Genomic DNA, 48,562 nt, shown 5'->3' with positions numbered 1-48,562 from the left:
AGAGGCTAGGACTTTTGTCCCAGCCTCTTTTAGTCGGTTTTATTAGTAATTTGATGGAAAATCTTTTGCCACGTTTCATGGCGACGCCAGAGACTGGTATGGATTTGACCATCTAGTTCATAGCGTATGAGTTTGGTTTTTTGGCTGATGGATTCCAGTTCAAAGTTTTGCAATTGAACTTGGTCGCTTGCGAGAGCCTCTAATAATTCTGCCTTGTTGTGTTCGTGACCGGTATCGTCAATCAAGGTATAATTATCCGCTAGCAATGTATCAAACTCTTGCTTAGCATAGAGGCGTTTTTCATAGGTTAAGAGTTTCTTTTCAACGTTTTCGATCAGCTCATCTTCAGGAATTGAGCTAGGTTCCACATGGACGTCAATGTCAAAGACTCCAAATTCTTCTTTTAGGAGATTCTCGACTTCTTCTGTGATCGCATGGCTTTCATAGACGGAAAGATCGGGATTCATCTCCAAGACAACGTCCAGATAGATATTGCTTCCGTAGGTCCGTCCGCGTTGGTATTTCACACGCGCAATCTTAGGGAGTTTTAAAATAGCTTTTTCGTAATCTTCGAGGAGACTATCGTCAAAGCCATCTGAAAGACTAAAGGAAGATTCCATAAAAATATCGTAGGCTGTTTTGAGGATAAAGAAGGTGATGATGATGGCTACGATTTTATCGACAATTGGATAGTTAAAAGCACTAGCAGCGATCGCGATCGACGTTCCAAGAGAAGTGACGACGTCTGAAAGATTGTCTTTTGCGGCAGCTTTTAAGGCTTTTGATTTGGCCCGTTTTGCTAAGCGAAGATTGTAGAAATAAACGCCTAGCATGACAAGGGCTGAAACCACTCCGACACCAGCACCGAGTGGATCAATGCTAACTGTTTCATTGCTGAAGATCTTTTGGAGGGTATCGCGTAAGACATCAAAACCAACATAAAACATAATGATGGAGGTGACTAGGCTTGCTAGATCCTCAATTTTCCAGTGACCAAATTTGTGATCGCGGTCAGCAGGTTGGCGAGCGAGACGAATCCCGATGAGCAGGGCAGCATTGCTGATGATATCAGATAAGTTGTTAAATCCATCGGCTACCAAACTGGATGAATGAAGTAGATGGCCGGTAGCCAATTTTACTGAAGAGAGCAATAAATAGGCTAGAATACTAATGATAGCGCCACGTTCGGCCAGTTTTAAGTTACTGTATGGTTTATCCAAAATATCCTCCTAGACCTCGGATGAAATCCTGTTTTCTTTAAGCTACTATTATATCGTTTTTGGAAGGGAAATTCAAATGAGTCCTTTTTTAAAAGAAGCTAGGCAGGTTTTTGTGGTATAATAGAACGATTGAATGAATGAGGAGTATGAGATGAATCCTTTATTGAATGGTATGAATGATCGCCAAGCAGAGGCGGTCCAAACGACAGAAGGTCCCCTCTTGATCATGGCGGGGGCTGGTTCTGGTAAGACACGTGTCTTGACCCACCGCATCGCTTACTTGATCGATGAAAAAATGGTCAATCCTTGGAATATTTTGGCCATTACCTTTACCAATAAAGCCGCTCGGGAGATGAAGGAGCGGGCTTATCAATTGAATCCAGCCACCCAAGATTGCTTGATTGCCACCTTCCACTCCATGTGTGTGCGCATCCTTCGCCGAGATGCGGATCACATTGGCTACAATCGTAACTTTACCATTGTCGATCCAGGTGAGCAACGGACCTTGATGAAGCGGATCTTGAAGTCCTTAAATTTGGATCCTAAGAAATGGAATGAACGGACCATCTTGGGGACTATTTCCAATGCTAAAAATGACCTGATCGATGAAGTGGCCTATGCTGCACAAGCGGGAGATATGTATACTCAGATCGTCGCCAAGTGTTATGAGGCTTACCAAAAGGAACTCCGGCAGTCAGAAGCGGTAGACTTTGATGATTTGATCATGCTGACCTTACGTCTTTTTGATCAGCATCCAGATGTGCTGACCTATTACCAGCAGAAGTTCCAATACATCCACGTAGACGAGTATCAAGATACCAACCATGCCCAATACCAGTTGGTCAAACTCTTGGCTTCACGTTTTAAAAATATCTGTGTCGTTGGGGATGCGGACCAGTCTATTTATGGCTGGCGGGGAGCAGATATGCAGAATATCCTGGACTTTGAGAAGGATTATAAGGAAGCTAAGGTCGTCCTCCTAGAAGAGAATTACCGCTCGACTAAGACGATTTTGCAAGCAGCCAATGATGTCATCAAAAACAATCGCCACCGCCGTCCGAAGAATCTCTGGACACAAAATGAAGACGGGGAAGAAATTGTCTATTATCGGGCTAATGATGAGCAGGATGAAGCTGTCTTTGTTGCTAAAACGATTGAAGAGCTTAGTCGCGAAGCTGGCTACAAACACCGTGATTTTGCAGTTCTCTACCGGACCAATGCCCAATCACGGACCATTGAAGAAGCGCTACTCAAGTCCAACATTCCTTACACCATGGTAGGGGGCACCAAGTTCTACAGCCGGAAGGAAATTCGGGATGTCATTGCTTATCTGAACTTGATTGCCAACCTCAGTGACAATATCAGTTTTGAGCGCATTATCAATGAACCCAAGAGGGGAATCGGGCCAGGTACAGTGGATAAGATTCGTGACTTTGCCCAACTGCAAGAGTCTTCACTCCTGGATGCTTCAGCCAATATCATGCTCTCAGGCATTAAAGGAAAGGCAGCTCAATCCATCTGGGACTTTGCCAATCTCATTCTTGATTTGAGAGAAAGATTGGACCAGCTGACCATTACAGAGTTGGTCGAAGAAGTCCTTGACAAGACGGGCTATATGACGGCCCTAACCAATCAGGGAAATTTGGAAAGTCAGGCTCGCATCGAGAATATCCAAGAGTTCTTGTCTGTTACCAAGAATTTTGATGAAAATGGAGAGACCGTCGAAGACGAATCAGGTGTGGAAACCTTGAGTCGTTTCTTGAACGATTTGGCTTTGATTGCTGATACAGATGATGGGGCGCAAGAAACTTCAGAAGTCACCTTGATGACCCTTCACGCGGCTAAAGGATTGGAGTTTCCAGTCGTCTTCTTGATTGGGATGGAAGAAAATGTCTTTCCTCTTAGTCGTGCGGCTGAGGATCCAGATGAGTTAGAAGAAGAACGTCGTCTGGCTTATGTAGGTATTACACGGGCAGAGAAGGTTCTCTTCTTGACCAATGCCAACTCACGTTTGCTCTTTGGACGGACTAGCTACAACAGGCCAACGCGTTTCATCAATGAAATTAGCTCGGATTTATTGTCCTACCAAGGATTAGCTCGTCCAGCCAACACTAGCTTTAAGGCTTCTTATAGCAATGGAGGCGGAACGACCTTTGGAAAAGGGATGAGCCTGTCACAAGCCCTTCAAGAGCGCAAGAGACAAGCAGCTCCAAGTACTCTCACGTCATCAAGCCTCCCCTTTGGCAATAGCAACCGTTCTAGCGCCAAAGAGAGCGTCGCTTGGTCCATTGGCGACATTGCCATTCACAAGAAGTGGGGTGAAGGAACCGTGCTTGAAGTATCTGGTAGTGGTAGTACCCAAGAACTCAAGATCAACTTCCCAGAAGTGGGGCTCAAAAAACTCTTGGCCAGTGTTGCTCCGATTGAAAAGAAATAAACTGAAACCAGTAAGCTTAGCTTGCTGGTTTTGATTTTACAGGTGGCATGATATAATATACTAAGAATAGAGAAAGAGGCATGCTATGAACGAAATCAAGTGCCCCAACTGTGGGGAAGTCTTTACAGTCAACGAAAGTCAATACAGCGAACTCTTGTCACAGGTACGGACAGCTGAGTTTGACAAGGAAATTCATGAGCGGATTCGGCAAGAGTTGGCTTTAGCTGAGCAAAAGGCCCTTAATGAACAGCAAGAGAAGTTAGCAAAGAAGGACCAAGAAATTGCCCAGTTACAGAACCAGATTCAACAGTTTGATACCGAAAAAGAATTGGCCAAAAAAGAGGTGGAGCAAACGGCTAGCCAAAGCCTGCTAGAGAAAGAAAAAGAAGTGCAAGCACTGGAAAATCAGTTGGCCACCTTGCGCTTGGAGCATGAGAATCAACTGCAAAAAACACTGTCTGATCTAGAGAAAGAAAGAGATCAGGTCAAAAATCAGCTCCTATTACAAGAAAAAGAAAACGAGCTTTCTCTGACTTCTGTTAAGCAAAACTATGAGGCTCAGCTAAAGGCGGCCAATGAACAGGTCGAGTTCTACAAGAATTTTAAGGCCCAACAATCAACCAAGGCCATCGGGGAAAGTCTGGAGCAGTATGCGGAAAGTGAATTCAACAAGGTTCGCAGTTTTGCCTTTCCAAATGCCTATTTTGAAAAGGACAACAAGGTCTCTGCGCGTGGGTCTAAAGGCGACTTTATCTTCCGCGAGTGCGATGAAAATGGGGTGGAGATTATCTCCATCATGTTTGAGATGAAGAATGAAGCCGACGGGACAGAGAAGAAGCATAAGAATGCCGATTTCTACAAGGAATTGGACAAGGACCGTCGAGAAAAGAACTGTGAGTATGCGGTTTTAGTGACCATGCTTGAAGCAGATAACGACTACTTTAACACAGGGATTGTCGATGTCAGCCACGAGTATGAGAAGATGTATGTCGTCCGTCCTCAGTTCTTTATCCAGATCATTGGGCTCCTGCGTAATGCGGCCCTTAATTCCCTTAAATACAAGCAGGAATTGGCGCTTGTCCGTGAACAAAATATTGATATTACCCACTTTGAAGAGGACCTAGATGCCTTTAAAGTAGCCTTTGCTAAGAACTACAATTCGGCTTCTGTCAACTTTGGCAAGGCTATCGATGAAATCGACAAAGCCATCAAGCGGATGGAAGAAGTCAAGAAATTCCTCACCACATCAGAAAACCAACTTCGCCTCGCTAACAACAAGTTGGATGATGTTTCCGTTAAAAAATTGACTCGGAAAAATCCAACCATGAAAGCTAAGTTTGATGCTCTGAAAGGAGAATAATCTTTGTATTCAGCTAAGAACGCTACCTTGTCCATGAATGGGAAAACCATGGACTATGTGACATTTGGAAAAGGAAAGGACGCTCTAGTAATTATACCAGGCTTGGGGGATGGGTTACAGACCGTTAAAGGAAAGGCACAGCTCTTTTCTCTCTCGTATCGTCTACTTGCTAAGCGATATAAGATCTATGTTTTTTCTCGAATCAATGAGTTGAGACAGGGCTATACGACGCGGGATATGGCAGCAGATGTAGCAGAAGCAATGGAGACACTAAACCTAGATACCGCTTATGTTATGGGGATTTCACAAGGTGGAATGATTGCCCAATGGTTGGTGGCGGATTTCCCTGAAAAGGTACAAAAGATCATTTTAGCTGTGACCACTGCAAAACCTAGTCAACTTCCTAGAGAACGAATTGAGCATTGGCAAAAACTTAGTCAATCTGGAAATTTTAAGCATCTCATGCTGGATATTGCAAAGCATTCCTATACGCAAAAGAGCTATCAAAAGTGGCGGTTGCTTTATAATATTATGGGTCGCTTGGGGCGAATCAAAGATGAAAATAGAATAGCCATTCAGTCTCAGTCTTGCCTGGAACATAATAGCCGTGAGGTCTTAAAGGAAATTCAGTGTCCAACCTTTGTCCTTGGTGCGCTTGAAGATGATGTGATTGGTGTGGACGGATCCAAGGAACTGGCAAAAGCGATTTCGGATTGTCAACTCCTCATTCTTAAGCATTCTGGGCATGCTCTTTATGAAGAAAATAAAGCATTTCAAGAGGCTGTCTGTGGATTCTTAAACTAAAAAACGCTGGAAAAATTTCCAGCGTTTTTATTTAAATCGCAAAGAGATCGTTTAGGTTTTCTGCCATGGTTGGGTGGGTAAAGATTTGTTTTGCGATGTAAGTATAAGGGATCTTGTTGTCCATCGCCATGGTAATCAGGTTGATGATTTCGCCTGCAGCTTCTCCAAAGAGCGTCACTCCAAGAATTTCTTTGGTTTCTGGGTTAACCACGGCTTTGAAGGCACCTCGAAGGTCTGCATTGACGTGTCCGCGTGGCATAGCAGCAACTGGCAATTCTTTAACAGCAACTGGAAGTTCTTTGTCACGTGCTTCTTGCTCGGTCAAGCCGACTTGGGCAAGTGGAGGAGCAATAAAGAGTGTTGTCGCATAATTTCTACGAGTTTCGAGATTGTAGCTACCATCGCCTGTGAGGTAGTTGAAGACAATGCGGAAGTCATCGAGTGACATGTAGGTGAATTGAGGGCCACCATTGACATCTCCAACTGCAAAGACACCAGGGACGCTGGTTTCCAAATAACGGTTGACTTGGATCGCTCCACGATCAGTGACTTGGATGTCTGTGTTTTCAAGACCAAGTCCAGCTGTGTTTGGCTTACGACCTGTTGCGTAGAGAAGGATATCGAACTCAAAGTCTCCCTTATCTGTGACAACCGTTAAGCTGTTTTGGCCATCTTTGATTTCTTGGGTATGAATGCCTTGCAAGAATTGAATACCGTCTTCTTCAAGGTAGCCTTTTGCAAGAGCTGCAATACTTGGCTCGATCCGTGGCAAGAATGTTTCAGAAGCATCCAATACCGTTACTTGGCTGCCCAAGGTATTATAGAGATGAGCAAATTCCAATCCGATTGGTCCACCACCAAGGACACCCAAGCGTTTAGGTAGGTTTTCCAAACGTTGAATGCCGGTTGAATCCACGGCAAATTTACTTTCAGCCAAACCTGGAATCGGAAGGACATTTGGCACAGCACCAGTATTAATAATAATGGTTTCAGCTGTCAATTCTTCCTTTTCATCTCCAGCTTGAATTTCGATGACTTTGTTAGAAACGAAACGAGCCGTCGCGTCGATAATGTCTACACCAGTTCCAGCAATGGTTGCGTAGTTCTTGCCATTGAGACGAGTAGTGACTGCATTTTTCTCATTCATGGCTTGCTCAAAATCCAAGCCTTTTTCTGCTGCAACAATCAAGGTCTTGGTTGGAATACAAGCGATATTGATACAAGTACCACCGTACATAGATTTGCTCTTTTCAATTAGAGCAACTTTTTTTCCTTGGCTTGATAATTTCGCTGCAAGTGTTTTACCAGCTTTACCAAATCCAATCACAATAACATCATACATTAACATATGTTACACCTTCTTTCGCTTTCTATTGTATCAAACCCATTTTAAAAAGTCTGAAATCTGCTACGGGATTTTTTAGGAGCTCATGGGAAGGGGGGAAAGAGGGACAAGAAGTCTCGTTTCGTGGTATAATAAGAGGTCGGTGACCCGGATGGTCACACATGAGTTAGAAAGAGCAATTCAAATGGACGGAATTATCAATGTAAGAAAAGAAGCAGGCATGACTTCGCATGATGTGGTCTTTAAACTGCGGAAAATCTTAGGCACCAAGAAGATTGGCCATGGAGGAACTTTGGATCCGGATGTGGTCGGGGTGCTTCCGATTGCCGTAGGAAAAGCGACCCGTATGGTCGAATTTATGCAAGATGAGGGTAAAATCTACGAGGGAGAAATCACTTTGGGATTTTCTACCACGACGGAAGATGCCAGTGGGGAAATCGTTGAGCGTACTCCAGTGGAAGCACCTTTAGATGCAGCAGAGGTAGACCACATGATTGCCCAGATGGTGGGAGAGATCGAGCAGGTACCCCCCATGTATTCAGCGGTCAAGGTCAATGGGCGTAAGCTCTATGAATATGCGCGTGCAGGTGAAGAAGTGGAACGGCCTGTCCGGCAGGTAACCATTTATGACTTTACGCGCACCAGTGAGATCGGCTATGAGGCAGGACTAGCCCGTTTTCGCTTCCGGGTTAAATGCAGCAAGGGGACTTATATCCGGACCTTGTCGGTGGATTTGGGTCAAAAGTTGGGTTACGCCGCCCACATGTCCCACTTAACACGAACCAGTGCTGCAGGTTTGTCACTGGATGATGCCCTGACCCTGGAAGAGCTTGCTGAAAAAGTAGCGAAAGGAGATTTGAGCTTCCTTCATCCTCTTGAAATTGGGACAGGAGATCTAGAAAAAGTGGAGCTGACAGCAGAAGAGGTTGGCGAAGTCCAAGTAGGACGCTTTATTCCAGTTGAGAGTGACTCCAAAGAGTTAGCTGCTTTTTACCAAGGAAAATTGGTAGCCATTTTAGAAAAAAGAGAAGAACTTTACAAACCTCGAAAAGTCTTTCTCACAGAAAGTGTGTTACAATAAATTCATGAATATTCGTACGATTACTACTGCTAACCAGATCCATTTGGAGAATGAGACAGTTTTGGTTCTGGGCTACTTTGATGGCCTGCATCTGGGGCATCAAGAACTCTTTAAAAAGGCGCGTCAGATAGCGGATGAAAAAGGCTTGAAGGTCGCTTTGTTAACCTTCCCTGAATCTCCTAAGTTAGCCTTTGTTCGCTACCAACCAGAATTACTGCTTCATTTGCAGAGTCCTGAGGATCGGTTCCAAAAATTAAACGAACTAGGAGTGGATGAGCTCTTCCTCATTGATTTTACGACCGATTTTGCTTCTAAAACCGCCAAAGAATTTGTTGATCAATTTGTCAAAGCCTTGAGGGCCCGAGTTTTAATTGCTGGATTTGATTATAGTTTTGGCTCTGATAAGAAAACGGCCTCTGACTTAGCTGCTTATTTTGATGGTCAAGTGGAAGTCATTTCTCCTGTATTGGATCAGGGTGAAAAGATTAGTTCGACCCGCATTCGTCAAGCTATCCTAGAAGGACGCGTCCAAGAAGCTGCCCGTCTACTTGGTCACCCTTTATCCAGTCGAGGAATCGTTGTGCATGGGGATGCGCGTGGCCGCACCATTGGCTATCCTACTGCCAATTTAGCGCCGATTGACCGGACCTATTTACCATCAGATGGGGTTTATGTAGTTGATGTCGATTTTAAAGGGCAGACCTACCGTGGGATGGCTTCTGTTGGGAAAAATGTCACCTTTGATGGAAAAGAGCTTCGTTTCGAAGTCAATCTCTTTGATTTTACAGGAGATATCTACGGTCATACCCTGACCATTCATTGGTTAGATAAGATTCGAGAAATGGTCAAATTCGATGGGATCGATCAACTAGTGGCGCAACTAGAAGAAGATGAAGCAGTTTCACGAAACTGGACAAAGGGGCTGGGACAAAAGTCCTAGCCTCTCAATTGTTTTTGGATGTCGAGCAAGACGCAGTGGTTGAGTGGGCTCTACTACGCTCATTTCATCAGCTTTTACAGCCCTACTCAACTGTGCGGATGTGGGACGATGAAATCGAATTCTAACGAATTACCGATTTCTGTCCCACTCTCTTTTTTCGAGCCTCTTCTTGGGAAAAATGAAAGGGATTTCTTTTTTCCACTGAAATTCAGAAAAATCGTCGAGAAATCAAAAAAGCGCTTTTCAAGCACCTATTTTTTTTGTATAATAGAGTCAGATAGTTATATATAGAAAAAGAAGTGAACCACATGATTACATTATTTTTATCACCGAGTTGTACATCATGTCGAAAAGCTCGGGCTTGGTTAAAAAAGCACGATGTTCCATTTAAAGAACACAATATTATGACAAGTCCTTTGAGCAAACAGGAGTTGACAAGTATATTGGCCTTGACCGAAAACGGAACAGACGACATTATTTCAACTCGTTCAAAAATTTTTCAAAAATTGGATGTTGATGTTGAAGATTTATCCATCTCGGCCTTGATCCATCTGATTGAGGAAAATCCTAGTCTCTTGCGGAGACCGATTATTTTAGATAACAAACGCATGCAGATTGGCTTTAACGAAGATGAAATTCGGGCCTTCTTGCCACGGAGTTATCGCAAACAAGAGTTACGCTCTGCCACTCTAAGAGCAGAAATAAACTAAGAAGTATGTCGAATGCAAAAAAATTATAGTTACCCACTGGACTTATCGTGGAGCACTGAAGAGCTTGCTTCAGTGCTTTCTTTTTTCAATAAAGTTGAAGAAGCCTATGAAAGTAAGGTAGAGGCCAAAGAATACATGGAAGCCTACCGCGCTTTTAAGAAGGTCGTGCCTAGTATCGGAGAAGAAAAGCGTCTCGGACGGGAGTTTGAAGAAGTGAGCGGTTATTCTCTCTATCGTGCGACCCAGGCTGCAAAGCAAAAAGAGGAAGGATGGTTTTCTCTTGAAGAATAAATTAGAGTTTGCCAAACAAATCGTTTTAGAGGCTGGAGACTACTTGCGTCTTCATCTCCATGATGACTTGATGATCTCAAAAAAGACTGGGCCGACAGATTTAGTCACCCAGATGGACCAACAGGTTCAAAAGGATTTGGTTGAAAAAATCACACATCGCTACCCAGAAGATCGGATTTTTGCGGAGGAAGATGGCCTTCGCTCACCGATTTCAGAAGGATCCGTTTGGGTGATTGATCCTATTGATGGGACCAATAATTTTGTGACCCAAAAGGAAGATTTTGCGGTGATGGTGGCCTATTTTGAAGACGGAATTGGTCAGTTTGGCCTGATCTACGATGTGATGAGGGATCACCTTTTTTACGGGGGTGGAGAATTCCCTGTTTATCGCAATGAGGTTGAACTGACGCCCTTTGTGGACCAACCTCTGGAAAACTTTTTGATTGCTTCAAATGTCGGCATGCTTGAGAAAAATGACTGGGGCATGGCCGATCTTGGTATAGATTCCCTGGGCATTCGGGTCTACGGAAGTGCCGGTATTAGTTTTTCAAAAATTCTCTCAGGTGGCATTCTAGCCTATTTTAGCTATATCTGGCCCTGGGATTATGCCGCAGCTGCGATCATGGGGGAACAGTTGGGCTATACCGTTTTAAATCTAAATGGAGATAAACCTAATTACCAGTCAGTGGAACCCATTATGATGGTTCCAAAAGTGAAGTTAACAGAAATTCAAACCTATCTTAAGAAAGGGAGAAGTTAAATGAATTTTCCCAATGGTTTTAAAGAAAAATACCAGCATCTTCTAGGTGAGGATGCTGCTGCTTTTTTTGCGACCTTTGAGCAAGAAGCAGTATCGGCCTTTCGGACTAATCCTTTGAAAGAAACTCAAAAAGCATTTGATGATCCGATTCCCAATACCCCTTGGGGACATTATGGAAAGGTCTCAGGAAAATCCATCGAGCACGCAACGGGCTTGGTCTATTCGCAAGAGCCAGCAGCTCAGATAGTGGCCCAAGTCGCCCAGCCTAAGCCAGGAATGAAGGTCTTAGACTTGGCCGCAGCTCCTGGTGGAAAGACCACCCAGCTCTTGTCTTATTTGGACAATCAGGGACTCTTGGTCTCCAATGAAATCCACAAGGGTCGTTCGAAAATTCTTGTAGAGAATGTAGAACGCTTTGGTGCGCGAAATGTGCTGGTGACCAATGAGTCTGCCGATCGTCTGGCCAAAGTTTTCTCAGGCTTTTTTGATCTGATTGTACTGGACGCCCCTTGTTCAGGTGAGGGGATGTTCCGTAAGCAACCAGATGCCATGGACTATTGGTCCATCGATTATCCTCGAGAGTGTAGTCTTCTTCAAAGAGAAATTCTAGAGGATGCTCTCAAGATGTTGGTTCCAGGTGGTTCCTTGGTTTATTCAACCTGTACCTGGGCTCCTGAGGAAAATGAAGAGATCGTATCCTGGCTCTTAGATAATTTTGATCTAGAACTGGAAACGATCGAGAAGATCAATGGTATGGCAGAAGGCATTGACCATCCAGAAACGGCGCGCATGTATCCTCATCTCTTTAAAGGGGAGGGACAATTTGTTGCTAAGTTCTGTTATCTAGGAGAGAATCGTCCTGCCAAAATCCCTTCCAAAAAGGACCAATTATCTGCGGAGCAAAAGAAATGGTGGCAGGAGTTTGCTAAGAAACATTTGAAGATCACTCTAGAAGGTGTCCTCGAAACCTTTGGTGACGAACTCTACTTGGTTCCACTTGGTTTACCAGATTTGCGCAAAGTAAAAATCGCCCGAAATGGCTTGCACCTAGGGACCTTCAAGAAAAATAGATTTGAACCTAGTTTTGCCCTTGGCCTTGCTCTGAAACCGAGTGAAGTCAAAGAGACTGTTTCGATCACGCCTGAGGACTTTGTTCATTATGTGGCGGGAGAGACGGTTCAATTGAGGGAAACGCATCCAAATGGATGGTCCCAGGTCCTTGTTGAAGGCAATGGTTTGGGCTTTGCCAAAGTGACCGGACAGACCCTGAAAAATTTCTATCCAAAGGGGCTTCGTTTTAGGTAAAATGCTGGGCAAAGAACCCGTTCTATGATATAGTGGAAGTACAGGTTTTTTGAAAAAAACTTGTCAAAATCATAAGTGAAATAGTGAAATATCAAGGAGACATGATTTGAAAAAGTCTAAAAAGCTGATCCTAGGACTAGCGACGATCGCATTAGCAGGAAGTTTATCTGCTTGTGCTTCTTGGATCAATCGCGGAGAATCCATCACTGCTGTCGGATCGACTGCCTTACAACCCTTGGTTGAAGGAGTAGTAGATCGCTACATTGAAGAACATCCTGGTAAGATTGTAAATGTTCAAGGAGGAGGTTCTGGTACAGGACTTTCACAAGTTCAATCAGGCGCTGTGGACATCGGAAATAGTGACCTTTTTGCGGAGGAAAAATCTGGGATTGATGCCTCTAGTCTGGTCGACCATCAGGTAGCCGTAGCAGGGACAGCCATCATTGCCAATAAAAATATCTCAATCGATAATTTGACAACAGAGCAATTGCGAAAGATCTTTACGGGTGAATATACCAACTGGAAGCAATTGGGAGGTCCAGATCTTGAAATCACGATTGTGAACCGAGCGGTTGGTTCTGGTAGCCGTGCTGTCTTTGATGCCATCATCATGGATGGCAAACAACCCAAGCAGGCCCAAGAGCAAGACTCTAATGGAATGGTGAAAAACATCGTTTCTCAAACGCCAGGAGCCATCTCTTATCTGGCCTTTACCTACTTGGATAGCAGTGTCAAAACCATGAAGCTCAATGGTTATCAACCAACCAAAGCCAATGTCGTCAACAATAACTGGCCCATCTGGTCTTACGAACATATGTATACCAAGGGAAAACCCAATGAGTTGTCTAAAAAATTCATTGACTACATGATGACGGATGAGGTTCAGCAAAAAGTTGTTGGCAAGATGGGCTATATTCCAATCAATGATATGAAAGTCACCCGTGATTTAAAAGGGAATGTGACAAAAAAATAAAAGAATTAGGTAAAAAATGAACGAAGTAGCAAAAAAAATGCTGACGAAATCAAAAAACTCCCGCCTAGAAAAATTTGGGAAAACCATTACCTTTCTATGTATGAGTTTGATTGTTGTCGTCGTTGCCATGATTTTGATTTTCGTGGCCCAAAAAGGTTTATCGACTTTCTTTGTCAATAAAGTCAATATCTTTAGTTTTCTATTTGGGAGTACTTGGAATCCTGCTGCAAAGGAATTCGGAGCCCTACCAATGATTCTAGGTTCCTTTATTGTAACCTTGCTTTCTGCCCTCTTGGCAACGCCGTTTGCCATTGGTGCAGCAGTTTTCATGACAGAAGTCTCACCCAAAGGAGCTCGTTTCTTGCAACCAGCCATTGAGCTCTTAGTAGGGATTCCTTCAGTTGTTTACGGATTCATTGGCCTTCAAGTGGTCGTCCCATTTACGCGTAGTCTCTTTGGAGGGACTGGTTTTGGGATTCTCTCAGGGGTCTTTGTCCTCTTTGTTATGATCTTGCCAACTGTTACCTTCATGACGACCGATAGCTTACGAGCTGTGCCCCGTCATTATCGGGAAGCTAGTATGGCCATGGGTGCGACACGCTGGCAAACCATTTGGCATGTCACGCTCAAGGCAGCCCGCTCTGGAATCTTTACAGCGGTTGTCTTTGGAATGGCGCGTGCCTTCGGGGAAGCCTTGGCTATCCAGATGGTGGTCGGAAACTCGGCAGTGGTCCCAACCTCGCTCACAACACCAGCTTCCACCCTCACCTCTATTTTGACGATGGGAATCGGAAATACCGTCATGGGTACGGTCAATAACAATGTTCTTTGGTCACTCGCCTTGGTATTGCTCCTCATGAGTCTTGCCTTTAACAGTGTGATTAAACTGATTACGAAAGAAAGAGGTAAGAAGAACTATGCACGCTAAACGAATGGATAAAATTGCGACAGGAGTGCTGTATGCTATTTCCGGGATCATCGTTGCGATTCTTGCCTCATTGATCCTTTATATCTTGGTCCGTGGCTTGCCCCATGTATCTTGGCACTTCTTGACTGGGAAATCTTCTTCTTACCAAGCAGGAGGAGGGATCGGAATTCAATTGTATAATTCCTTCTTTCTCTTAGTCATTACCTTGGTGATTTCCTTCCCACTTTCTCTTGGAGCTGGGATTTACCTCTCTGAGTACGCTAAAAAAGGTCGCTTGACCAATTTGGTTCGTACCTGTATTGAGATCTTGTCTTCTTTGCCATCTGTTGTTGTAGGTCTCTTTGGTTACCTGGTCTTCGTTGTCCAGTTCAAATATGGATTTTCGATCATTTCAGGGGCCTTGGCCTTGACCGTCTTTAACCTGCCACAGATGACCCGCAATATCGAAGATAGCTTGCAGCATGTCCACCATACGCAGCGCGAAGCAGGTCTAGCACTGGGCTTGTCTCGCTGGGAAACTGTGATCCATGTCGTGGTACCAGAAGCTCTTCCAAGTATTATCACTGGGGTTGTCTTGGCCTCAGGACGGATCTTTGGGGAAGCTGCTGCCTTGATCTATACTGCAGGTCAATCGGCTCCAGCCCTTGATTGGTCAAACTGGAATATCTTTAGTGTGACCAGTCCAATTTCGATCTTCCGTCAGGCTGAAACCTTGGCTGTCCATATCTGGAAGGTCAACAGTGAAGGAACCATTCCAGATTCGATCGAAGTCTCAGCCGGTTCTGCCGCCGTTCTTTTGATCTTTATCTTGATCTTTAACTTTGGAGCGCGCAAACTCGGAACTTACCTCCATAAAAAACTAACATCTGCTTAAAGGAGAAGAAATGTCAAAATACAATTGGGATGAGAGACACATCATTACTTTTCCTGAAGAAAAGGTAGTCCTATCGACCAAAGATTTACATGTCTATTATGGAACGAACGAGTCCATTAAAGGCGTCGACATGCAGTTTGAAAAGAATAAGATTACAGCCTTGATCGGTCCGTCAGGATCTGGAAAATCAACCTACCTTCGTAGTTTGAACCGGATGAATGATACCATCGATATTGCGCGTGTTACGGGTGAAATTTGGTATGAAGGAATCGATGTCAATCGTCCGGATATCAATGTTTATGAAATGCGCAAGCACATTGGGATGGTTTTCCAACGGCCCAATCCTTTTGCCAAATCGATTTACAAAAACATCACCTTCCCGCATGAACGTGCTGGGGTGAAAGACAAGAAGATCTTGGACGAATTGGTCGAAACTTCTTTGAAACAGGCGGCTCTATGGGATCAGGTTAAGGATGATCTTCATAAATCAGCCCTGACACTTTCAGGTGGGCAACAGCAACGACTTTGTATCGCGCGGGCTATCTCTGTGAAGCCAGATATCTTACTCATGGATGAGCCAGCATCAGCGCTTGATCCGATCGCGACAGCGCAATTAGAAGAAACCATGCTCGAGTTGAAGAAAGATTATACCATTGTCATCGTGACCCACAGCATGCAACAAGCAGCCCGTGCTAGTGATTATACTGGTTTCTTCTACCTTGGAAACCTCATTGAGTACGATAAGACTTCGAATATTTTCCAAAATGCGAAATTGCAATCGACCAACGATTATGTATCTGGTCACTTTGGATAAAGTAAAATGACAACAAAAAGGAAAATAGAATGACAGAACCAATTTTACAAGTCAAGGACTTGTCGGTTTATTACAATAAAAAGAAGGCTCTAAATAGCGTCTCCTTGGACTTTGCTCCAAAAGAGATTACAGCCTTGATTGGTCCTTCAGGATCAGGGAAATCTACCCTTTTAAAAGCCATTAACCGCATGGGTGACCTCAACCATGAGGTCACCACCACAGGAACCATCCTCTACAATGGACATAATATCTATGGACCACGGACCGATACGGTCGAATTGCGTAAGGAAATCGGAATGGTCTTCCAACAGCCCAATCCTTTTCCAATGTCCATTTACGATAATGTGACCTATGGATTGATGATTAATGGTGTCAAGGACAAGGCTGTCTTGGATGAAGCAGTTGAAACCTCTTTGAAACGCGCGTCCATCTGGGATGAGGTCAAGGATCGCCTGCATGATTCAGCGATCGGACTTTCCGGTGGTCAGCAACAACGGGTCTGTGTGGCGCGGGTCCTTGCGACCAGTCCAAAGATTATTCTTTTGGATGAACCAACTTCAGCGCTGGACCCGATTTCAGCTGGTAAGATTGAAGAAACCTTATATGGACTAAAAGACCGCTACACCATGCTCTTGGTGACACGCTCCATGCAGCAAGCAAGTCGGATTTCCGATAAAACAGCCTTTTTCTTGGATGGCGATTTGATTGAGTACAATGACACCAATGAAATGTTCTTGAACCCAGCTAAGAAAGAAACAGAAGACTATGTCTCTGGTAAATTTGGATAGGAAGAAAATAAAATGTTACGAGTTCAATTTGAAGAAGATTTAGAGAAGTTGCATAACCAGTTTTATGCAATGGGAAATGAAGTGTTGAGTCAGATCAACCGTACGGTCCGCGCTTTCGTTACCCATGACCGTGAATTGGCCCGCCAAGTTATCGAAGATGATGCGGAGATCAACGACTACGAAGTGAAGTTAGAGCGCAAATCCTTTGAGATTATTGCCCTTCAACAGCCCGTTTCACAAGACCTTCGTGTCGTGATGACTGTCTTAAAAGCGGTCTCTGACTTAGAGCGGATGGGTGACCACGCAGTATCAATTGCCAAGGCAACCATTCGCATGAAAGGGGAAGTCCGTATTCAATCTGTTGAGGAAGAGATCAGCAAGATGGGCCGTGAAGTCAAAGATTTTGTCGAAGCGACACTAGATGTTTACCTCAAAGGCGATGTGGATTTGGCCTATGAAGTTGCGACACGAGACGAAGTCATCAACCATTACTTCGATAGCATCCAAGAATTAGCAACAGAAGAAATTCGGAAAAATCCAGAGTCCATCGTGACTGGACGGGATTATTTCCAAGTGATCAACTTCTTGGAACGTATCGGAGATTATGCAAAAAACATCTGTGAGTGGGTGGTTTACTTCGAAACAGGTAAAATTATCGAAATGTAAGATCATAAAGTCTTTTCGATATCAGACAGGCATTGTCATGCTTGTCTTTTCTTTTATCTTAACTTTGTGATAAAATAGTTTTATGAGGGCTTTTCATTGGAAAGCATGAAACATTTAAAGGAGGAAATTATGCAAGCAGTTGCACATTTTGTAGAAACATTCGTTCCAGAACATTACGAAGTGTTTTTGGATTTAAGTCGTAAAACCAAGACCTTTAGCGGTCGTGTGGTGATCACAGGTCAAGCCAAGGCGGACAAGATCTCGCTTCACCAAAAGGATTTGATCATCGAAACAGTAGAAGTAGCAGGTCAAGCCCGTCCATTTACGGTTGATAATGACAATGAAGCAGTCTATGTTGAATTGGAAGGAACAGGTCAAGTGACAGTTACTCTGACCTATTCTGGTAAGATCACAGACAATATGACAGGGATTTACCCATCTTACTACAGCATTGATGGCGTGAAGAAGGAAGTCCTCTCTACCCAGTTTGAGAGCCATTTTGCGCGTGAAGCTTTTCCAAGTGTGGACGAGCCTGAAGCCAAAGCAACTTTCGATCTTTCTGTGAAGTTTGACCAAGAAGAAGGAGAAATCGTTCTTTCTAACATGCCTGAAATCGATGTGGAAAACCGCAAAGAAACAGGTATTTGGAAGTTTGATACGACTCCACGTATGTCTTCTTATCTCTTGGCCTTTGCAGCTGGAGATCTTCAAGGAGTGACAGCTAAGACCAAGAATGGAACCCTAGTCGGTGTCTACTCTACCAAAGCTCACCCATTAGAAAACTTGGACTTCTCATTGGATATTGCCGTTCGTGCTATTGAATTTTATGAAGACTACTATGGCGTGAGGTATCCAATCCCTCAATCCCTTCATATCGCCCTTCCAGACTTCTCTTCAGGAGCGATGGAAAACTGGGGCTTGGTAACCTACCGTGAAGTCTACCTTCTAGTAGATGAAAACTCTACGGCCCAAAGCCGTCAAACAGTAGCCTTGGTGGTGGCTCACGAATTGGCTCACCAATGGTTCGGAAACCTCGTGACCATGAAATGGTGGGATGATCTCTGGTTGAATGAAAGCTTTGCCAATATGATGGAATATGTCAGCATGGATGCCATTGAACCAAGCTGGAATATCTTTGAAGACTTCCAAACAACTGGAGTGCCTGCTGCCTTGAAACGCGATGCTACAGATGGCGTTCAATCCGTCCATGTGGAAGTCAAACACCCTGATGAGATCAACACCCTCTTTGACCCAGCAATCGTTTACGCCAAGGGTAGCCGTCTCATGCACATGCTTCGCCGCTGGTTAGGCGATGATGCCTTCCGTAAAGGGTTGAAGATCTACTTTGAAAAACACCAATACGGCAATACTATCGGTCGTGACCTTTGGGATGCTCTTGGGCAAGCTTCAGGTCGTGATGTCGCAGCCTTTATGGATTCTTGGTTGGAGCAACCAGGATACCCTGTTGTTTCAGCTTCTGTGGAAAACGATACCTTGATCATCTGTCAAGAGCAGTTCTTCATCGGAGAAAGAGAAGAAAAAGGACGCAAGTGGGTTGTTCCGTTAAATAGCAACTGGACGGGTATTCCAGATACCTTGGAAACAGAAGTTTTAGAAATTCCAAACTACAGTGCCTTGAAAGCAGCTAACAGCGGAGCTCTTCGCTTCAATACAGAAAATACAGCTCACTATATCAGTGACTACCGTGGGGAATTGTTGGAAGACATCCTTGCTGACCTTGCTAGCTTGGATAGCACTTCAAAATTACAAGTGGTTCAAGAACGTCGTCTTTTAGCTGAAAGTGGTCAAATTTCTTATGCAAGCCTCTTGCCAGTGATTGAACACTTGACAGAAGAAAGTTCCTACTTGGTTGTTTCAGCTGTTTCGAGCGTCTTAGCTGGAATCAGTCTCTTTGTGGATGAAGGAACTGAAACAGAAGCTGCCTTCCATGAGTTGTTGAAACGCTTGAACCGTTACAACTTTGAACGCTTGGGTCTAGAAGCTAAGCCTGGTGAAACAGAAGAAGACGAAAAAGTTCGTCAGCTAATGATTGCTAATATGATCAAGGCCAATGATGAAGCTGCAAAAGCTCAAGCGAGCACTATCTTTGAAGCACATGCAGATGATTTGGAAAAACTTCCAGCTGCCATCCGCCTGCAAATCTTGGTCAACCAAATCAAGCACCTGGAAACCAAGGAGCTTAGCCAACAATACCTGGATACTTATGTTAAGACAGTAGATGGGAACTTTAAACGCCAGTTGGCGGCTGCACTTTCTTATACCAAGGATGAGGAAACTTTGGAAGCTCTATTGAAGGAGTGGAAGAACAAGGATGTGGTGAAACCTCAGGACTTGGCTATGAGTTGGTACTACAACTTCTTACACGATGACTTTACCCAAGGAAGAACTTGGACTTGGGCGCGTGAAAACTGGGATTGGGTCAAGAAAGCCCTCGGTGGTGATATGAGCTTTGATAAGTTTGTCATCTACCCAGCTAACTGTTTCAAGACCCGTGAACGCTTGAATGAATACAAGGCCTTCTTTGAGCCTCAATTGGATGATATGGCTATCAGCCGAAACATCAGCATGGGAATCAAGGAAATCGCAGCGCGTGTGGATTTGATTCAACGGGAAAAAGCAGCAGTAGAAGCCGCTATCCTTGCGACGAAATAAATGAAATAAATTTATAAAAGATGCTACAGAATTCATTCTGTAGCATCTTTTGTTTTTCAATGAATCATTTGTATTGGATATCAAAGGAGAAGGATCATTAGTTTATTGGACTTGGTAAGAGAATCTCCGTTCGATAGCGGCCATTTTCTTTGAAACGCTTGACAGTTCCTTGGTATTCTTGTACTAGAGCATCAACGTTTCGTAAGCCCCAACCATCTCTTTGACGTGTTTTACGAGTCTCTTGTTCTTGTTCATTAAAGGTATTGTTGATCGAAATAAATAGGTTTTGTTGAAAATAACGTATATTCAGAGCCAATGTTCTCTCCGATTTATCAGTTAATCGAAGACAGGCTGAAATACTATTATCTAAACAATTTCCTAAAATAACAGCTAGAATATCAGGCTGAATAGATAATTCTTGAGGGACAAAGCAGTCAATTTCCAATTCAATTTCATCTTCCACATCATGCAATTTTTGATTCAGTAAAAAATTAATTGTTGGATTTTTGGAGTAAAAGGTTTGTTTTCCTGAAATACTATCAGTTAACGAGTGAAGATACTCTCTAGCCTCATCAGGATTTTCTTCTAGAAGTGCCAACAGAGTTAAATGTTTATTTTTTAAGTCATGCCGAAGACTTTGCAATCGTTGGTATTCCTCTTGAGACTGTTGTGTTTCTCTTAATTGGAATTGAAGCTGTTCTTTATCTAATTTATTTTGATAATAAGCGTGCTGTTGTTGAGAAAGATGTAGGGTAAAATAAAGCGAGGAAAACGACAATACAATAAGAGACAAGAGTGAAATGACAGAAAGATAATCTGGTCCAAATACTTGCCCTTGAATAGCTGATACGGTAAAGGCGAAAATAATCGATAAAATCGGCACAATAAATAGATACAGCCAATTTCTTTTAGATGTTGCCATGCCTAACTTTTGATGTGTTCGGAATAACTGTCGAAGAACAAGTGTTATGACGGTTGAAAAAAGAAAACTAATGGCAAGGTAACCACTAATCAGTCCTAAATTTTTCGATACTTTTGACAGTGGAAGAAAAAGTTGGATAACTTGATTGAGGACAGCTCCTGCTAATAATGTCAGGCTTGTCTGTAAGAATATCCAAAAGGAAGAATCACGAAAGGAGTAGCCAAAATAGAGTCCTACAAGAGAGGATTCTACAATACTAAGGAGGAGATTGCTCACTAAAAAAACGCGACTTTCTAAAAATATAAACACAAAAGCCACATGAAGAAGAAAGCAACAACAAAGGAGTAAAAGTGTCTTTTTTGATTGTTTACTTTTGGATATTGACCTAAAAAATAAAACACTTGCCAGAAATAAGTCGAACAAGATACTAATGATCCGCAATCCTATTAGCATTAGAAATTCCTTTCACTGAGGTAGTTATAGTATTTTTCTTTAAAAGAAGACTGGAACTTACGACTAATTGGAAGTGAATGCTCCTCGGTTCCATTTAGCAAAATAGTCACTGTTTTCGCATCAAAATCTTTGATATATTTGGGATTTACAATATAAGAAGCATGAATTTGAATAAAATAATCAGGTAGTTTATCTAAAATGTCTTGAGTTTTCAGTAAGGACTTATAGGTATCTGCTAGCGTGTAAATAAAAACGGATCGCTTATCTTTCTCAAAATAGGTAATGTCACTTAAAGGAATAGAGTAACTTTGTTTTCCAAATGAGAAGTTAAAGATGATTTGTCCTAAATCTAGATAACGTAAAATTCTGTCTACTACCTTATTTAGTCTTTGAGGTTCAATTGGTTTTACTAAGTAATCAAAAGTCTGTACTTCAAAAACTTGTTCCATGTAATCACGATAGCTGGTCACAAAAATAATGGGGATAAAAGGATTGAACTGCCGAATTTCACGAGCAAGGTCAATTCCAGTAATTTGTGGCATATCAATATCCAAAAAGACACAATGAGTATCCCTTGTTAACTGCTCTAACATCTTTTGTGGATTGGTATATAGTTTTGTTTCTACAGGAACCTTGTCGTAAGAAAGTAAATACTGTTCTAACTGACTAGCATCTCTAGTTGAGTCATCACAAATAACGACGTTTAACATAAGTCTCCCTTATCAAATTGAGTTGGCTAATTATGACACTAAAATGGTAAATCATGACGTAAACCTTGGAAAGTCATATGTTTATTATACAATAATCTTATCAAAAATGAAGGAAGCTGGGAAAATCTTCTCAGTCTTGAGTGATGAGATGAAGACATTTGCGACACTGACTATTAGAGATTTGACAAAATCATTCGATAAGCAACATTTTGCTAATAATCATATTTCCTTAGAAATAGAAGCTGCTAAAATTACAGCTTTTTTAGGACACAATGGCGCTGGTAAGTCCACCCTCTTAAATCAAATGATTGGTTTTACCAAACCTGATCAAGGAGACGTTTGCTATGGAGATATTTCTTTTGTTCAAAATCGTAAACGAGCTCGCTCAATGATGAGCTATATGTCTCAACAGTATGCCCCACTTGAGAAATTGACGGTGGAACAAAACTTAGAAATGCTTGGAAGAATGAGAGGGTTAAACACCTTGGATTTGCAAAAAGAAATGGATCAGCTCTTAACCGAGTTAGAAATTAAGGAGTACCGGGAAAAACAAGGAAAGGACCTTTCAGGTGGTTTAAAGCGTCTGACCTCTTTTGCAATGGCTTTAATCGGATCTCCGACCATCATTCTTCTTGATGAGCCGACGAACGATGTTGATCCAATACGTCGTGAAAAACAATGGCAATTATTACAGAAGCTAGCGCATAAAGGTCATACCATTATTATTGTGACGCATAATCTCTTAGAAGTTGAAAAATATGCTGACAACTATGCTTTATTTAACCATGGGAAGTTAATCAAATCAGGACCAGTTCAGCAAATAACCTATCAAAAACAGTATCAAATATCTTTTGAGTTTAGGAATAAAGATAGCTTAGCTCTATTTCAAGATTACACCATTATCAACGGTTCGATCTGCCAGATTGAAATAGAAGAGAAGGAGTTAACGAGACTGCTACCAAAAATCACACAGGAATTGGATAGAAAGAATATTTTTAATCTGTCACTTGCTCAGAAAAACATGTCCATTTCAGATCTTTATAGAGAGGAGTTGACAAACTGATATGACTCAATTTATTTACTTACTTCGTTGGAACTATCTTCGTCAAAAAGATCTATTTCTACTCTTTACGCTAGCTCAGGTTCTATTATCTATTTCACTTCTTTTTGGTTATCCACTGGTGATAGGTAAAATTGATACGACAGCTGCCTACTATCTCTCTTCTGGTTCAGTTCTGATAGGAATTATTTCTATTGGCTGTACTATCTCATCACCTGTTATAGCAAATGCGAAGTCAGAAGGACATGTAGACTATGTACGAGCCCTTCCAATACCTCGAATTCTTATTTCCTTAGCAGATCTTTGGATGTGGATGATTGCTATTTTACCTGGAGTGTTCATTTCTGTTATACTGGGCTATTTTCGTTTTTCTGTCCGCCTAAATGTATCTGTTCTGGCTGTTTTCATCCTATTTATTATCTGTCTTACAATGATCAGTCTTGGATTTGCCATTGCGTATACTTTTTCTCCCAATATTGTCACGCTGATGTCTCAGTTGATTCTTATGATTGGTTTGATGTTTTCACCAATCATGTACCCTGCAAGTCGTCTTCCAGATTGGATAAACCATCTCTACCATGTTCTTCCATTTGTCCCTTCTGTCAACCTCTTACGAGCTTGCGTCTATGGCCATGACCGCATCTCATTGTTTGACTTCACTATTCTGATTATTTGGATTTTGCTAACACAGTTACTGATCTTGAGAGTTCTTTATAAGGAAAAATAAAGGAAGGAGGGTAGATAGAAGGTTCTTCTACGAAACAGTCATTCATTTAAAAGTAGTTCAATTGAAGAGATATTCCTACAACAAAAAGCAACAACTGTGTTCAGATGTTGCTTATTTTAGTATGTTCGTACCCTTTGTATCTTATTTGAAATACCAGTGGTGTTTGAGGCTAGCAAAAATAGCTTTGCTGGTGATCGTGATGATGATCAGTTTGATGAGGTCGGCAAGGATAAAGGGAGCAACGACCAAAGCAAATGCTTTTTGGATATCGGTATGCGTGACCAGCATAAAGCCGATAGCTCCAGCTACAAAGAGGAGAGCACTACTGAACAAATTAGCAAGGAAAATGGTCAGCACGCTGGATTTAGCATTTGTAAATAGAGACGTGATCCATGCTCGGAATGGGAAGAAGAGGAGAAAACCAGCAGTAGGGCCAAGGAAATGCGAAGCACCACTAGCACCACCTGCCAATACTGGGAAACCTAAGAAACCAAGAAGTAGGTAGAGGCAGACTGTGACAAAAGCATGACTGGGTTTATAGATGGTCCCGATAATCCCGATCATGAGCGTTTGCAGGGTTAAAGGAATTGGACCAAATGGAAGGGTAAATTGAGATAGGACGGAGATCATAGCTACTCCAATGGAGATGAGCACTAAAGGAAAGATTTTTTTCATAACAGTTAACCTCTATTTTATTTTATGGTAACTATTCTACAATATCGGTTTCATCCTGTCAATAGTCCCAGTCGTTTTAGGTTGTTTTAAGTAAAAATTTAGGCCTGTTTAAGACTTCTAAAGTATAATCGCCTTACTTAAAGGATCGAGCTCCCTTTAAAATTTAAAAGACAAGTACTTGTAAAAAAGATAAAAGGTAAAAAGATGAATCAAAAAGAAACAAAACAAGTAGTCGAAACGCAAGAATCCAAAGAAAAAATGGTCGTCCTCAAACGAAGTCCTAAGTGGTGGATCGGTATGGCAGCAGTTGGTGGCTTGTTGGTCGGTGCTGGAAGTGGCTTTGGGGTCGGTGTCATCGCCTCACAATCTTCCAATTCTCAACAATTTTCTCAACCGGTTCAAACGGGTCAGAACCAAGGTTCCAATCAGCAACAAAATAGTCAAAATGGCCATGCTACACAAGGAAACCAGCAAAATGGTGGCCCACAGGACGGCGGTCCTCAAGGTGGCCCGCAAGGAGGTGGACCTGGTCAAATGCCACAGGAAGGCAATGGTGGCCCTCAAGGCAATGGTCCAGAAAATAGCATGAACCAATCTGGCGGACAACAAGAAGGGAATCAGGATTCCTCTAACAAGTCCAACAAAAAGAAATCGAAGAATAAAAACAAGACGAGTGATAGTCAAAATAACAAAGAAAACACGACAAACTCATAAAAAAAGCCTTCCTCAGATAGACTGAATTTGATCATCAAACCAGGTTCTAAACTATAGGAAATGAAGGCAAGTCGTGTTATAATGGTTAAGAATAGATTAGAAAGACTCACTCATGAAAGAGAAGAGGATACGACGATGATTAAAATTCTATTGGTCGAAGATGACCTTGGTTTATCAAATTCAGTATTTGATTTTTTAGATGATTTTGCGGACGTTATGCAGGTCTTTGACGGAGAAGAAGGTCTTTACGAAGCAGAAAGCGGGATCTATGATTTGATTCTGCTGGATCTCATGCTTCCTGAAAAAGACGGCTTCCATGTCTTGAAAGAATTGCGTGAAAAAGGCGTGACAACACCTGTTTTAATCATGACAGCTAAAGAAAGTCTGGATGACAAAGGACACGGATTTGAGCTGGGGGCAGACGATTACCTCACCAAGCCTTTCTATCTTGAAGAGCTTAAGATGCGGATCCAAGCTCTCTTGAAGCGCTCAGGTAAGGTCAATGAAAACACCCTCAATTATGGCAATTTGAAGGTCAACTTATCTACCAATTCGACTTACGTGGACGATAAGGAAGTAGAACTTCTTGGGAAGGAATTTGATCTCTTGGTCTACTTCCTTCAAAACCAAAATGTCATCCTTCCAAAAACACAGATCTTTGATCGTCTCTGGGGCTTTGACAGTGACACAACTATCTCAGTGGTTGAAGTCTATGTTTCAAAAATCCGTAAGAAATTAAAAGGTACTGATTTTGTTGAGAGCTTGCAAACATTACGCAGTGTGGGGTATATCTTAAAAGATGCTAACAAGGATTAAGAAAACAGTCGGAGAAGATGACTTTTCTTACTTCATCCGATATTTTGGTCTCTTCACCTTGATATTCTCAGCCATGACCTTAATTATTATTCAGGTCATGCGCTCGAGTCTCTATACAACGGTCGATGAGAACCTCAGGACTCTCAGTCAGGATCCATACTCACTTGTAGCTATTGCTTATCGAGATCAGCGACAATCAACTAATAAAGATGATGATAACGATCATGGGATGATGTTACCTGACCATGACAAATCAGAACCTAAAGGAGATGTCACATCGAATACCACTGTTGTTTTGCTCAATAAAAAATATGAAAACTTGACAACTGGTAACGGGTTTCTAAACTTTAAAACAGTGACGTTTGGCCGAAAACTTCTCAATAAGGTTTCTCAGCTTCAAATTACCAATAGCTATGGGAAAAAAGAAAGTTATCGGGCCTATATGGCAGAGTTGAGTCTATCTGATGATGAAGATGAAAGTAATATCAAGTATGCGGTCATCATGACCAATATTAGTCAGCTAGAGCAGACCAGTGAGGAACATGAAAGCCAGATCGCTCTTGTCATGATTTGCTTCTGGGGAATCTCCTTGTTTGCGAGTCTCTTCCTTGCCCGTCTTAGCGTTAAGCCGCTGCTTGAGAGTATGCAAAAGCAAAAGTCTTTTGTAGAAAATGCTTCTCATGAGTTGCGGACGCCTCTAGCAGTCTTACAAAATCGCCTTGAAACGCTTTTTAGAAAGCCTGAAGCGACCATTATGGAATCGAGCGAGAGCATTGCATCTAGCTTAGATGAAGTTCGAAATATGAAGCTCTTGACCACCAACCTTCTCAATATCGCCCGAAGAGATGATGGCTTGAAGCCAGAGATGGAAGACATCGAACCAAGCTTTTTCGATCAGACCTTCTCGAATTTTGAGATCATTGCGGAAGAAAATGACAAAATCTTCCGAGGAGACAATCAGGTGGACAAAGTCATTTGTTCTGATAGAACGCTCCTCAAGCAATTGATGACCATTCTCTATGATAATGCCTTGAAATATACCGATGAAGATGGCGAGATCCAGTTTGAAGTTCAATTGAAGGACAAAAATCTACTTTTGAGGGTGCTGGATAATGGTCCAGGGATTCGTGATGAGGATAAGAAACGGATCTTTGATCGTTTTTACCGGGTCGACAAGGCCAGAACCCGTCAAAAAGGTGGATTTGGTTTGGGGTTATCCCTCGCTAAGCAGATTGTAGAAGCCTTCAAAGGGACCGTTCAAGTCAAAGATAATAAACCAAAAGGGACCATCTTTGAAGTGAAATTATCCGTCAAGACGGAAAGTCGTAAAAAGAATCGTTCATAATTTTTTAAAAATAGAAAAGAGGAATACCTATGAGTTCAAAAATGTTGCACACTTGCCTTCGTGTGGAAAACTTAGAAAAATCAATCGCTTTTTACCAAGATGCATTTGGTTTTGAAGAAAAACGTCGGAAAGATTTCCCAGACTACAAGTTTACTATCGTGTACTTAGGCCTGCCTGGAGATGACTATGAGTTAGAATTGACTTACAATTACGATCATGGTCCATATGTGATCGGAGACGGCTATGCTCACGTCGCATTGAGTACTCCTGATTTGGAAGGTTTGAATGCTGAACACAAGGCTAAAGGCTATGAAGTGACGGAACCAAAAGGTCTTCCAGGGACGCAACCGAATTACTATTTTGTTGTAGATCCAGATGGTTATAAGGTAGAAGTCATTCGCGAAAAATAAGAGGGACTAAAAATAAAGGGGCTGGGACAAAAGTCCTAGCCTCTCAATTGTTTTTGGATGTCGAGCAAGATGCAGTGGTTGAGTGGGCTCTAATACGCTGATTTCATCAGCTTTTACAGCCCTACTCAACTGTGCGGATGTGGGACGATGAAATCGAATTCTAACGAATTACCGATTTCTGTCCCACTCTCTCTTTTTTATGAAACCATTTACAAAAAAGGAATGTTTTTTCGAGAGAAATTTGCTATAATAAAGTTATGAGATTCAAACACACGAAAACTATTTTATTAATCATTATAAATCTCCTTTTTCTGAGTCTTTTGTATATCGGGTATCAAAAGATTCAAAGGCTTCGTGAACAAAAAGCCTATCAGGATCAGTTTGCCAAGGTCACCCAATTAGAGAAAAGCTCTGAAAAAGGAAAAGATGCCCAGGTTCAGGAAGGAATTTTAGGAACTTCTTATGTGACCGCTTTTTATCCTACTAAGGATGGACAGCCTGTTGAGATTATTAAAGAGAAGATCCAAGAAGACCTTCAGCGTCTAGGAACCGATGAAAAAACCAAAGAGCCTAAGCATCTGACCTTCTACCATAGTGAAGAAGCAGAAGCGCCTTTTGTTGGCTATCATCCTATCCAAATCAAACGGGCTGAATACCAGTACAAAAAAGGAAAATTCATTAAAGATGAGACGGTGAAGTTGCCCCTCTTTTACTTGGATGATGAGAGTAACCCTCTGACCCTCAGCCAGGTTTTTGCGGATCCAGATGGAGCCAAGCAGATCTTTTTGGAGGAATTACGAGGGAATCTATCCTTTCGTCAGCTGGATGAGGAAAGCATTGATCAAATGGTTGCCCACTTCTCAGAGTTGGACTTGAGCCAATGGGAATTCCAATATGAAAAAGGGAATTTCACCATTCCATTTCCAAGCAAGGTTAAAGGAGACGATACCTTTACTGTTCCCTTATCTAAATTCTATGACGTGATTGATACAGAGCGCTTGCTTCCTGATGATCTAGCTTCTTACCAATCCTATATTGAAGAACGCCATCGTAAGATGATTGCCTTGACCTTTGATGATGGACCGGATCCAACGACGACTCCTCAGGCACTGGCTATCTTGAAGAAATACAATGCAAAAGCTACCTTCTTTATGGTCGGAAAAAATGTCAGTGCGAATCCTGATATTGCTAAGCAAGTCCGCAAAGAAGGTCATCAAATCGGGAACCATACCTGGGATCACCCTCAATTGCCAAAATTGAGCTTGGATAATGCTAAAAAAGAGATCTTGGATACTCAAGAAGCTATTCAAAAAGCGACAGGCGTTCAAACTAAGATCACGCGCCCTCCGTATGGAGCCATCAATAACGCCATCCAATACAGTGTAGACCAGTCTTTCATCATGTGGGATGTGGATAGCCTGGATTGGAAAACTCATAATACGACGGCTATTCTCAATGAAGTGAAAAAAGAAGTCAAACCGGGTTCGATTATTCTCATGCATGATATCCATCAAACCACGATTGATGCTCTTCCGACCGTCCTTGACTACCTTAAATCACAAGGCTATACCTTTGTAACGGTAGATGAATTGTTGGATTATCAACTTGAAAGTCATCGCATTTATTACAATGGAAATTAACTAAAAAATCCTCTGCAGTAAATTTACTAGCAGAGGATTTTCTTATTCATTTAAAAATAGTTCGGAATTTTTTAAAACAAGTTCACGGACAGAAGCGTATTTTTTCAAGGATTTGAGTTCTTCTGGGTGGGTGATAAAGGTGATCACATAGCCATCACGCCCCATTCGACCTGTTCGACCGACACGGTGGGTATAGGTCTCTACGTCACGGGGGATATCGTAGTTAATCACACATTCAAGATGTTCAATATCGATTCCACGAGCGACCAAATCGGTGGCCAGTAAGAGAGTTAGCTGATGGTCTTTAAAGCGTTCCAGGATGACCTTGCGGTATTTGACATTGACATCACTAGCCAGCGACACGGCCTCAACACCCCGGTATTGTAGTTTTTCTTCAGCACTACCCAGATCAGATAGGCTGTTGAAAAAAGCCAGACCACGAAAATCTTCGACGTAGGCGAGTTTGCGGAGCAATTCGACCTTGTCACGCCGATCCACTTGCATATAAAAATGTTGGATATTGTCCAAAGAAACTCCATCAACCGTAATGCGAAGAGTATTTTCTTCTAGCTGATCTGGATCGACCTTGGCTGTGGCGCTCATGTAGATATGTTGGTGGTCGCGGGGAGCATAGTGGCTGATCTTGTCGACGAAGTGGTACTGAGAATCACTCAGTAATTGGTCAAATTCATCTAAAATGATGGTTTCCACATTCATCATTTTGATCTTTTTCAGCTTGATCAGTTCAAAGATCCGACCAGGCGTCCCAATTAGAATTTCAGGTCCTTTTTTGAGACGTTCGATTTGCCGTTTTTGACTGGATCCTGACAGGAAGAGTTGGGCCTGGAGCCCAAGAGGCTCTGCCCATTGCTTGGTGACATCAAAAATTTGTCCTGCTAACTCTGTATTAGGAGCTAGAATCAAGAGTTGTTGGGCTTTCTTCGGTTTGAGTTTGAGCAAGCTTGGAAAGAGGTAGGCAAGTGTCTTACCAGTACCGGTAGGACTGATCCCAAGGACATTTTCTCCTTCATAGATAGGGGTGAAGATTTGCTCTTGAATTTCAGTGAATGTATCAAATCCGAGTGTTTCTAGCTGATCTTTCCAGCTTTGTGGAAATTGTTCTTTCATTCTTTTTCATCCTTAAATTGTATTCCAGCGCTCTGACGCATCTGGTAGAGGGTTTCATGGACCTGCTCAGCCGTTTGTAACCATTCGAGATAATCAGCCTCCTTGTGACCAGCTATGGCATGGGCAAAGGCTTCCGCCTCTTCTTGCATGACATGACTACAAGGCGTGAGAGGAAGATCGATGACTTCACCAGAATGGCTGACAAATTGGGCCTGGTTGATAGCTGCTACAGCATTTAGAGTTAATGTTCCAGTCTTAGTATAGATTTCAGCAGGTAGATGGCTGGTGATATTTTTCCCCGCCTGAATGGCAACCTGAAACTCTGGATAGATCAAAACACCCTGACCATAGAGATCAACCGAATTGGGTAATTGCTGAGCGGTGTAGTGACTGGAGATTGGAGCTCCAAAGAAGCCAATGGCCAGGTAGAGGCAGTAGACACCCAGATCCATCAAGGCCCCACCTGCATAGACATCTGAGAAAATATTGGGTATCTCACCTGCTAGAAGAGCAGGCAATTTGGAAGAATATTTGGCAAAGGTAAAGTTGGCGCCTAGTATTTCCTGATTAGAGAGGAAGTCTTTAACCACTTGAAAGGCTGTTTCTTGGTAATTTCTAGCAGCTTCAAAGAGATAGACCTGGTGCTCCTTAGCAAGCTTGACCAGTTCCTTCCATTCAGAAGGCTTCGTCACAGCTGGTTTTTCAATGATGACATGCTTCTTTGCTAAAATAGCAAGCTTGGCCTGAGCGAAATGAAGAGAATTAGGGCTAGCAATGTAGACCACATCCAGCTCACTGTCTAAGAAGTCGATGACATCCGTGTAGCAAGAGATCACCCCATAAGGCTCACAAAAATCTTGAGCCGTCTTCATCTTTCTCGAATACACAGCCTGCAAGTGATAGTGGCCCGTCTGATGAGCAGCTGTAATAAATTCATGTGAAATCCAACTCGTACCAATAATTCCCAGCTTTAACATAAGGTGTCCTTCCGCAATCGATTCACTCTATTATACCATGAAAAGGGGGAGGGGACAGTATAAAGTAGAAAATATGCACTGATTATTGTATAATGAAGTGATATGCTTAGAAGGGAAAACAATAGGATTGAGAAATTCAGAATTATTGATCATTATTCCTGCTTATAATGAGAGTGGAAATATTGAAAAAACAATCAAGATGATTGAAGAACATACACCTGAATTTGATTATGTCATTATCAATGATTGTTCTACAGATCATACACTTGAAATTTGTCGCAATAACAACTTTAATGTTATCGATTTACCGATTAATTTAGGAATTGGTGGTGCTGTCCAAACTGGTTATCAATATGCAGTTAAAAATGGCTATCAATATGCTGTTCAAGTGGATGGAGATGGTCAGCATAATCCTGAATTTATCAGAAAGATGCTTCAAGTCCTTCAAGAGAAGAATGTGAACATGGTGATTGGCTCTCGTTTTATTGAAAATCAAGGTTTCCAATCCTCTTTCGCACGACGGATTGGAATTTCATTTTTTGAAAAATTAATTAAGATTTTAACCGGTCAAAAGGTAACAGATCCAACTTCTGGTTTACGAGTTGCTGACCGAAAAGTAATTGAGGAATTCGCCAAGCAATATCCAAGTGATTATCCAGAACCAGAGACGATTGTGTCCCTGTTAACCTCAGGCTATTCCGTTGCAGAAGTGCCTGTATTAATGAACGAACGAGAACACGGAGAATCATCGATTACATTCAGTAAGTCTGTTTACTATATGATCAAAGTGACAATGGCAATGCTATTGGCTAGAATTGGTGGAGGATATAAGAAATAACATGCTAAATATTTGGTTAACCCTTATTGTAATTATTTTTATCGTTTATATTCTACGCCTAGTTGCAAAGAAAGTCGTTGAAATGAGAAATGTCATTTCTTGGCTCATTCTTTGTTTGCTATCGTTGCCAGTCATTTGGTTTCCTAATTTGATTGGACAGGTATCAAAAATGTTAGGAATTCAAGTTCCAAGCAATCTAATCTTTTTCTTAGGCTTCTGTTTACTTGTCTATTTAAACTTCTCTTTGACTCGGATTACCTCAAAACAATCCGTTCAAATTCGACAATTGTCTCAGAAAATTGCATTACAGGTAAAAGAGCATGAAGAATAATCAACCTGTTTCAACGGAGAAGGTGTATTTTTGGAATCTGTTAGGGAACTTGGCATTTGCTGGATCATCTGTACTATTTACATTGATCGTTACACGCATGACCTCGCCAATGGAAGCAGATTCCTTTAGTCTTGCCTATGGGATTGCTGCGATTCTAGTAGTAGTGGGCATGTTTCAAGTTCGAAGCTACCAAGGGACAGATGTTCTCTTTAGACACTCCTTTACCAGTTACAGTATTGCCAGATGTCTCTCTCTCCTACTCATGATGGCGATCTTTTTTCCTTACCTATTTGTTTCAGGAATTGACCTACATGAGAGTTCAAAAATTGCGATTATTGGCTTATACGTTCTATTTCGTATGTGTGAGGCAATTTCAGATCTTTTCCAAGGATTGTTTCAACGTCACGAACGATTAGATATCGCTGGCAAATCAATGACCATTCGGTATTCTTTCAGCACGATTCTTTTGTTGGCATTTTTGCTTATTACAAAGTCATTAACACAATCATTGCTTTACTTAGTTGTTTTAAACTTTATCTTTGTATTTTGTTATGATTATGTAAAATCAAAAGAATTTGAAACAATTGATTTCTCAGTAAAAAATCTCAAAAGAGACCTATTTGATGCGATCACTATTTTAAAGAATTGTATTCCTCTCTTTATCAGTGGATTTTTACTAGCTTATATTTTCAATGAACCTAGAATCGCGATTGACTCTGAAATTAGACTGGGACACTTTATTGCAGGAACACAACGGGATTATAATATTTTGTTTATGCCTGTGTTTTTTATGAGTCTCTTTATTTTAATTCTTAGACCCTTAACAACGCAATTAGCGATCTTATGGAAGAATAAAGAATTGAAAAAATTTGATGCCATCATTGCGAAGATGTTTGTCATTGTTTTGGGTGTCGGCTTGGTATTAACTGTGCTAGCTTATTTGATCGGGACGCCGATATTAAGTCTTGTTTTTGGTTTACCTTTAAACCAGCATAGTACTACCCTAGCCATCCTTGTTTTTTCTGGAATTCTGTATTCTATTGGGATTGTTTTTGGGGATGTCATGACGGTTATTCGAAAACAAACGTATCTATTGCCTGTGTATTTATTCATGTTTATAGCTTCCAAATTGACAAATAATAATTTGGTACAAAAAATGGGACTTCTAGGTGCGTCTTTAAGCTTTTTCATCGTGATGTCTGTTTATTTTAGTGGAAGTTTACTTGCTTATTTTATTGCAAGAAAAATAGAAAGGAAGGACTATGCTCATTAATCAACAACATACGTGGGTGATTTGTGCTTATGGTGAGAGCGAATACTTGGAAGCTTGTATTCAATCCTTGAAGAATCAAACTCTCCAATCACAGATTATCTGTTACAGTTCAACACCACTGGATTCGATCAAGGAACTTTGTCAGCGTTATGCTATTCCATTTTACACCAAGCAAGGTGGTGGGATTGGTAAGGATTGGAACAATGCCATGTCTTTTGTAGAGACGAAGTATGCTACCATCGCCCATCAGGATGATTATTATGAGCCGGACTATGCTGAGAAAGTTTTGGCTAAGATGGAAAAAAATCAAGATGTGTTGATTGGGTATTCTGATTATTTTGAAGAAAAAGATGACCATAAGATTCCTGCGAATACAAATCTGAAGATCAAAACCTTGATGTTAAAAACCATGAATCTTTTTCCTGCTAGTCACTTTTGGCGAAACCGTGTAATGGCTTTTGGGAATCCGATTTGTTGTCCAGCTGTCACCTATAATCGTGAAAATTTGAAGAATTTCTATTTTGATGAAGGAATGAGAGTGAGTTTGGATTGGTACGCATGGTATAAGATCAGCGAGTACAAAGGTCGTTTTGCTTATGTATCTGACAAACTCATGTGCCACCGTATCCATGGAGAGTCTGAAACATCAAAAACCATTGCAGACAATACGCGTAGTAAAGAAGATCTATACATGTACCAACTCTTCTGGCCTAAATGGATGGCCAAGTTGTTGATGAGACAATATGTGAAGAGTCAAAATTCGAATAAGTAGGAGAAACTGATGGGATATTTTGTTGATAGTTATGAGCGAAATAAAAAGTATTTAGTAGCTTTCGCAGTTTTGGCCTTTTGTATTGCAGTGATTTATACAAAGCGCTTAGTAGATTTTCCTAAAATTGGTGTAGCGTTATTTGTTGTATTGGCTTTTTTCATTTTTCTTTTACCGAAGAAGAATGTTGGGACCTTCCTTGCGATGCTCATTGGTGGTCTGTCCTTTGCTTTTATTACACCCGTTTTGAATACGCCCGATGAACAAGTTCACCTTTCAAGAACGATTCATATTGTGGAAGGCAACGTCAATATGGGAAATAAAAACATCCATATTACGGAAGATTACTTTGATGTTTATAAGAATTTCAAAAAACCATTTACCAAATCTTCTTTATTTGAAGAAGGGCAGACGACCAAACAAGTGAAGTTTGGGAAGGAAACGGATTACAGGGCAACCAACTCATATTGGTTTATTGGTTATATCCCTCAGGCTCTTGGATTTGGGATTGGAAAGTTTTTGAATTTGAGTGTAGGAGTCTCCTATTATCTTGGTCGAATTTTTAATGTCATTGCTTACTGTATTTTAGCTCTTATTTCTATTAAATTAAGTGGGAAAGCGAAGCAGTTGATGACAATGGTAGCGATGTTTCCAATGAATCTGGTTCTAGCTGCTTCTTATAATCAAGATAGTGTAGCCTTAGGTTTAACCTACATCATTATTGGATTATTTTTGAACTATGTAACGGATGATGAAAAAGTGGTTAAAATTAAGGATTTATTGCTTTATGCTTTCCTTTGCGTGATCCTTGTAACAATGAAGCTTCCTTATGTCTTGCTTGTAGGATTATTGCTATTTATACCGAAAAAGAAAACGCAATGTAAAAACTACTATCTCGTTTCTCTCGCTTTGATTGCTGCTGTCTTTCTATTTACGATCTTTTGGTATGTTCTTACCCAGCAAGTTCGAATTGAGAACTTTAAACTAGATGGAGCGGATGTGAAGTCTCAGGTGATTAGTATCATTTCGAAACCTCATTGGTATCTTCCAGTGATTTTGAAGGAGATGCTATTATCAGTCAGTCATTTGAATCAACTCTACACCTTTGGTTGGTTAGATTTGTCGATGTCAGAAGTCCTTATTCCAATTTATGCTCTTTATAGCTTGATTACTTTTTCAAATTTTGGGAAGATCAAACTTCCAAAAGTATCAGTAGTAGGGGCAAGTTTGGTTTCTCTTGCAATTATTGGTTTAATTTCTTTGACCTTGTATCTGACCTGGACACCAGTTGGAAATTTTGAAGTTTTAGGAGTTCAAGGCCGATATTATTTGGGTGTTGTTGCTCTTTGTCTACCAGTTATTTGTAGTTTATTTAAGCAAAGAGTTCCAGATGAACAAAAATTCTCTGATCATTTTGTAGTACAAAGCAGTCTCATTATTTTATCTCTAACATTACTACAAACCATCTCTGTTTTATATGCTGCAGTTTAATTAAAAGACTAAAATAAGTTATTACTAGGGGAAACCCTAGTTTTTTGTTACAATAGAAAGTGAATAAGTCAAGGAGTAAGAGATGACCATATCAGTTGTAGTCCCATGTTTTAACGAAGAAGAATCGATTCCATTGTTTTATAGAGAGATGGAACGCGTTCGGATGAAGATGGGAGAAAAGTTTGAATATATTTTTATAAATGATGGCTCTTCAGATGGTACACTATCTGTTCTTCGAAAGCTACATGTTACAGATTCAAGTGTGCACTACCTTTCTTTTTCTCGAAATTTCGGGAAAGAGGCGGCGCTGTATGCTGGACTTGAGCGTGCTAGTGGTGAATATGTGACAGTTATGGATGTAGATTTGCAGGACCCACCGGAGTTATTGATCGAAATGAAGCAGAGGTTGGAGGAACAGCCGGATTTAGACTGTGTCGGAACGAGACGCGTAACCCGTGATGGGGAACCACCGATTCGCTCTTTCTTTGCGCGGATGTTTTATAAATTGATCAATCATATTAGCCAAGTGGAAATGGTGGACGGGGCCCGTGATTTCCGTTTGATGCGACGTCCAATGGTTGATGCTATCATGGAATTATCGGAGTACAATCGTTTCTCAAAAGGAATTTTTGCTTGGGTAGGATTTGAGACAGAATACCTCGAATATAAAAATGTAGAGCGTGTGGCAGGAGAGACGTCCTGGAATTTTTGGTCCCTCTTTAAGTATTCGATTGAAGGGATTGTCAATTTCTCGGATGCTCCATTAAACATTGCTTTTATTGGTGGACTGTTATCTTGGATTTTGGCCTTTATCATGATGATTTTGATTGTAATCCGCACCTTGGTCTTTGGGGATCCTACTTCAGGTTGGCCATCTCTTATGACAGTGATTCTTTTCCTGGGAGGGTTCCAATTATTGACCATCGGGATTTTAGGGAAATATATTGGTAAGATCTTCATGGAAACCAAGAAACGTCCAATCTATGTGATCAAAGAGAAAAGTGAAGAATGAAGAATATCCTAAGTATGAGTCTTGCTGCTAAGCAAAGGATAGATAGATTTTACGAGGGAATGGATCGGCTCCTCGATAAGATCAATCAGTTGGATATGGTAAAAGGGATCCGCAGTTATATTGACCGGCTTATAGATGTTTTCAACCAAATCAGCAATAAGTTGGTCTTTCTATTACTAACTTCCTATGCGCTCATTTTTACATTTGTATCTTTCAATCTGATCAATTTTCAAAGTCGCTCATATGACTATGTCTTCCATTTATCCCGCATTGTCGGCTTAGCAGAGTCCATTGAGCATTGGGATTTACTCCCCAATCTGAATTTTTTATTTGCATTCGGTACGGGATATGCTTCTCCTATGTTTTATGGAAATTGGCAGTTTTATCCGTCAGCCATCGTTTATATGATGACCAACGATGGAAATCTTGCTTATTCTATATTTGCATTTTTGATCACTCTTGGTACAAGCCTAACAAGTTATATTGTTGTTTCAAAAATAGTAAAAAATAAGCTGACTGGTATAGTAGTGGCCTTGACCATTCCTTGTTATTACACCTTATTTGGTTTTGGAATGACCATGGTAGTGCCACTTGTCCCAATTCTTATTTATTCTATTTATCGTGTGCTCTACTTAAACAAAAAGAACCCTCTTTATTTGGGGATTGTAGTAGCGCTTTTAATTCAAACCCATATTTTATCAACGATCATATTAGCAATTTTTTCTGCGGTATTTTTATGTTTAAATTATAAAAGGATCACACTTGAAAAGATTATCTCTTTTGTATTTTCTATCTTGTTTGCCTTATGTTTGTCGGCAGGATACATTTTTCAATATCTGGAACAGGTTTCATCACAAAAATTTTTCTTCACATGGACAGCGAGAAATTTTCCTGTCAATGTGAAAGATACTTTTTTGGTTCCTTTTCCATTTCAAGCAGATCGATATGGTTTTTATAAACCTTTCACACCATTAGAGTGGCCGATCCATCAATTCGTACGAGATGGCCTATTCTATGCGAGTATGATGGTGATCTTATTTTATCGCCGTCTAGGGAGTTTAACTAAAACCATATTTTGGACTTGTTGGATCTTATATTTTTCTGCAACGAGTCTTCTGCCTTGGAATTCCGTATTGAAATACACTTTTTTAGGGAGTATGCAGTATTCAGGGCGCCTATTGTTTTTCATTCCCCTCTTGTTCCTATTCTTTCTTGCTGTTACAAATAGAAATGGATTTTTCTCTATTGTCTTATGCCTCTTGACTTTATCTTTTTATTTCAATCATGTTGTCCCTCAATTTGATACATCTTCAAAAAACTATAAACAGATGCGGGATGATAATAAAAAGAATGAAAAATTACTTAAATCAGTATATAAAGGTGACAAATCCAAATATATTGATCCTGTAGGTGATGAATATTATAATCTTGATATCAATAACCAAGATATACGCTTACCACAATTTACAGAATTTCAAACAGCTAAGGATGTAAAAATATCAACTATTAAAAAGAGGTACAATCTTTTAGAATTTGATATAAAGGTTCCTGACGATAAAAAGGAAACTACTATCTCTATACCAATGATATGGTACAAAGGATATCGCGCAGAATATTCTAAGGGAGCAGAAGGTTCTCAACCTGTGTTGAAACAGCGTGCTTTTACCGAATCAGAATTAAAAGAAAATAAAAAAGATCGGAAACCAACTGTCTCAGAAAAAGTTTTAAATGATGGTAAAATTTATTTATCTATTCGAAATTCTGGCCATGTCAAAGTTTCTTATCACAAGACATTTATACAGTATCTTGGTTTCATAATAGAATGGATCTCTTGGATACTGGTATTCTTTATTTTTAAGCAGAAGTATTCAAAAAATAAGGAGCAATTCCCATCTTAAAAAGCAGAAAACTTCTGCTTTTTTTGCTATAATGATAGGGAAAAAGCATTTGAAAGGAATTTAACATGATTTTAATTACAGGAGCAAATGGGCAGCTTGGAACAGAACTTCGCCATTTGTTGGATGAACGAAATGAAGAATATGTGGCTGTTGATGTGGCTGAAATGGATATCACAAATGCAGAAAAAGTAGACGAGGTATTCGCAGAAGTGAAACCAACCCTAGTCTACCACTGTGCTGCCTACACAGCTGTTGATGCTGCTGAAGATGAAGGTAAAGAGTTGGACTATGCGATCAACGTGACTGGTACGGAAAATGTAGCAAAAGCGTCTGAAAAACATGGTGCAACCTTAGTTTATATCTCAACAGACTACGTTTTTGATGGGAAAAAACCAGTGGGACAAGAATGGGAAGTAGACGATCAACCAGATCCTCAAACAGAGTACGGTCGTACCAAACGTATGGGGGAAGAATTGGTTGAGAAGCATGTATCTAACTTCTATATCATCCGTACAGCTTGGGTATTTGGGAACTACGGTAAGAACTTTGTCTTCACCATGCAAAACCTTGCGAAGACTCACAAAACACTTACAGTCGTTAATGACCAACATGGTCGTCCAACCTGGACACGTACTCTTGCAGAGTTCATGACTTATTTGGCTGAAAACCGTAAGGAGTATGGTTATTACCACTTGTCAAATGATGCAGCAGAAGATACAACTTGGTATGACTTTGCAGTTGAGATCCTCAAAGATACGGATGTTGAAGTGAAGCCAGTGGATTCTAGCCAATTCCCAGCTAAGGCAAAACGCCCACTGAACTCAACGATGAGCTTGGCTAAGGCTAAGGCTACAGGATTCGTTATTCCAACTTGGAAAGATGCTTTGAAAGAATTTTACAAACAAGAAGTGAAATAAGAACAAATAGAAGCGGCCCTCAAGGGTCGCTTTTCTGTTTGGATTAGGCAAAAAGCCTAGAAAATGGTATAATTGAATAGACTGTGAATGATTTGAAAGGGAACTCTATGCAACATGTTTTTATTATCGGAAGTCGTGGGCTTCCGGCTCAATATGGCGGTTTTGAGACTTTTGTGGATCAATTGGTTTCGCATCAAGTGTCTCCAGATATTCAATACCATGTTGCCTGCCTTTCTAATGATCAAGCTTATCAACATTTTGACTACAAGGGTGTGGATTGTTTTACCATTAAAGCCCCTAAGCTTGGGCCTGCGCGTGTCATTTCCTATGATATGATGGCTATTAACTATGCCTTGAAGCTCATTAAGAAACAAGGAATTGAACAGCCGATTTTTTACGTCTTGGGCAATACAATCGGGGCCTTTGTGGCACCTTTTGCGCGTAAGATCCATAAGATGGGGGGGCGATTCTATATCAACCCAGATGGACTGGAGTGGAAGCGGGCCAAGTGGGCCAAGCCGATCCAAGCCTATCTCAAGTATTCTGAAAAGATCATGACGCGCCATGCGGACTTAGTAATTTCAGACAACCCTGGTATTGAGTCCTATATCAAGGAAGCCTACCCTTGGTCCAAGACGACCTATATTGCCTACGGAACGGACTTGTCTCCGACTAGCCTAAATAGTCAGGATAATAAGGTCCGAGAATTCTATCAGAAATGGCAGACACAGGAGAAGAACTATTATTTGATCTTGGGCCGCTTTGTCCCAGAAAATAATTATGAGACCGCCATTCGTGAATTTATGGCCTCTTCCACCAAACGGGATTTGGTGATCATTTGTAACCAGGAAGGCAATCCTTATTTTGAGGAGCTCCGAGCTCGAACTGGATTTGATCAGGATCCTCGTGTTAAGTTTGTAGGAACGGTCTATGATCAAGACCTGTTGAAGTATATCCGTAAAGAAGCCTTTGCCTATATCCATGGTCATGAAGTGGGTGGAACCAATCCTGGTCTCCTAGAGGCTCTTGCTCAGACGGATCTGAATTTAGTTTTGGGAGTTTCCTTTAACCAAACGGTTGCAAAGGATTCGGCTCACTATTGGACTAAAGAAACTGGAAATTTGGCGCATTTGATTGATCGGGTTGATTCTTTAGAAGATGTATCTGAATGGGGTCAACGTGCCAAGGCTAATATGAAGCAAAACTTTACCTGGGAAAAAATTGTAGGTGAGTACGAGGAATTATTCTTATCATGAAAGTAAATATCTTGTTGTCCACCTATAATGGTGAACAATATCTAAAAGAGCAGGTCAAAAGTATCCAAGACCAGACTTATCAAGACTGGCAACTCTTGATCCGAGATGATGGGTCGACAGATGGTACGGTGAAGATTATTCAAGAGTTGGTGGCCCAAGATGAGCGCATTCGTTTTATCAACCAAGGAGCTATTGAAAATCTCGGAGTTATCAAGAGCTTCCATGCCCTCTTGAAATATGAAAAAGCTGATTTTTATTGCTTCAGTGACCAAGATGATGTCTGGCTTCCTGAAAAGATTGCTCTTCAGGTAGCAGAAGCCGAGAAGCATCCTCAAGAAGTGCCTTTGCTGGTCTACACAGATTTAAAAGTGGTCGATGAAAACTTGAATGTGCAGCATGAGAGTATGATTCGCACCCAGTCTGATCATGCCAATACCGAACTGATTCAAGAGTTGACGGAAAATACGGTAACTGGCGGAGTTGCCATGATTAACCACGCTCTGGCGGAGTTATGGACAGGTCAAGAAAAACATGCGCTCCTTATGCATGATTGGTATTTGGCCTTGTTGGCAACTGCCTTTGGGAAGCTCATCCATATCGATCAACCAACAGAATTGTACCGTCAGCACAGTAGCAATGTTCTGGGTGCTCGAACCCTCAGAAAACGGGTTAAAAATTGGATCCGACCCCATGTGCTGTTTGCCAAGTATTGGAATCTCATAGAGTCTAGTCAAGAACAAGCAAAAAATCTATTGGATCTGCCTGTCAGTTCCCAAACTAAAGAAATTATTGAAAACTTTGTCACCATTATGGATGTTCCACTAAAAGAACGTCTGAGACGGATTCGTCAGTATGGTTACCGGAAGAACCGAGCCTTTCACACCTTTGTGTTTACCAGCTTGATTCTGACAAAGTTTGCATATCGAGGTAAAAAATAATGTTTGACGTTTTTAGTCAGAAAAATCGAATTTTATTACGAGAGTTAATCAAAACAGACTTTAAATTACGCTACCAAGGATCGGCGATCGGTTATCTTTGGTCGATTTTAAAGCCCCTGATGACCTTTACGATCATGTATATTGTCTTCATCCGATTCTTACGCTTGGGTGGAGATGTGCCCCATTTCCCAGTTGCCCTCTTGTTGGCCAATGTAATCTGGGGCTTCTTCTCAGAAGCCACATCTATGGGGATGGTGTCGATTGTTAGTCGAGGCGACTTGTTGCGAAAATTGAACTTCTCCAAACACATCATTGTCTTGTCTGCAATTTCGGGAGCAGCCATCAACTTTGTTATTAACCTTGTAGTGGTCTTGATTTTTTCATTCTTCAATGGGGTGACATTCTCTTGGACAGCCTTGATGGTGATTCCGCTATTCTTTGAGTTATTCTTGATGGCGACAGGATGCGCGCTGATCTTAGCGACATTTTTTGTTCGTTTCCGTGACTTAGGTCAAGTATGGGAAGTACTCCTGCAAGCAGGCCTATATGCGACGCCAATTATCTATCCGATTACCTTTATTGCAGACCGCAATCCATGGGCTGCTAAGTTGGTCATGATGAATCCTTTGGCTCAAATTATTCAAGACATGCGTTATTTCTTGATTGATAAGGCCAATACCCCTGTCTGGCTTTTGGTGGAAAATAAGTTCTTGGTTTTGATTCCTTATGTTTTACCAATTCTTATTTTTGTCGCTGGCTTTGCTTACTTTAACAAACATGCTAAGAAATTTGCGGAGATTCTCTAATGACAGATAAACAAATTGCAGTAAAAGTAGACCATGTCAGCAAGTACTTTAAGTTGCCAACAGAGGCAACCAATAGTCTTCGAACTGCCCTGGTCAATCGCTTCAAAGGAATCAAAGGATACAAAGAACAACATGTGCTTAAGGATATTTCTTTTGAAGTAGAAAAAGGTGATTTTTTCGGGATCCTCGGTCGAAATGGTTCTGGAAAATCGACTCTTTTAAAAATCATTTCTGAAATCTATGTACCAGAAAAAGGAACCGTCACTATCGATGGAAAACTGGTGTCCTTTATCGAGCTTGGAGTGGGCTTTAACCCAGAACTGACAGGTCGTGAAAATGTCTATATGAACGGGGCCATGCTGGGCTTCTCAACAGCTGAAATTGATGCCATGTATGATGATATCGTAGACTTTGCTGAGTTGCATGAATTCATGAACCAAAAGCTTAAGAACTACTCATCAGGTATGCAGGTTCGTCTAGCCTTTTCGGTTGCCATTAAGGCCCAAGGCGATATCTTGATTTTGGACGAGGTCCTAGCAGTAGGAGATGAGGCCTTCCAGCGCAAGTGTAACGATTACTTCCAGGAACGCAAGAAATCAGGGAAAACCACGATCCTGGTTACCCATGATATGGGAGCCGTCAAGAAATATTGTAACAAGGCTGTTTTGATTGAAAATGGATTGGTGAAGGCCATTGGGGATCCTTTTGACGTTTCTGATCAATATAGTTTTGACAACTTGGAATCGAATTCACATCATCATGGAGATGAAGATGAGGGCTTGGTCACAACGGAAGTTGAAGATTTTACAGCTAGATTGCTTTCTCCTAAGAAAGTAACTCCTGATGATGAGGTGGTGATTGAGTTTTCATTTAATCTATTAGATGAGTCTGTTAATCCTCATATAGCCTTTTCATTTGTTGATATTTCTACTGGAAATGGACTGTACAACGATAATTCCATGGATGTTCCATTATCCGGTATCGGTGCTAAAAAAATCACTTATAAATGTAAGTTGCCGTACTTTAATCATGTAAAGTTAAGACTAGTAGCATTTTTAAGAGATGAAAATCAAGAAAACTTAGCAATATTGTCGACAACGAACCCTCCAGTCTTTTCAATTGACCGGGTTGTGGATCGGACAAATCGTTCGGAGTTGGATTCTTCTACTGGATTGTTAATTCGTCAAGGCAAGTGGGAATAATTTCTTTGGTGTAGGCTATGAAAATTTTATTTGTATCTCCTGTTGGAGCCATGTTTAGTGGAGCAGAAGTATCGATTGTGAACTTAATGAAATTGTTGGTTCAGCAAGGTCACGAAGTTTATAATGTGATACCGGATAATGCTCCACACACTGATAAAGACTATCTCCGTCATATGGATACAACTGGAATTAAACTATTTCAGTTAAAAACCAATCAGTGGTGGTGGCCTGAGTCTAAGACGCTGAATATTTCAGAGTTAGAAATCCAAGCTTCTCAACAAAAGAATATTGAGGAAGTAAGAGAAATTATCCGGAATGAACAGATCGAATTGGTCATTTCGAATACAGTCAATGTGTTTCAGGGAGCATTTGCAGCTGCATGTGAAAAGGTCAGACATTTTTATATTATTCATGAATTTCCTTTTGGTGAGTTTGGCTATTATAAGGACCTGATTCCCTTAATTGATGATTTGTCTGATAAAATTTTTGTAGTAGAAGGGGAATTGTACCAGACTCTAACGAATTATTTTACGACTGACAAATTGATTCCGTTCATCCCTTATACAGAAGTTCAAGAGCGTCCTCTTAAGAATTCTACTATTTCTCGTTTTGTATCCATCGGTGGGATTAACGAACGAAAAAATCAGCTTGAGTTGCTTGCAGCCTATAATGGTTTAAATCGGAAAGATATCGAACTGGTTTTTATCGGAGGATGGGATGAGCAGTACAAAAAGTTGATGGATGACTATATTCAAACGCATCATCTAGATCGTGTGACTTTTGTTGGTTTTCACTCGGATCCATGGTCCTTGGTGACAGATAAAGATATCCTCGTCTTGCCTGCTAAATTAGAAACATTTTCTTTAGTATTTGTGGAATCAGTCCTCAATGGAGTTCCGGCAATCATTTCCGATAATTTAGGTCATTTGTCTTCAAGTAAATTTTTAGAATCGGGGAATTTATATCCACTAGGAGATAGAGATCTGCTAAGTCAACAAATGGCTACAGTGATTGAGAATTTTGATAGCTATAAAGAAAAACAATTACTGGATCAAGAACTCGCTCGAAAGAAATACAATCTCGAGACCATTTATGATGTCTTTAAAGATTACATCGAAGTAGAAACGCCAATTGGTAACCAAAAGCTTTCCTCTAAGTATGCTCGATTTTTGGGGATGAAATTCAATAATCGTGATCTCGAAGTAATTGGTAAATCTCAGGTGGTGATTTCAGCTTCTAACGATGGACTTCACTCAGCCTACCATGAAATAACAAAAGAGAGGATGGAAAATAAGGGCTCTATTATCTTCCAGCTTGAAAAGGAAAAGAATCTAAAAATATTACTTTCAGAATTTCCGGGATCCTATAAAAAATTGTCATTGATTGCATTGGAGGATCAAAGAGAAATTCCTCTTGTAACTTCAAACGGAATTGATTTCGAGGATGTTTTGGTTTTCTTTAATACCCATCCACATATTCTTTTTGATCTTTCGAATAGTTCAGGTAATCAATTTCAATTCTCCTATGAAAAAGAAAGTGACGAAGAATTTAGCAGACACCTATTCAACTTACATGAGAATTATAAAAAGTTATCTCATGAATACAATTCCATCATCCATTCTCGCCGTTGGACCATTCCAACAAAGATCTTGAAATTCTTTAGAATAAGGAAATAATATGCAACGTTTACTTTTATATGTTCACTACAATAAGTTTAATTTTATTAGTGGGCATGTACTCTATCAATTAGAAAAGATTCGCCCCTTGTATTCGCGGGTGGTCTTTATCTCCAATAGTCAACTACCAGAAGATGTGAAGTCTAATTTAGTAGCACAACATCTGGTAGACGATATTCTAGAGCGCCAAAATAGTGGCTTTGACTTTGCGGCTTGGCGGGATGGAATGAAGACAGTCGGCTTTGACCAACTGGCTCATTTTGATTCGGTTACCCTTATGAATGATACCTGCTTTGGACCGCTTTGGGATCTAGAACCCATTTATCAGCAGTTTGAACATGATGATGAAGTGGATTTCTGGGGAATGACCAATTACCGAAAAGACAAGGATTTTAACGAGCATATTCAGAGTTATTATCTCAGTTTTAAAAAACAGGTGTTGACATCAAGCTCCTTCCTAGAATTTTGGCAGGGTGTTCAAGACTTCACCAATGTTCAAGATGTGATTGATAACTACGAGACCAAGGTCACAACGAATTTCTTGGATGCTGGTTTTCGCTATAAGACGGTCTTTGATACCATTCATGAAGACACAACTGGGATGCTCTATCCAGACTTTTCTTACTACAATCCTACAGCGATTCTCAATCATAAGGTTCCTTTCATCAAAGTCAAAACCATTGCAAACAATGAAGGAATTATGCCTTATATTTTTGATGAGTTGGAGCGTGTATCGAACTATCCATTAGATTTGATTCTTAACCACATGTCTATGATTGATCGTCCAGACTATCCTTATCTCTTGTCTCGTAAGTACTTGAAAAACCAGGAATTAGCTGGAGAGTTTGGTAAAAAAGTTGCGGTTCATCTTCATGTCTTTTATGTGGACCTCCTGGAAGAATTTCTAGATGCTTTCCAAGCCTTTCATTTTGCTTATGACTTATGGATCACGACAGATGTAGAAGAGAAGAAGCAGGCTATTGAGCAAATTCTTTCTAAACGAGCACAAGATGCCACGGTTGTAGTGACTGGAAACATTGGACGAGATGTGTTACCAATGCTGCTCTTAAAAGAGCAACTCTCAAAATACGATTATGTTGGTCATTTCCATACTAAGAAATCCAAAGAAGCAGATTTTTGGGCAGGTGAATCTTGGCGGAAAGAATTGATCGAGATGCTAGTTAACCCGGCTGATCAAATCCTGGCCAATATGGAGGCCAATCCAAAAGTCGGAATCACTATAGCAGATATTCCAACCTTCTTCCGTTACAATCGCATAGTGGTTGCTTGGAATGAGGCTCTTATTTCACCAGAGATGAACAAGCTCTGGCAACGGATGGGAGCGACCAAGACGATTGACTTCAAAAATCTCAATACCTTTGTCATGAGTTATGGGACCTTTGTTTGGTTTAAATATGATGCTTTGAAACCACTCTTTGATTTGAATTTGACAGCAGCAGATGTCCCGGCTGAACCTCTTCCTCAAAATTCGATCCTTCATGCGATCGAGCGTTTGTTGGTCTATATTGCTTGGGATCAAAAGTATGACTTTAGAATCTCTCAAAACCCACATGTTCTGACACCATTTATCGATAATAAGCAGTTGAACAATCGTGAGGATCTCCAACCGCATACCTTTGTGGACTTTAATCAAATAGGAGGGATTAAAGGGGCCTTGAAGTATATTGTGATTGGACCAGCAAGAGCTGTGAAATATATACTAAAAAGAATGATAAAGAAAGTGAAATAATGAAACGGAAAAAAGAGTTTAATGTTAAAGAATTTATCCTCTCAGCATTATCGAAAGTCTCAAGAACTCAGTGGTATTATGGGGTTACTTTCGTTCTATTTTCTTTTTTTAATTTTTACCTAGCTCAGAACAATCTTGCAGTACATAACAAAGCAACGGGGACTGTCCTACAATATGTCAATTTTTTAGGAATTCTATTTGGAATTAGTTTCCTATTGTTAATTCCAATATTATCCCAGTTCAATTTTAAAAAATGGTTTCCTTTAAAGCTGATTGTCAGTTATTTGGTCTACAATACCCTTTCTTATTTGACAGAAATCACGATTTATTTGAATAATCCAAAATACAAGGTTTGGAATTTTGATAAGCATCCATTCTTTAGAACGGACTCCTTCCTTGTCATTTTCCTTCTGTTTGCTTCTACAGGTGGTTTGGTTCTATTACGACAGCATTATGATAAGCTGCCAAGTCGGAAAAAAGGAGGAGAAGAGATAGGCGAGAACTACCAGTATTTGGTCTTGTCACAACTCTTGATCACCTTCATCGTAACAGACAAAAATTTTTCGACCCTGATTTACAGGACAGATAATTTTTTGTATAAGGCCTTTGAAATTGGCAAATACTCAGCTCAACAATTCTGGTTGACAAATGAGTTTTTATATTTTCTATTTCCTTTGATTTCCTTGCTTGGATTTTTATACACAAAAGGGCAGCGAGATTTCGTCAAGAACAAACCGAGTTTCTCTTTAGTGTTCTTCTCTAGTACCACCATCGCAATTGTATTGAATTATTTTATACAATTTAGTTTAGGTCGAACAGAACCCTTCTTAGGCGTTCATTACACGATTCCAGATGCCAT

General features: G+C 40.8%; 45 protein-coding genes (1 of these 45 only partly in view). 38 read left to right on the top strand and 7 right to left on the bottom strand.

Annotated features, from left to right (window positions below; translation table 11 throughout):
• Window positions 1–29: 29 nt before the first annotated feature.
• Window positions 30–1,220: a cation diffusion facilitator family transporter gene (locus HMPREF3002_RS08300; RefSeq protein ID WP_023917747.1), complete on the bottom strand. Its 1,191-nt coding sequence runs from the start codon at window positions 1,218–1,220 to the stop codon at window positions 30–32.
• A gap of 151 nt (window positions 1,221–1,371) precedes the next feature.
• Between HMPREF3002_RS08300 and pcrA the strand changes: the two genes are divergently transcribed.
• The 3 genes from pcrA to HMPREF3002_RS08285 all read left to right on the top strand — a co-directional run bounded on the left by pcrA (window position 1,372) and on the right by HMPREF3002_RS08285 (window position 5,821).
• A complete protein-coding gene (pcrA, locus tag HMPREF3002_RS08295) occupies window positions 1,372–3,657 on the top strand; it encodes a DNA helicase PcrA (RefSeq protein WP_023917749.1) in 2,286 nt (761 codons plus the stop codon).
• 85 nt (window positions 3,658–3,742) lie between these two features.
• A complete protein-coding gene (locus HMPREF3002_RS08290) occupies window positions 3,743–5,017 on the top strand; it encodes a DUF2130 domain-containing protein (RefSeq protein ID WP_023917750.1) in 1,275 nt (424 codons plus the stop codon).
• Between the two features lie 33 nt (window positions 5,018–5,050).
• Complete coding sequence (locus HMPREF3002_RS08285) at window positions 5,051–5,821, top strand: alpha/beta fold hydrolase (RefSeq protein WP_173018785.1); 771 nt, start codon at window positions 5,051–5,053, stop codon at window positions 5,819–5,821.
• A 31-nt stretch (window positions 5,822–5,852) separates the two neighbouring features.
• Here the strand turns inward: HMPREF3002_RS08285 and HMPREF3002_RS08280 are convergent, their stop codons facing one another.
• Entirely contained in the window at window positions 5,853–7,169 is a 1,317-nt protein-coding gene (locus tag HMPREF3002_RS08280) for an FAD-containing oxidoreductase (RefSeq protein WP_023917755.1), read from the bottom strand.
• A gap of 181 nt (window positions 7,170–7,350) precedes the next feature.
• Here HMPREF3002_RS08280 and truB point away from each other — a divergent pair, with 181 nt between their 5' ends.
• The 13 genes from truB (at window position 7,351) to HMPREF3002_RS08215 (ending at window position 19,969) form a co-directional block, all read left to right on the top strand.
• Window positions 7,351–8,247, top strand: coding sequence for a tRNA pseudouridine(55) synthase TruB (gene truB / locus HMPREF3002_RS08275; RefSeq protein ID WP_141754501.1), 897 nt, complete (start codon window positions 7,351–7,353; stop codon window positions 8,245–8,247).
• 4 nt (window positions 8,248–8,251) lie between these two features.
• On the top strand, window positions 8,252–9,187 hold the full coding sequence (locus HMPREF3002_RS08270; protein ID WP_070666139.1) for a bifunctional riboflavin kinase/FAD synthetase: 936 nt from the start codon (window positions 8,252–8,254) through the stop codon (window positions 9,185–9,187).
• A gap of 308 nt (window positions 9,188–9,495) precedes the next feature.
• Window positions 9,496–9,897 (top strand): Spx/MgsR family RNA polymerase-binding regulatory protein, encoded by a 402-nt coding sequence (locus HMPREF3002_RS08265; RefSeq protein WP_009732658.1) that lies wholly within the window; start codon window positions 9,496–9,498, stop codon window positions 9,895–9,897.
• A gap of 12 nt (window positions 9,898–9,909) precedes the next feature.
• Window positions 9,910–10,188 (top strand): UPF0223 family protein, encoded by a 279-nt coding sequence (locus HMPREF3002_RS08260; RefSeq protein WP_003003480.1) that lies wholly within the window; start codon window positions 9,910–9,912, stop codon window positions 10,186–10,188.
• Window positions 10,178–10,948 (top strand): inositol monophosphatase family protein, encoded by a 771-nt coding sequence (locus tag HMPREF3002_RS08255; protein WP_070666136.1) that lies wholly within the window; start codon window positions 10,178–10,180, stop codon window positions 10,946–10,948. The genes HMPREF3002_RS08260 and HMPREF3002_RS08255 overlap by 11 nt, the downstream gene beginning before the upstream one ends.
• Window positions 10,949–12,253 (top strand): RsmF rRNA methyltransferase first C-terminal domain-containing protein, encoded by a 1,305-nt coding sequence (locus HMPREF3002_RS08250; RefSeq protein WP_070666133.1) that lies wholly within the window; start codon window positions 10,949–10,951, stop codon window positions 12,251–12,253.
• Window positions 12,254–12,359: 106 nt separating this feature from the next.
• Window positions 12,360–13,226: a phosphate ABC transporter substrate-binding protein PstS family protein gene (locus tag HMPREF3002_RS08245; RefSeq protein WP_003017442.1), complete on the top strand. Its 867-nt coding sequence runs from the start codon at window positions 12,360–12,362 to the stop codon at window positions 13,224–13,226.
• A gap of 16 nt (window positions 13,227–13,242) precedes the next feature.
• Window positions 13,243–14,154, top strand: a complete 912-nt coding sequence (gene pstC / locus HMPREF3002_RS08240; RefSeq protein ID WP_003003307.1) for a phosphate ABC transporter permease subunit PstC — start codon at window positions 13,243–13,245, stop codon at window positions 14,152–14,154.
• The gene (gene pstA, locus HMPREF3002_RS08235; protein ID WP_070666130.1) at window positions 14,144–15,028 is read left to right on the top strand and encodes a phosphate ABC transporter permease PstA; all 885 of its coding nucleotides are present in this window, start codon (window positions 14,144–14,146) and stop codon (window positions 15,026–15,028) included. Before pstC ends, pstA begins: the two co-directional genes overlap by 11 nt.
• Window positions 15,029–15,038: 10 nt before the next feature.
• The gene (gene pstB, locus HMPREF3002_RS08230; RefSeq protein WP_003006600.1) at window positions 15,039–15,842 is read left to right on the top strand and encodes a phosphate ABC transporter ATP-binding protein PstB; all 804 of its coding nucleotides are present in this window, start codon (window positions 15,039–15,041) and stop codon (window positions 15,840–15,842) included.
• Between the two features lie 29 nt (window positions 15,843–15,871).
• Window positions 15,872–16,630: a phosphate ABC transporter ATP-binding protein PstB gene (gene pstB / locus HMPREF3002_RS08225; protein ID WP_003003393.1), complete on the top strand. Its 759-nt coding sequence runs from the start codon at window positions 15,872–15,874 to the stop codon at window positions 16,628–16,630.
• Window positions 16,631–16,642: 12 nt separating this feature from the next.
• Window positions 16,643–17,296 (top strand): phosphate signaling complex protein PhoU, encoded by a 654-nt coding sequence (phoU, locus tag HMPREF3002_RS08220; protein ID WP_003003266.1) that lies wholly within the window; start codon window positions 16,643–16,645, stop codon window positions 17,294–17,296.
• A gap of 129 nt (window positions 17,297–17,425) precedes the next feature.
• A complete protein-coding gene (locus HMPREF3002_RS08215; protein ID WP_070666127.1) occupies window positions 17,426–19,969 on the top strand; it encodes a M1 family metallopeptidase in 2,544 nt (847 codons plus the stop codon).
• A gap of 97 nt (window positions 19,970–20,066) precedes the next feature.
• On the opposite strand, the gene HMPREF3002_RS08210 is transcribed toward HMPREF3002_RS08215, so the two are convergent.
• Both HMPREF3002_RS08210 and HMPREF3002_RS08205 read right to left on the bottom strand, forming a co-directional pair.
• Window positions 20,067–21,344: a sensor histidine kinase gene (locus HMPREF3002_RS08210; protein WP_003003397.1), complete on the bottom strand. Its 1,278-nt coding sequence runs from the start codon at window positions 21,342–21,344 to the stop codon at window positions 20,067–20,069.
• Window positions 21,344–22,054 (bottom strand): LytR/AlgR family response regulator transcription factor, encoded by a 711-nt coding sequence (locus HMPREF3002_RS08205; RefSeq protein WP_070666125.1) that lies wholly within the window; start codon window positions 22,052–22,054, stop codon window positions 21,344–21,346. Before HMPREF3002_RS08205 ends, HMPREF3002_RS08210 begins: the two co-directional genes overlap by 1 nt.
• 106 nt (window positions 22,055–22,160) lie before the next feature.
• Here HMPREF3002_RS08205 and HMPREF3002_RS08200 point away from each other — a divergent pair, with 106 nt between their 5' ends.
• Window positions 22,161–23,117 carry an ABC transporter ATP-binding protein gene (locus HMPREF3002_RS08200; RefSeq protein WP_070666122.1) on the top strand — a complete coding sequence of 319 codons (957 nt, stop codon included), beginning with the start codon at window positions 22,161–22,163 and terminating at the stop codon, window positions 23,115–23,117.
• A gap of 1 nt (window position 23,118) precedes the next feature.
• A complete protein-coding gene (locus HMPREF3002_RS08195; protein ID WP_070666120.1) occupies window positions 23,119–23,841 on the top strand; it encodes an ABC transporter permease in 723 nt (240 codons plus the stop codon).
• A gap of 141 nt (window positions 23,842–23,982) precedes the next feature.
• Here the strand turns inward: HMPREF3002_RS08195 and HMPREF3002_RS08190 are convergent, their stop codons facing one another.
• The gene (locus tag HMPREF3002_RS08190) at window positions 23,983–24,516 is read right to left on the bottom strand and encodes a biotin transporter BioY (protein ID WP_070666117.1); all 534 of its coding nucleotides are present in this window, start codon (window positions 24,514–24,516) and stop codon (window positions 23,983–23,985) included.
• A 204-nt stretch (window positions 24,517–24,720) separates the two neighbouring features.
• Between HMPREF3002_RS08190 and HMPREF3002_RS08185 the strand changes: the two genes are divergently transcribed.
• The 5 genes from HMPREF3002_RS08185 (at window position 24,721) to HMPREF3002_RS08165 (ending at window position 29,441) form a co-directional block, all read left to right on the top strand.
• Complete coding sequence (locus tag HMPREF3002_RS08185; RefSeq protein WP_070666114.1) at window positions 24,721–25,230, top strand: hypothetical protein; 510 nt, start codon at window positions 24,721–24,723, stop codon at window positions 25,228–25,230.
• Between the two features lie 135 nt (window positions 25,231–25,365).
• Entirely contained in the window at window positions 25,366–26,046 is a 681-nt protein-coding gene (locus tag HMPREF3002_RS08180) for a response regulator transcription factor (protein WP_003003305.1), read from the top strand.
• A complete protein-coding gene (locus tag HMPREF3002_RS08175) occupies window positions 26,030–27,391 on the top strand; it encodes a sensor histidine kinase (protein ID WP_070666112.1) in 1,362 nt (453 codons plus the stop codon). The genes HMPREF3002_RS08180 and HMPREF3002_RS08175 overlap by 17 nt, the downstream gene beginning before the upstream one ends.
• 29 nt (window positions 27,392–27,420) lie before the next feature.
• Entirely contained in the window at window positions 27,421–27,801 is a 381-nt protein-coding gene (locus HMPREF3002_RS08170; protein ID WP_023917784.1) for a lactoylglutathione lyase, read from the top strand.
• Window positions 27,802–28,058: 257 nt separating this feature from the next.
• Window positions 28,059–29,441 carry a polysaccharide deacetylase family protein gene (locus HMPREF3002_RS08165; RefSeq protein ID WP_070666109.1) on the top strand — a complete coding sequence of 461 codons (1,383 nt, stop codon included), beginning with the start codon at window positions 28,059–28,061 and terminating at the stop codon, window positions 29,439–29,441.
• A gap of 42 nt (window positions 29,442–29,483) precedes the next feature.
• Here HMPREF3002_RS08165 and HMPREF3002_RS08160 read toward each other — a convergent pair whose 3' ends face one another.
• Both HMPREF3002_RS08160 and HMPREF3002_RS08155 read right to left on the bottom strand, forming a co-directional pair.
• Window positions 29,484–30,569, bottom strand: coding sequence for a DEAD/DEAH box helicase (locus HMPREF3002_RS08160; RefSeq protein WP_070666106.1), 1,086 nt, complete (start codon window positions 30,567–30,569; stop codon window positions 29,484–29,486).
• The gene (locus HMPREF3002_RS08155; protein WP_070666103.1) at window positions 30,566–31,546 is read right to left on the bottom strand and encodes a Gfo/Idh/MocA family protein; all 981 of its coding nucleotides are present in this window, start codon (window positions 31,544–31,546) and stop codon (window positions 30,566–30,568) included. Before HMPREF3002_RS08155 ends, HMPREF3002_RS08160 begins: the two co-directional genes overlap by 4 nt.
• 127 nt (window positions 31,547–31,673) lie before the next feature.
• Between HMPREF3002_RS08155 and HMPREF3002_RS08150 the strand changes: the two genes are divergently transcribed.
• The 15 genes from HMPREF3002_RS08150 to HMPREF3002_RS08080 all read left to right on the top strand — a co-directional run.
• On the top strand, window positions 31,674–32,384 hold the full coding sequence (locus HMPREF3002_RS08150) for a glycosyltransferase family 2 protein (RefSeq protein WP_049472007.1): 711 nt from the start codon (window positions 31,674–31,676) through the stop codon (window positions 32,382–32,384).
• Window position 32,385: 1 nt separating this feature from the next.
• A complete protein-coding gene (locus tag HMPREF3002_RS08145; RefSeq protein WP_070666100.1) occupies window positions 32,386–32,715 on the top strand; it encodes a DUF2304 domain-containing protein in 330 nt (109 codons plus the stop codon).
• The gene (locus HMPREF3002_RS08140; protein WP_070666097.1) at window positions 32,705–33,988 is read left to right on the top strand and encodes a lipopolysaccharide biosynthesis protein; all 1,284 of its coding nucleotides are present in this window, start codon (window positions 32,705–32,707) and stop codon (window positions 33,986–33,988) included. The genes HMPREF3002_RS08145 and HMPREF3002_RS08140 overlap by 11 nt, the downstream gene beginning before the upstream one ends.
• Entirely contained in the window at window positions 33,984–34,760 is a 777-nt protein-coding gene (locus HMPREF3002_RS08135) for a glycosyltransferase family 2 protein (RefSeq protein WP_141754510.1), read from the top strand. Before HMPREF3002_RS08140 ends, HMPREF3002_RS08135 begins: the two co-directional genes overlap by 5 nt.
• A 9-nt stretch (window positions 34,761–34,769) precedes the next feature.
• Entirely contained in the window at window positions 34,770–36,248 is a 1,479-nt protein-coding gene (locus tag HMPREF3002_RS08130) for a DUF2142 domain-containing protein (RefSeq protein WP_070666091.1), read from the top strand.
• An 82-nt stretch (window positions 36,249–36,330) separates the two neighbouring features.
• The gene (locus HMPREF3002_RS08125; RefSeq protein WP_031574198.1) at window positions 36,331–37,260 is read left to right on the top strand and encodes a glycosyltransferase family 2 protein; all 930 of its coding nucleotides are present in this window, start codon (window positions 36,331–36,333) and stop codon (window positions 37,258–37,260) included.
• Window positions 37,257–39,158 carry a hypothetical protein gene (locus HMPREF3002_RS08120; protein WP_083312673.1) on the top strand — a complete coding sequence of 634 codons (1,902 nt, stop codon included), beginning with the start codon at window positions 37,257–37,259 and terminating at the stop codon, window positions 39,156–39,158. The genes HMPREF3002_RS08125 and HMPREF3002_RS08120 overlap by 4 nt, the downstream gene beginning before the upstream one ends.
• A 65-nt stretch (window positions 39,159–39,223) precedes the next feature.
• Window positions 39,224–40,075 carry a dTDP-4-dehydrorhamnose reductase gene (rfbD, locus tag HMPREF3002_RS08115; protein ID WP_070586074.1) on the top strand — a complete coding sequence of 284 codons (852 nt, stop codon included), beginning with the start codon at window positions 39,224–39,226 and terminating at the stop codon, window positions 40,073–40,075.
• Window positions 40,076–40,182: 107 nt separating this feature from the next.
• Complete coding sequence (cps2T, locus tag HMPREF3002_RS08110; protein WP_070666088.1) at window positions 40,183–41,331, top strand: beta 1-4 rhamnosyltransferase Cps2T; 1,149 nt, start codon at window positions 40,183–40,185, stop codon at window positions 41,329–41,331.
• Window positions 41,328–42,269, top strand: coding sequence for a glycosyltransferase family 2 protein (locus HMPREF3002_RS08105; protein WP_070666085.1), 942 nt, complete (start codon window positions 41,328–41,330; stop codon window positions 42,267–42,269). The genes cps2T and HMPREF3002_RS08105 overlap by 4 nt, the downstream gene beginning before the upstream one ends.
• Window positions 42,269–43,075 carry an ABC transporter permease gene (locus HMPREF3002_RS08100; protein ID WP_003003247.1) on the top strand — a complete coding sequence of 269 codons (807 nt, stop codon included), beginning with the start codon at window positions 42,269–42,271 and terminating at the stop codon, window positions 43,073–43,075. The genes HMPREF3002_RS08105 and HMPREF3002_RS08100 overlap by 1 nt, the downstream gene beginning before the upstream one ends.
• Complete coding sequence (locus HMPREF3002_RS08095) at window positions 43,075–44,277, top strand: ABC transporter ATP-binding protein (RefSeq protein ID WP_070666082.1); 1,203 nt, start codon at window positions 43,075–43,077, stop codon at window positions 44,275–44,277. Before HMPREF3002_RS08100 ends, HMPREF3002_RS08095 begins: the two co-directional genes overlap by 1 nt.
• A gap of 17 nt (window positions 44,278–44,294) precedes the next feature.
• The gene (locus tag HMPREF3002_RS08090; RefSeq protein WP_070666079.1) at window positions 44,295–45,953 is read left to right on the top strand and encodes a glycosyltransferase family 4 protein; all 1,659 of its coding nucleotides are present in this window, start codon (window positions 44,295–44,297) and stop codon (window positions 45,951–45,953) included.
• A gap of 1 nt (window position 45,954) precedes the next feature.
• Complete coding sequence (locus tag HMPREF3002_RS08085) at window positions 45,955–47,703, top strand: rhamnan synthesis F family protein (RefSeq protein ID WP_070666076.1); 1,749 nt, start codon at window positions 45,955–45,957, stop codon at window positions 47,701–47,703.
• Window positions 47,703–48,562, top strand: partial view of an LTA synthase family protein gene (locus HMPREF3002_RS08080; protein ID WP_070666073.1) — the beginning only. Its footprint extends 1,666 nt past the window's final position; only the first 860 of its 2,526 coding nucleotides appear in the window; its start codon is at window positions 47,703–47,705; its stop codon lies beyond the right edge, outside the window. The genes HMPREF3002_RS08085 and HMPREF3002_RS08080 overlap by 1 nt, the downstream gene beginning before the upstream one ends.

This window comes from Streptococcus sp. HMSC065E03 (assembly GCF_001815045.1).
GTDB classification, from domain to species: domain Bacteria; phylum Bacillota; class Bacilli; order Lactobacillales; family Streptococcaceae; genus Streptococcus; species Streptococcus parasanguinis_AD.
The sequence above is the reverse complement of the archived record's forward strand: the minus strand, read 5'-3'. Positions and strand labels throughout refer to the sequence as shown.

Bases quoted from the DNA above. Each gene is read 5' to 3' on its own strand.
- pcrA (WP_023917749.1), top strand. From the start codon at position 1,372: ATGAATCCTTTATTGAATGGTATGAATGATCGCCAAGCAGAGGCGGTC.
- HMPREF3002_RS08290 (WP_023917750.1), top strand. From the start codon at position 3,743: ATGAACGAAATCAAGTGCCCCAACTGTGGGGAAGTCTTTACAGTCAAC.
- HMPREF3002_RS08285 (WP_173018785.1), top strand. From the start codon at position 5,051: ATGAATGGGAAAACCATGGACTATGTGACATTTGGAAAAGGAAAGGAC.
- HMPREF3002_RS08280 (WP_023917755.1), bottom strand. From the start codon at position 7,169: ATGTTAATGTATGATGTTATTGTGATTGGATTTGGTAAAGCTGGTAAA.
- truB (WP_141754501.1), top strand. From the start codon at position 7,351: ATGGACGGAATTATCAATGTAAGAAAAGAAGCAGGCATGACTTCGCAT.
- HMPREF3002_RS08270 (WP_070666139.1), top strand. From the start codon at position 8,252: ATGAATATTCGTACGATTACTACTGCTAACCAGATCCATTTGGAGAAT.
- HMPREF3002_RS08265 (WP_009732658.1), top strand. From the start codon at position 9,496: ATGATTACATTATTTTTATCACCGAGTTGTACATCATGTCGAAAAGCT.
- HMPREF3002_RS08260 (WP_003003480.1), top strand. From the start codon at position 9,910: ATGCAAAAAAATTATAGTTACCCACTGGACTTATCGTGGAGCACTGAA.
- HMPREF3002_RS08250 (WP_070666133.1), top strand. From the start codon at position 10,949: ATGAATTTTCCCAATGGTTTTAAAGAAAAATACCAGCATCTTCTAGGT.
- pstC (WP_003003307.1), top strand. From the start codon at position 13,243: ATGAACGAAGTAGCAAAAAAAATGCTGACGAAATCAAAAAACTCCCGC.
- pstA (WP_070666130.1), top strand. From the start codon at position 14,144: ATGCACGCTAAACGAATGGATAAAATTGCGACAGGAGTGCTGTATGCT.
- pstB (WP_003006600.1), top strand. From the start codon at position 15,039: ATGTCAAAATACAATTGGGATGAGAGACACATCATTACTTTTCCTGAA.
- pstB (WP_003003393.1), top strand. From the start codon at position 15,872: ATGACAGAACCAATTTTACAAGTCAAGGACTTGTCGGTTTATTACAAT.
- phoU (WP_003003266.1), top strand. From the start codon at position 16,643: ATGTTACGAGTTCAATTTGAAGAAGATTTAGAGAAGTTGCATAACCAG.
- HMPREF3002_RS08215 (WP_070666127.1), top strand. From the start codon at position 17,426: ATGCAAGCAGTTGCACATTTTGTAGAAACATTCGTTCCAGAACATTAC.
- HMPREF3002_RS08210 (WP_003003397.1), bottom strand. From the start codon at position 21,344: ATGCTAATAGGATTGCGGATCATTAGTATCTTGTTCGACTTATTTCTG.
- HMPREF3002_RS08205 (WP_070666125.1), bottom strand. From the start codon at position 22,054: ATGTTAAACGTCGTTATTTGTGATGACTCAACTAGAGATGCTAGTCAG.
- HMPREF3002_RS08200 (WP_070666122.1), top strand. From the start codon at position 22,161: ATGAAGGAAGCTGGGAAAATCTTCTCAGTCTTGAGTGATGAGATGAAG.
- HMPREF3002_RS08195 (WP_070666120.1), top strand. From the start codon at position 23,119: ATGACTCAATTTATTTACTTACTTCGTTGGAACTATCTTCGTCAAAAA.
- HMPREF3002_RS08190 (WP_070666117.1), bottom strand. From the start codon at position 24,516: ATGAAAAAAATCTTTCCTTTAGTGCTCATCTCCATTGGAGTAGCTATG.
- HMPREF3002_RS08185 (WP_070666114.1), top strand. From the start codon at position 24,721: ATGAATCAAAAAGAAACAAAACAAGTAGTCGAAACGCAAGAATCCAAA.
- HMPREF3002_RS08180 (WP_003003305.1), top strand. From the start codon at position 25,366: ATGATTAAAATTCTATTGGTCGAAGATGACCTTGGTTTATCAAATTCA.
- HMPREF3002_RS08175 (WP_070666112.1), top strand. From the start codon at position 26,030: ATGCTAACAAGGATTAAGAAAACAGTCGGAGAAGATGACTTTTCTTAC.
- HMPREF3002_RS08170 (WP_023917784.1), top strand. From the start codon at position 27,421: ATGAGTTCAAAAATGTTGCACACTTGCCTTCGTGTGGAAAACTTAGAA.
- HMPREF3002_RS08165 (WP_070666109.1), top strand. From the start codon at position 28,059: ATGAGATTCAAACACACGAAAACTATTTTATTAATCATTATAAATCTC.
- HMPREF3002_RS08160 (WP_070666106.1), bottom strand. From the start codon at position 30,569: ATGAAAGAACAATTTCCACAAAGCTGGAAAGATCAGCTAGAAACACTC.
- HMPREF3002_RS08155 (WP_070666103.1), bottom strand. From the start codon at position 31,546: ATGTTAAAGCTGGGAATTATTGGTACGAGTTGGATTTCACATGAATTT.
- HMPREF3002_RS08145 (WP_070666100.1), top strand. From the start codon at position 32,386: ATGCTAAATATTTGGTTAACCCTTATTGTAATTATTTTTATCGTTTAT.
- HMPREF3002_RS08140 (WP_070666097.1), top strand. From the start codon at position 32,705: ATGAAGAATAATCAACCTGTTTCAACGGAGAAGGTGTATTTTTGGAAT.
- HMPREF3002_RS08130 (WP_070666091.1), top strand. From the start codon at position 34,770: ATGGGATATTTTGTTGATAGTTATGAGCGAAATAAAAAGTATTTAGTA.
- HMPREF3002_RS08125 (WP_031574198.1), top strand. From the start codon at position 36,331: ATGACCATATCAGTTGTAGTCCCATGTTTTAACGAAGAAGAATCGATT.
- HMPREF3002_RS08120 (WP_083312673.1), top strand. From the start codon at position 37,257: ATGAAGAATATCCTAAGTATGAGTCTTGCTGCTAAGCAAAGGATAGAT.
- rfbD (WP_070586074.1), top strand. From the start codon at position 39,224: ATGATTTTAATTACAGGAGCAAATGGGCAGCTTGGAACAGAACTTCGC.
- cps2T (WP_070666088.1), top strand. From the start codon at position 40,183: ATGCAACATGTTTTTATTATCGGAAGTCGTGGGCTTCCGGCTCAATAT.
- HMPREF3002_RS08105 (WP_070666085.1), top strand. From the start codon at position 41,328: ATGAAAGTAAATATCTTGTTGTCCACCTATAATGGTGAACAATATCTA.
- HMPREF3002_RS08100 (WP_003003247.1), top strand. From the start codon at position 42,269: ATGTTTGACGTTTTTAGTCAGAAAAATCGAATTTTATTACGAGAGTTA.
- HMPREF3002_RS08095 (WP_070666082.1), top strand. From the start codon at position 43,075: ATGACAGATAAACAAATTGCAGTAAAAGTAGACCATGTCAGCAAGTAC.
- HMPREF3002_RS08090 (WP_070666079.1), top strand. From the start codon at position 44,295: ATGAAAATTTTATTTGTATCTCCTGTTGGAGCCATGTTTAGTGGAGCA.
- HMPREF3002_RS08085 (WP_070666076.1), top strand. From the start codon at position 45,955: ATGCAACGTTTACTTTTATATGTTCACTACAATAAGTTTAATTTTATT.